Source organism: Streptomyces sp. NPDC029014, assembly GCF_055564695.1.
In genome coordinates, this window is record NZ_JBVHVT010000018.1 from 1 (window position 1) to 55,427 (window position 55,427).

Genomic DNA, 55,427 nt, shown 5'->3' on the forward strand with positions numbered 1-55,427 from the left:
GAAACCAGTCCTAATGGCCCAGACCCCTCTTCTCCTCCCCTCTTTTTGTTCCATTGTTATGCCCTCTTCCCCCCCTCCCCCCCCCCCTCTCCCCCCCCCCTCCCCCCCCCTCCAACCCCTCCCCCCCCCCCCCCCCCCCCCCCCCCCCCCCCCCCACCGTCGTGTTCCCGGAGGTCAGGCCGTGGCGGTCCGGGCGGCCTCCGCCTCGGCAGCGGCCCTGGCGGCGGCGCGGCGCTCGCCCTCGGCCTTGGCCTTCTTGCCGTAGTACACGGTCCACAGCACCAGCGCGCCGAGCACCGCGTAGGCCATGACGGGGCTGATCGCCACCATCGTGTCGGTGTCCAGCACGTAGGCCAGCGCGATGCGCACGCCCGCCTCCAGGAGGTAGGCCACACCCCAGACCGTGGTCATCACCCTCTGCGTCCGCCGGAAGCCCTCCAGCTGCCACAGGCCGTTCCACCAGGCGGTGCTCTCCGGCGTGCCGTCGGTCGCGAACTTGCGGCCGAAGTAGAACATCAGCGGACGCGGCGCGAGCAGGGTGGCCAGGCAGAGCAGCCCGAACAGCCCGGTGATGCAGGAGTCCTTGATGAGCAGGGTGCGGGTCGAGTTGGCGCCGACCAGGGACACCACGGCCGTGATGACGAGGAACGTCAGCGTCACCATGGCGAATTCGTCGAGCTTGCGGCGCCAGGCGAGGACCACGATGTTGTCGACCACGGGCCAGGCGCCGCTGATGAGCAGTGCGCTGACCTCGCTCCAGCCGTGGTCGTGCAGGTAGTTGTAGGTGATGATCGGCGCGACCACGTTGAGGCCGATCGTCAGGATCCAGCCGATCGCGGCCGCGCCGCCGGAGCGCGCCGGAGGCGCCGGCTGTGCTGCCTGAGGTGTGTGAGTGGACAAGGTTCCCCCTGGAACGTGCCTGACAAGTGCGGTAGGGGAACCGTAAGTTTTGACGAGTCACGAACAAGCATGACGCGCCCCAAAGGATCATCAAACCGTGCGGAATGATTAATTCCGGCCATGGTCGGACCGCGTCAGGCGCGCAGGCCCCGGACCACGAGGGCGGTGACCGCCTCGAACTCCTCGACGATCGTGGGCGAGTTCCATTCGGCCGCGTACTGCGGGTCGTGGAACCGCCCGGTGGCGTCGAACACCGCACGGGCGGCGGCCGGGACGTCCGCGGCGGCGAGGGTGCCCGCATCGACCCCCTCGGCGATGATCCGGCCAAGCTGGCCGATCAGCTGGGTCAGATGGTGGTCGACCACCCCGCTGTTCTCGGCCAGCAGCACCGTGTACGTCGCGAACAGCTCGGGGTCGTCGCCCGCCTTGTGGCGCTTGGCGTCGAACAGCGCCTCCAGCCACGCCTCCAGCTTGGTGGGGGCGCTCTCGCCGGAGGCGGAGGTGATCCCCTCCAGGCGGTCGACGCTCTTCGAGAGCCAGCGGTCGGTGACGGCCTCGCGCAGCGCCGCCTTCGACGGGAAGTGCCGGTAGACGCTGCCGTGGCTGACGCCCAGGGCGCGTGCCACGTCCACCACCGTGGCCTTGGTGGGGCCGAAGCGGCGCAGCACCTCCTCGGTGGTTTCGAGGATGCGCTCGGGGGTCAGGGGCTCGGCGGCAGCGGGTGACATGGGTACGACCGTACAGCCGCCTCAGTGCTCGCTGTCGAGGTGGGCCATCTGGGCCTCCGGGTAGCGCGCACCGGCGGCGGCTCCGGCCGGGACCGCGTCTTCAATGGCTGTGAGGTCGGCCTGGGTCAGCTCCACGTCCATGGCACCGAGTGCCTCGGCGAGGCGGTCCCGGCGGCGGGCGCCGACCAGCGGGACGATGTCCTCGCCGCGCGAGAGCACCCAGGCGATGGCGGCCTGGGCCACGCTGATGCCCTTGCCCTCGGCGACCTTGCGCAGTGCCTCGACCAGGTCGAGGTTGCGCTGGAGGTTCTCGCCCTGGAAGCGGGGGCTCATGCCGCGGAAGTCGCCGGGCGCCAAATCCCGGTCGCGCGAGAAGTGGCCGCTGATCAGGCCGCGGGAGAGGACCCCGTACGCGGTGACGCCGATGCCGAGCTCGCGGGCGGTCGGCAGGATCTCCTCCTCGATGCCGCGGGAGACCAGCGAGTACTCGATCTGGAGGTCGGAGACGGGCGCCACGGCCGCGGCCCGGCGCAGGGTCTCCGCCCCGACCTCGGACAGGCCGATGTGCCGCACGTGTCCCGCCTCGACGGCTTCGGCGATGGCGCCGATCGTCTCCTCGATCGGCACGTCAGGGTCCACGCGGGCGATCCGGTAGATGTCGATGTGGTCCCGGCCCAGCCGCTGCAGCGAGTAGGCGAGGAAGTTCTTCACGGCCGCCGGGCGGCCGTCGTAGCCGGTGAACCCGCCCTCGACCGTACGCAGCGCGCCGAACTTCACGCTGGTCAGCGCCTGCTCGCGGGCGGTGGAAGGCGCGGTGCGCAGGGCCTCGTTGATGAGTAGCTCGTTGTGGCCCATGCCGTAGAAGTCGCCGGTGTCGAGCAGTGTCACGCCGGCGTCCAGCGCCGCGTGGATGGTGGCGATCGATTCACCGCGGTCGGCCTCGCCGTAGAGCGCGGACATGCCCATGCAGCCGAGGCCGAGCGGGAAGACGGCGGGGCCGGTGGCGCCGAGGGTGCGGCGGGGGTGGGCGGGGGTCGGGCTGGTGTTCTGGTTCCTGTCCATGGAACGAGAATGGCATGACGGGTGACAGATTTCAATATCTGTCACCCGTCAGGGTGTGGTGGGTGGGTGCGAAGAGGGGCGGCAGGGAGGCGAGACGCGGGCGGGAAGGGTCGCGCGAGGACGCCGAAGTGCTGGCTGGGAGCCGGGTCTAGGGGAGGTCGGTCGAGGGGCGCGGCGGCTAGGCCGCGGCCCGCTCCAGCCTGCGGGCCGTCCGCAGGGCCGTCTCCCTGGCCCAGCGGCCGCTGGTCACGAGCCCCACGGCCAGGACGGCCAGACCGCAGGCGGTGATGATCCACCAGGCCGGAGCGGCGGCCGCGGCGAAGAGCGCGGGGTCCGACAGGCCCGTGCCGTCGGCGCCGCCCGCGACACCGGCCGCCAGGACGGCGCCGATGACGGCGACGCCCAGGGTGGCTCCGGTCTGCCGGCTCGTGGAGGCGATCGCGGCCGCGACGCCCGCCTGTGCCCGCGGCATGCCGGAGACGGCCGTGTTCGTGACGGGCGCGTTGACCAGGCCGACGCCGATCCCGAAAAGGGCGTACCCGGTGAACATCAGCGGGTACGAGGCGGCCGCCGAGAACGCCGCGAACAGCAGCCCGCTGGCGGCCGTCGCGGCCCCGGCCAGCACCAGCGGGAGCCGCGGCCCGCGGGAGGCGACGAGCAGCCCGGACAGGAGCGAGCACACGAAGGCGAGCGCGGCCATGGGCAGCATGAACAGCCCCGCGTGCAGCGCGTCCAGCCCCCGTACGTCCTGGAGGAAGAGGGTGTTCAGGAACAGGAACCCGGACAGCGCGGCGAACGCGCTGACCGCTATCACGGTGGCCCCGCTGAAGGGGGCGCTGCGGAAGAACCGCGGGTCGATCAGCGGGTCGGGCCGGCGCGGCTCGTACAGCAGCAGCCCCGCCAGCGAGGCCACGGCGAGGAGGGCGCAGCCGAGGATCACCGGGGACCGCCAGCCGAGGGCGGGGGCCTCGATGATCCCGTACGTGACCGAGCCGAGCAGGCCGATGACCAGCAGCTGGCCGACCGGGTCGGGGCGGCGCGACCGCTCGGCCCGCGACTCCGGGACGTAGCGCAGGGTCAGGGCGAGGCCCAGCAGCCCGACGGGGAGGTTGACCCAGAAGATCGACCGCCAGCCCGCCGATTCCACGAGCAGCCCGCCGATCACGGGCCCGGCCGCCATGGACAGGCCGGCCACCGCGCCCCAGGCGCCGATCGCGCGGGCCCGTTCGCGCGGCTCGGTGAAGGTGTTGGTGATGATCGACATGGCGACGGGGTTCAGCATCGAGCCGCCCGCCGCCTGGACCATCCGGAACGGGACGAGCCAGTGCAGCCCCGGCGCGAGCGAGCACAGCAGTGAGCCGGCCGTGAAGAGGACCAGGCCGGCGGCGAACACCCTGCGGCGCCCGATCCGGTCCGCGGTGGAGCCCGCCAGGATCAGCAGCGACGCCAGGACCACGGTGTAGGCGTCGATCGTCCACTGCATGCCGGAGACCGATGCACCCAGCTCGCGGCGCATCGACGGCAGTGCGACGTTCAGGACGGTGCTGTCGAGGCTGACCATGAGCAGGCTCGTGCAGCAGATCGCCAGCACCAGCATCCTCCGGCGGCGGCTCGGCTCCTGCATGCTTCTGATAGTACGCCTAACTAAAGAGATGTGTAGGGGGAGGCCGCTGGGCCACAATGGGGGGATGACCACGCTCCCCGCCCCCCTCGCGATCGGCCCGCACACCGTGCAGCCCCCGGTGGTGCTCGCGCCCATGGCCGGCATCACCAACGCCCCGTTCCGCACCCTCTGCCGCGAGTTCAGCGGCGGCAAGGGGCTGTTCGTGAGCGAGATGATCACGACCCGGGCGCTGGTCGAGCGCAACGAGAAGACCATGCAGCTGATCCACTTCGACGAGACCGAGAAGCCCCGCTCGATCCAGCTGTACGGGGTCGACCCCGTGACGGTCGGCAAGGCGGTCCGCATGATCGTCGAGGAGGACCGCGCCGACCACATCGACCTCAACTTCGGCTGCCCGGTCCCGAAGGTGACCCGCAAGGGGGGCGGCTCCGCCCTGCCCTACAAGCGGAACCTGCTGCGCGCCATTCTCCGCGAGGCCGTCGCGGGCGCCGGCGACCTGCCGGTGACCATGAAGATGCGCAAGGGCATCGACGACGACCACCTCACCTACCTGGACGCCGGCCGGATCGCGGTCGAGGAGGGCGTCACCGCCATCGCCCTGCACGGCCGCACCACCGCCCAGCACTACGGCGGCACCGCGGACTGGGAGGCCATCGCCCGGCTCAAGGAGCACGTCCCGGAGATCCCCGTGCTCGGCAACGGCGACATCTGGTGCGCCGAGGACGCGCTGCGCATGGTCCGCGAGACGGGCTGCGACGGCGTCGTGGTCGGGCGCGGCTGCCTGGGGCGCCCGTGGCTGTTCAACGACCTGGTGGCGGCCTTCGAGGGGCGCCCGGAGGACTTCCACCGGCCCGCGCTGCGCGAGGTCGCGGCGACCATGCACCGGCACGCGGAACTGCTGGGGGAGTGGATCGGCGACGAGGCGCGCGGGGTGATCGACTTCCGTAAGCACGTGGCCTGGTACCTGAAGGGCTTCTCGGTGGGTTCCGAGATGCGCAAGAAGCTGGCGGTCACCTCCTCCCTGGCCGAGCTCGACGCTCATCTGAGCGAGCTCGACCTGGACCAGCCCTGGCCCGAGAGTGCCGACGGCCCGCGCGGCCGCACGTCCGGAAACAACCGGGTTGTCCTGCCGGACGGCTGGCTGAAGGATCCGTACGACTGTGCAGGAGTCGGCGAGGACGCCGAACTGGACACGTCCGGAGGCTGAGAATCAGCTGACAAACTATGCCGCCGGCGGCGTGACATACGCCACGCATGGGTGGGGTTGCGCTCACATGAGCGCAAAAATCGCGGCTAAGACTTCCAAAGGGTGGCACTGGGTGCCACCCTTTGTTTGTTCAACTCTTGAACGCAAATGTATCGATGATCGCTCATCCGAGCGCAGGCAAGCCTCGGTAGGGGTCTCACCCTTCGGGATGTGAACGCGGTTCGCAGCTTTCGGCTACCTGCGAGTTACTTTCGATCCGGGGGCGCACGTGTGGTTACGGCCGCATGTCGGCCAAGTGGACGTACCCATAAGCCTTCGATCTGGGTATGTTCCTCGCCGTCAGGGCAGCCACCGAGTCCTCGAGGAGTCGAGACCCGTGTCGGAAAACAAGAACCAGAAGTTCGTCTACGACTTCACCGAGGGGAACCGCGACCTCAAGGACCTTCTCGGCGGCAAGGGAGCCAACCTCGCCGAGATGACCAACCTGGGTCTGCCGGTCCCTCCCGGCTTCACCATCACCACCGAGGCCTGCAAGGTGTACCTCGACAGCGGTGAGGCCCCGGCCGCCCTCCGCGACGAGGTCAGCGCCCACCTCGCCGCCCTCGAAGCGAAGATGGGCAAGAAGCTCGGCCAGTCGGACGACCCGCTCCTGGTCTCCGTCCGCTCCGGCGCCAAGTTCTCGATGCCCGGCATGATGGACACCGTCCTCAACATCGGCCTCTCCGACGCCTCGGTCGTCGGCCTCGCCGCCCAGGCCGACAACGAGCGCTTCGCGTGGGACTCGTACCGCCGCCTGATCCAGATGTTCGGCAAGACCGTCCTCGGCGTCGAGGGCGAGCTCTTCGAGGACGCGCTCGATGCGGCCAAGGAGGCCAAGAAGGTCACCGTCGACACCGACCTCGACGCCGCCGACCTCAAGAAGCTGGTCAAGGTCTTCAAGAAGATCGTCGCGAAGGAGGCCGGCCGCGAGTTCCCGCAGGACGCCCGCGAGCAGCTCGACCTCGCCGTCGAGGCGGTCTTCAACTCCTGGAACACCGACCGCGCCAAGCTCTACCGCCGCCAGGAGCGCATCCCCGGCGACCTGGGCACCGCGGTCAACGTCTGCTCGATGGTCTTCGGCAACCTCGGCCCGGACTCCGGCACCGGCGTCGCCTTCACCCGCGACCCCGCCAGCGGCCACCAGGGCGTCTACGGCGACTACCTGCAGAACGCCCAGGGCGAGGACGTCGTCGCGGGCATCCGCAACACCGTGCCGCTCGCGGACCTGGAGCAGCTCGACAAGAAGTCGTACGACCAGCTGATGCAGATCATGGAGACGCTGGAGACCCACTACAAGGACCTCTGCGACATCGAGTTCACGATCGAGCGCGGCCAGCTGTGGATGCTCCAGACCCGCGTCGGCAAGCGCACCGCCGGCGCCGCGTTCCGCATCGCCACCCAGCTCGTCGACCAGGGCCTGATCGACGAGGCCGAGGCCCTCCAGCGCGTCACCGGCCACCAGCTCGCGCAGCTGATGTTCCCGCGCTTCGACGAGGACGCCAAGACCGAGCTGCTCGGCCGCGGCATCGCCGCCTCCCCGGGTGCGGCGGTCGGCAAGGCCGTCTTCGACTCGTACACGGCCGTCAAGTGGTCCCGCTCCGGCGAGAAGGTCATCCTCATCCGCCGCGAGACCAACCCCGACGACCTCGACGGCATGATCGCCTCCGAGGGCATCCTGACCTCCCGCGGCGGCAAGACCTCGCACGCCGCCGTCGTCGCCCGCGGCATGGGCAAGACCTGTGTCTGCGGTGCCGAGGAGCTCGACGTCGACACCAAGCGCCGCCGGATGACGGTCGGCGACACGGTCATCGAAGAGGGTGACGTCGTCTCCATCGACGGTTCCACCGGCAAGGTGTACCTCGGCGAGGTACCCGTCGTACCGTCCCCGGTCGTCGAGTACTTCGAGGGCCGCATGCACGCCGGCGCCGACGACGCCGACGAGCTCGTCCAGGCCGTCCACCGGATCATGGCCTACGCGGACCGCGTCCGCCGGCTGCGGGTGCGCGCCAACGCCGACAACGCCGAGGACGCGCTGCGCGCCCGCCGCTTCGGCGCCCAGGGCATCGGCCTGTGCCGCACCGAGCACATGTTCCTCGGCGAGCGCCGCGAGATGGTCGAGCGCCTGATCCTCGCGGACACCGAGGACGAGCGCGAGGCCGCCCTCACCGAGCTCCTGCCGCTGCAGAAGAACGACTTCATCGAGCTGTTCGAGGCGATGGACGGCCTGCCCGTCACCGTCCGCCTGCTCGACCCGCCGCTGCACGAGTTCCTGCCCGACATCACCGAGCTGTCGGTGCGCGTCGCCCTCGCCGAGGCCCGCAAGGACCCCAACGAGAACGACCTGCGCCTGCTCCAGGCCGTGCACAAGCTGCACGAGCAGAACCCGATGCTGGGTCTGCGCGGTGTCCGTCTCGGCCTGGTCATCCCCGGCCTGTTCGCCATGCAGGTCCGGGCGATCGCCGAGGCCGCGGCCGTGCGCAAGGATGCCAAGGGCGACCCGCGCGCCGAGATCATGATCCCGCTCGTGGGCACCGTCCAGGAGCTGGAGATCGTCCGCGAGGAGGCCGACGCGATCATCGCCGAGGTCGAGGCCGCCACCGGCACCAACCTCAAGCTGACCATCGGCACGATGATCGAGCTGCCGCGCGCCGCCCTGACCGCCGCCCAGATCGCCGAGGCCGCGCAGTTCTTCTCCTTCGGCACGAACGACCTGACCCAGACGGTGTGGGGCTTCTCCCGCGACGACGTCGAGGCCAGCTTCTTCACCGCGTACCTGGAGAAGGGCATCTTCGGGGTCTCGCCCTTCGAGACCATCGACAAGGACGGCGTTGGCGCCCTCGTCCGCAGCGCCGCCCAGGCCGGCCGGGACACCCGCCCCGACCTCAAGCTCGGCGTCTGCGGCGAGCACGGCGGTGACCCCGAGTCCGTCCACTTCTTCCACGAGGTCGGTCTCGACTACGTCTCCTGCTCGCCGTTCCGGATTCCGGTGGCGCGTCTGGAGGCCGGTCGTGCCGCCGCCGAGTCGACGGGCAGCGACAGCCGCTGAAGCTCGCCTGAGGCCCGCTGAGGCCGCCTGAGAGTCCGCCTGCCCCCGGGTTCCCTGACCCCCGAGGGCAGGCGGGCGATTTTTTGTTGTTCAACAAATCTTTACGCCAGCAGGCGGTGGACGGATCCCCACCCGTCCACCGCCTGCTGTCAATCCGCCAGGCACGTCGGCGCATCCCGGTGCGACCGACCGCCAGGCCCCGCAAAGCCCCCCACGGCCTTCACGGAGCGTTTCGGTCGCACTGGAGTGTGTCTGGCGGAGTACAGCATTTCGGTTGTCACGCCCCCGCCGAAAGGGGTTTCAACTGTGGCCGAAAGGGCGTGGTGACGTCGTGTGACGGCGTGCATACTCATGGGGCGGGGGGATTGCGGTTGCACAGGTGGGGGTTCGGTGCTGCGTATCCATTTCACTGGAGTGGACCTGGCACGCGTGCGGATGGCAGGGCGTCCCGATGCGTTGTGGGAAACGATTCTGAGTTTTCACCGCTTAAGAGACCGGCGTGATGCCCGGCTCTTCGGTGAATGGCGTACGGAAACCCGCAGCAGGTTGAATGGTGAAACACGCTTGCTCGGCGCGCTCATACCGAGTCGCGGCTATTTCCCTGATTTCCTGACCCCTGCGGAGGGGCAGTACGGGTGGGACGTGGGCCTCGACGCGCTGCGCGGGCTGCACCCGGAGCGGATCCGGCGCGAGCTGGCCCTGCTCGGGACGGGCGCGCGGGTGGGTGCCGCCTTCGGCATGCCTGCGGGCACGGGCGGCGGCGTCGACACGGGCGTGCCGCGGCGGCTGCGGGAATTCATGGACGGCGGCACGGAGCACCTGCCGAGGCTGCTGGCGGAGCTGCGCGGATACCACCGGGCGGCGGTGGCCCCGTACTGGAACCACATCCAGGCCCAGATCGAAGCCGAGCGGGCCGCGCGCGGCCGTGCGCTGCTGGACGGCGGCGCGGACGAGCTGCTGGCCTCGCTGCCGCCCATGCTGCGCTGGCGCGCCCCCGTCCTGGAATGCGACTACCCCGTGGACCGCGACGTGTGGCTGCGCGGGCGCGGGCTGCTGCTCCAGCCGTCGTTCTTCTGCCGGCGCACCGCCGTCACCCTGCACGACCCGGAGCTGCCGCCGGTGCTGGTCTACCCGGCGGCGGCGCAGCTGGCCTCGGCGCCCACCGGAAGCGAATCGATTCGCCCCCTGGAGGAGCAGCGCCAGCGCACCCTGGGCAAGCTCGTCGGGCACACCCGGTCGGTGGTGCTGCGGGCCATCGGCGACGGCGCCACCACCAGCGAGCTCGCCCGCCGGGCCGGGGTCTCGCTGGCCTCCGCGAGCCAGCACGCCTGCGTGATGCGCGAAGCCGGGTTGGTGACCACCCTGCGCCGGGGGAACGCCGTCCTGCACACGGTGACGCCCCTCGGGGCCGCGCTGCTCAAGGGCGGCGCGGTGGCCTCGTAGCGTCCCGCGCAGCCCCGTACCCGGGCCGAGGGAGCCCGGGTACGGGGGCGCGGCGTTCCGCTCCGGAGCCGCCCGGAGGTTCGCGCGAGGCCCGTTCCGGGTGCAGTGTGCACCGATATCCGGTCCTCGGCGTTCGGAATCCGGCGCGAGATCCGTATTCCAACGGCGATTTCAAGCCACACGGGTGTGCGGTCCGGAAGGCCGTGTCCAGCACCGCGGCAGCGTCGTCCGTGCGCTGTGCGTGACGAATCCCGGGCCCGAGGTACCGTGCACGACGGGACCGTATTCCGGACGCATCGGGACCTTGAGCCCCTGGCCGGCCCCCGCATCGGGGAGGATGCTGGGGCCATGGACCCCTCCGCCGCCGACCACGACATCCGCGGCCGCGCCGACCTCGAGGTCGTGCTGCGCCGCTTCTACACGGCCGCCTTCGCCGACGGGCGGATCGGCCCGTTCTTCACGCAGATCGCCGGCACGGACCTCGACGTCCACCTGCCCCGGATCGCCGACTTCTGGGAGCGGGCCCTGTTCCGCAGCGCCTCGTACGACCGCGACCCCTTCGCCCCGCACGCCGCGCTGCACGCCGCGCGGGCCATGACCGCCGAGGACTTCGGCCGCTGGGTGCAGCTCTGGCACGCGGCCGTGGACGGGCGGCACCGGGGCCCCGTCGCCGAGCGGGCCAAGGCGATGGGCGAACGGATCGCGCTGGCCCTGCACCGGCGGCTGGCCGGGTCGGACGCCCCGCTGCACCGTGAGGGCGGCACGGGCTTCGTCCCGCTCGCCGCGCTGCGGCTCCGCTCGGCCGCCTGACCGGGCGGCCCGGCGGCGACGGGTGGGTCGGCACCGGCGCCCGGCTCGGCAGCGGCGCTGGCTCGGCACCGGCGCCCGGCACCGGCGCCCGGCCCGGGACCGGCAGTACCGCCCGCCGGGACGACCGGAGCACGCCGAGAGGGCCCGGGGTTCGCAATGCCCCCCGGGCCCTCCGGCGTGCTCCCGTACGCCGGGGCCCACCCGGCGGGACCGCACCGGCGGCGGGGTAGTCACGCGGCACCGAAGCCCGCCCGCCCCCGCCGCCGTGGAGTGCCCCCATGCGCCGTGGTCCCCTGTGCCCCCGCGTGCCCGCGGCCGGCCGGATCATCCCTGCCCCGGTTCCCGCCCTCGCCCCCGTCCTGGCCCTGGTCCTGGCCCTCGCGCTCGCCGGGGCCGCGGTCCCGGCGTCACCCGCCCGGGCCGACACGGTCACCCCCGACTCGGCGCCCGCCCTCCGCTTCGTCAGCTACAACATCTGCGGCAACATGTGCGGCGCCGCCCCGTACGACGACCAGCGGCGGATCGACAGCGTCGTCGCCCAGGCCGCGGTCGCCACCTGGAACGCCGACCAGGTCTTCCTCCAGGAGGTCTGCCGCCCCCAGTACGACGAGATCCTCCGCCGGCTCGCCCCGCTCGGCTTCGAGGGCTCCTACGCCGCCACCCTCGCGGGCCGGGCGTCCGTCTGCGGCGGCGCCGACTACGGCAACGCGGTCCTGGTGAAGGGGTCGGTCACGGACAGCGTCGAACTCGACCTCACCGTCGGCGGGGAGAGCGAGCCCATCACCGTGCCCTGCGTGCGCAGCCTGCTCCGGGGCCGCGCCAGTTGGGCCTGCTCCGTCCACCTGTACTGGGACGACGGCACGCTCGCCGCCCCCGAAGCGCAGGAGCTGGCCTCCCGGGCCGAGGCCTGGGAGGCCGAGGGCGTACCCGTGGTGCTCGGCGGCGACTTCAACCACTCGCCGCGCAGCAGCACCCTGACGCACTTCTACGACCCGTCCGTCGGCGACGGCGGGCAGGGCGTCTTCCTGGAGGCCGACGAGACCGACACCGACTTCTTCGACCCCGCCGTCTGCACGGCGGGGTCGACGGCGGGGTCGGACCCGCTGTGCCGCTCCGGCGAGCCCACCTGGTACGAGAAGAAGATCGACTACATCTTCTTCTCCACCTGCCACTTCACGACCCCCCGGGGCGACTCCCTGCCCCTCGACCCCCTGGTCTCCGACCACCGGATGCTGCGCGGCGCCGCCGCCGCCCGGGCCGCCGCGGGTCCGTGCGCCTAGGCCACCGCGGCCGAGGTCACGGCGGTCCGCACCGGATAGGTCCGCACCGACACCTCCTCGTCGTCCAGGCAGCGACCCGACTCCAGGTCGAAACGCTGCTTGAGCAGAGGCGAGGCCACGAAGGGCTGCCCCTCCACGCACCCGACCAGCCCCCGGGACAGCACCGCCGCGCCCGTGAAGGGGTCCCGGTTGTCGATGGCGTACGTCCAGCCCGAGCGGCCGAGGAACACCGCGGCCTGGCTGCCGTCGGGCAGCAGCACCGCCACCCCCCGCCCCGGGATCATGTCGGACAGCTCGCACACCGTCAGCCAGCCTTCGTCCACCTGCAGTTCCACGGTCATCGGGTGCCTCCCACGGCTTCCAGCGGCTGCCGGCCGGTCAGGATCGCCAGGTCGGGCTTGACCTGGTCACGTTCGGGCACGAACCGGACGGTCGGGTCCGGGGCCCCGGGCGCGTTGACGAAGGAGACGAACCGGCGCAGCCGTTCCGGGTCCTCCAAGGTCTCGGCCCATTCGTCGCGGTAGTTCGCGACGTGGTCCGCCATCAGCGACTCCAGCTCCCCGCACAGCCCGAGGGAGTCGTGCACCACGACGTCCCGCAGGTGGTCCAGGCCGCCCTCCAGCCGGTCCAGCCAGGTGGAGGTCCGCTCCAGCCGGTCCGCGGTGCGGATGTAGAACATCAGGAACCGGTCGATGAGGCGGACCAGTTCGGCGTCGGACAGGTCCTGGGCCAGGAGGTCGGCGTGGCGCGGGACGGCCCCGCCGTTCCCGCCGACGTAGAGGTTCCAGCCGTTCGCGGTCGCGATCACGCCGAAGTCCTTGCTCTGCGCCTCCGCGCACTCGCGGGTGCAGCCGGAGACCGCCGACTTGAGCTTGTGCGGGGCGCGCAGGCCCCGGTAGCGCAGCTCCAGGTCGATGGCCATCCGCACGCTGTCCTGGACCCCGTAGCGGCACCAGGTCTGGCCCACGCAGGACTTCACGGTCCGCAGCGCCTTGCCGTACGCGTGCCCGGACTCGAAGCCGGCGTCGACGAGCCGGGCCCAGATCCGCGGGAGCTGGTCCACGCTCGCCCCGAAGAGGTCGATGCGCTGCCCGCCGGTGATCTTCGTGTAGAGGCCGAAGTCCCGGGCGACCTCGCCGATCACGATGAGCTTGTCCGGGGTGATCTCGCCGCCGGGGATGCGCGGGACGACCGAGTACGAGCCGTTGCGCTGGAGGTTCGCGAGGAAGTGGTCGTTGGTGTCCTGGAGGGAGGCCTGCTCGCCGTCGAGGACGTACCCGCTCGCGCCGAGGGTGGGGGCGAGCGAGGCGATGATCGAGCCGACGGCCGGCTTGCAGACCTCGCAGCCGTCGCCGCCGCGGGCCTCCTCCCGGCCGTGGCCGTCCAGGAGCTGCTGGTACGAGGTCAGCCGCCGGGTGCGGACGATCTCGTACAGCTCGGCGCGGGTGAACGGGAAACAGCCGCACAGGCCCTTGTCGGCGGAGGCGGGCAGCAGCTGCTCGATCACCTTGACGCAGCCGCCGCAGCCGGTGCCCGCCTTGGTGCACTTCTTGACCTCGGGGAGGGTGGCGCAGGCGGTGATCGCCTTCTTGGTGACGTTGTGGCAGGAGCAGATGACCGCCGTGTCGGGGAGCGCGGACGGGCCGAGCTGCGCGGCGGGGGACAGCCCCGCGGGCAGCACCAGCTGGTCCGGGCTGACGGGCGGGACGCTGCCGGTGAGCGGGCGCAGCAGCCCGTACGCGTCGGCGTCGCCGACCAGGACCCCGCCGAGCAGCACCCCGTCGGGGGAGACGACCAGCTTCTTGTAGACGCCCGAGCGGGAGTCGGAGTAGACGACGTCGAGACTGTCCGCGGCGGTGCCGTGCGCATCGCCGAACGAGGCCACGTCCACACCGAGCAGCTTGAGCTTGGTGGACAGGTCAGCGCCGGTGAACTCCTTCTCCCGGCCCAGCAGGTCCTCGGCGGCGGTCTCGGCCATCTCGTAGCCGGGGGCGACCAGGCCGTACACCCGGCCGTCGGCGGCCAGGGCGCACTCGCCGACGGCGTAGACGCGCGGGTCGGAGGTGCGGCAGCGCGAGTCGACGGCGATGCCGCCGCGCTCGCCGACCGTCAGACCCGCGTCGCGGGCGAGCTGGTCGCGGGGGCGGACACCGGCGGAGAAGACGACGAGTTCCGTGTCGACGGTGGAGCCGTCGGAGAGCAGCATTGCGCTGACCCGGCCGTCCTCGCCGGTGAGGACCTCCTGGGTGCCGACACCGGTGTGCACGGTCAGGCCCATGTTCTCGATCGTGCGCAGCAGGGCCGCGCCGCCGCCCTCGTCGACCTGCACGGGCATCAGGCGCGGCGCGAACTCCACGATCCGGGTGGTCAGCCCGAGCCCCTTGAGGGCGCCGGCGGCCTCCAGGCCGAGCAGGCCGCCGCCGACGACCGCTCCGGACGTGCGGGTCGCGGCGTACTCCTCGATGGCGAGGAGGTCCTCGACGGTGCGGTAGACGAAGCAGCCGGGGGCGTCCTTGCCGGGCACGGGCGGCACGAAGGGGTAGCTGCCGGTCGCCAGGACGAGCACGTCGTACGGGAACACCCGCCCCGAGCGGGAGGTGACGGTACGGGCCCCGCGGTCGATGCTCTCGGCCGGGTCGCCGAGGTGGAGGTCGATGCCGTGCTGCTCCATGAAGCCGGCAGGGGTGAGGGAGAGGTCCTCGGGGCTGCTGCCGGAGAAGTACGAGGTGAGGTGGACCCGGTCGTAGGCGGGCCGGGGCTCCTCGCACAGCACGGTGATCCGGTGCGTGGCGGTGGCCCCGCGCTCGGCGAGCGCCTCCAGGTAGCGCTGGCCGACCATGCCGTGGCCGATGAGCACGATGGCGGGGGTGGGCGTGGATGCGGCCATGATCAGGAGCCTCCGTCGTCGGTGAGCAGGTGGAACAGATCGGTCAGGACTTCCTCGTCCTCCCAGCTGCGGGCGAGGGCGCCGACGCTGGAGAGCTCGCCGAGGAGGACGCCGCCGACGAGCCGGTCGCCGCGGACGACGACCTTCCGGTAGGTCCGGCGGGTGGCGTCCGAGAGTCGGACCACGTCGTCCCCGGGGAGCGGGGTGGTCTCGCCGAAGGCGGCGAGGTCGAGCGGGCCGGTGCCGCCGGCCGCGAGGGTCAGGCGGGTCAGGGCGCGGGTTCCGGTGTAGCCGGGCGCGGGCGGGGCGGTGGAGGTCAGCAGGGCGGCGAGGGAGTCGGCCTGCTCCAGTGCGGCGCCGGCCAGGCCGTACACACGGCCGGCGTGCTCGGCGCAGTCGCCGACGGCGTGGATGCGCGGGTCGTCGGTCCGGAGCCGGTCGTCGACGACGATGCCGGTGCGGACGGTGAGCCCGGCGGCCCGGGCCAGGCCGGTACGGGGGCGGACGCCGCAGGCCAGGACGACGAGGTCGGCGTCCAGGCGGTAGCCGTCGGCGAGCTCGACGGCGGTGACCCGGCGGCCTGAGCCGGCGCCGTCTGCGGGGCCGGGGTGGGGGGAGGTGCTCAGTCCGCGGACCCGGCACTCGGTGTGGATCTCGATGCCGAGGGCGGTCAGATGGGTGTGCAGCAGGGCCGAGGCCTCCGCGTCGAGCTGGCGTTCCATCAGGCGCTCGCCCTGCTGGGCCAGGACGACCTGGGCGCCCCGCTCGGCCAGCGCGCGGGCCGCGGACACGCCGAGCAGGCCACCGCCGATGACCACCGCGCGCACGCCCGGCCCGGCCGTCGCGGCCGCCGACAGCGCCAGGCAGTCGTCCATGGTCCGGAACGCGTGGACCCCGTCCGGGAGTTCCCGGCCCTCCCGGGAGGCCGCCCCGCCTCCGGCGGTGCCGCCGGGCTCGAAGAGTCCGCGCAGCGGCGGCAGCACGGCGTTCGAGCCCGTGGCCAGGACCAGGGCGTCGTACTGCTCCGTGGTGCCGTCGTCGCAGTGCACCGTCCGGGAGGCCCGGTCGATCCGGACCGCCCGCACCCCCCGCCGCAGCGCCGGGCCGGGATCCGGAAGGGCGGCGACCTCCGGCGCGTACCGCCCGGCGAGGACCTCGGCGAGCAGCACCCGGTTGTACGGGACGTGCGTCTCCTCGCCGAGGACGGTGACCCGCACGGCCGGGCTCGCGCCCAGCCGCTGCGCGAGCCTGAGGCCCGCGAGGCCGCCGCCGATCACCACCACACGCTGTTGCTCCGAGGTCATGACACGAGCGTGGGGGGAGGCTGTTTCCCCTCGGCATCGCGCTTGTTACCCGAACGGAACGCCCACCTCAGCGCGCGGGCCGACGGGCGGTGAGGCCCCGCGGGCCCCGGTCCGGGCCGCCGGGGCCGGGGCCGGGGCGGGGCGGGGCCGGGGTTGCGACACGGGCGAAGCTCAACCTTTGCGCAAGTTTTCGGGGATCGATGGCCGTTGCACCGAACCAGTCCTTAGGGTCATCGTGTGCCTGACATGTCAACGACCATGCTCATCGTCCTGTGCGCGGCCGCCGCCGCAGCCGGCTGGATCGACGCGGTGGTGGGCGGCGGCGGACTGCTGCTCCTGCCGGCCCTGCTGCTCGGCCTGCCGAACGCCCACCCCGCAACGGTGCTCGGCACCAACAAGGCCGTCGCCGTCGTCGGGACCACGGGTGCGGCCGTGGCGTACGCGCGCAAGGCGCCGGTGGACGTGGGGCTCGCGGTCCGGATCGGTTTGGCGGCCCTTGCCGGATCCATGGGCGGCGCCGCGCTGGCCGGCGGGATCAGCAAGGACGCCCTGCGCCCGATGATCATGCTGGTGCTCCTGGTCGTCGGCGCCTTCGTCGCCTTCCGGCCCGCGTTCGGCGCCGTCCCCGCGGCCGCCGCGGTCAGTCGGCAGCGGGTACTGCTCGCCATCGGGCTCGCCGGGCTCGGCATCGGTTTCTACGACGGGCTCATCGGCCCCGGGACGGGTACCTTCCTGGTCCTCGCCCTGACCGCACTGCTCCACCTCGACCTGGTCACCGCCTCGGCGACTGCCAAGATCGTCAATGTGTGCACGAACGCGGGCGCGCTCGCGATGTTCGCCTACCAGGGGATGGTGCTGTGGCAGCTGGCCGCCCTGATGGCGGTCTTCAACCTGGCCGGCGGCATGATCGGGGCGCGGATGGCGCTGAAGAAGGGGAGCGGTTTCGTCCGCGGGGTGCTGCTGACCGTGGTCGGGGCCCTCGTGGTCAAGCTCGGCATCGAGCAGTGGGGCTGAGGGCACCGTCCGCGTCCGGACCGTCAGTACGTGCCCGTCAGGTGGGCGAAGACCACCACGTTCCCCCGGTATCCGGTCCGGGGCGAGAAGCCCCCGCCGCAGGTGATCACCCGGAGCTCGGCGCGCGGTGAGGGCCCGTACACGCGCGCGTCCGGGAAGTGCTGCGCGTCGTACACCTCGACCGCGTGGACGGTGAACACGGCCGTCCGCCCGTCCGCGCGCGGCACCTCGACGGTCGCCCCGCGGTGCAGCGCGCCCAGCCGGTAGAACACCGCCGGCCCGGAGGCGTGGTCCACGTGGCCGACGACGACCGCCGTGCCCACGGCGCCCGGGGTGGTGCCGTCCCGGTACCAGCCCGCCAGGTCGCGCCGGGCCGGCGGCGGCACTTCGAGACTCCCGTCGCGGGCCAGGCCGAGCCCGGTCAGCGGGGCGTCCACCCGGATGGACGGGATCCGGATCCGGGTCGGCGGGGATCCGGCCAGCGGATCGATGCTGCCCGGGTAGTGCGCCTGCCCGCCGCCGCTCAGGGCCTCGGCGGGGGAGGGCAGCGGGGGCCCGACCGGCTCGCCGGAGCCGGTGCCGACGAGCCAGATGCCGATGCAGGCGGTGAGCGCGACGAGCCCGCCGCGGCCGGCCTGGCTGGCGCCCATGCAATGCCCCCTTGGTGTACGGCCGTGTACGGCGGCCCTGCGTGTGAGCCGTCGCCCGGCCCCGCGAACGGGGGGACCTCGCGGGGCGGGCGACGGGGGGCGGTACCGGTCGGACCGCGGCCGCAGCCGCGGTGGGCGCCCGTCAGCTCCGCGTGCCGCTCGCCCGGCGACGCAGGAGCCAGGTACCGCCGACGGCGGCCGCGGCCAGCAGGGCCGCTCCCGCCGTGATCCGGACGGGTTTCGCGGTGGTGGTCGTCCCACCACCCACCCCGGTTGCCACGTGGCCCTGCGGGCCGCGTGCGGTGACGACCAGGTCTCCGGTGGCGTACTTCCCGTCGGTGCAGGTCGCGCCGATGCTGTACGTGCCCGGTCGGGTGTCGCGGGCGACCTGGAACTGCCCGACGACCACCTCCTCGTGGGTGCCGGGCACCAGCCTGAAGCGGCCGCCGCCGACCATGGTGGCGTCGCCGTCGGCGCGCCCGCCCGGCCCGCACGCCGTGGTGTTGGCGGTGATCGTGCCCCCCGGGGCGGCCGACGTGGGCCAGACCTCCAGTACGGCGAAGTCGCCCGGGGCGGAGCCGGCCCTGCCGGGGCCCGCGGCGGCGGTCCCGCGCGCGGCCCCGCTCGTGGTGCCACCCGCGACCGCACCGGCGACCGGGCCGGCGAACGCGGCGGCGGTGAGCGCGGTGACGGTGAGCACGTGGGCGGTGCGACGGCGCATGGCGGCTCCTGGGGACACGGGCTCCTGGCGACCCGGGGTCGTGGAGACACGAGGTCGTGCTCCCGTGGTACCCCCTCCGCGCGGGCCACCGCCTGCTGATGCCGCGTCAGCTGAGTCGACGCGGTCGACGTTCCCGCAGCTCATGGCCCCCGATTCGGCCGACCGGGGGACCGGGCCCGTCCGGGTGACGGCGGTGCGTACCGTGGAGGGGCCCGGGGGAGTCCGGGACGAGGTCCGGGGAGACGAGACGGAGGGCCCGTGACATCAGCGATCGGCGGAGGTGGCGGCGGCCCGGTGGGCGCCGAGCTGCCCTTCTTCGTGTACGGCACCCTGCGGCCCGGCGAGGTCAACCACGGCCTGTTCCTGAGCGGCCGCACCGCGGCCGAGGACCCCGCCCGGCTGCCCGGCGTGCTGCTGTACGACGGCCCCGGCTACCCGTACGCCGTCCGGCAGGAGGGGGCGGAGGTCGTGGGCGAGCTGATCACCGCGGCACCGGGTGCGTACGCGACGCTGCTGGCCGAACTGGACCGGCTGGAGGAGTTCCACGGTCCCGGCCTGCCGGTGAACGTGTACGACCGGGTCCGCTGCGACGCGGTCCGCCCGGACGGTACGCGCACCCCCGCCTGGGTCTACCTGGCGGCCCCGCCGCTGGCCCGCAGGCTGCGCGCGTCGGGCACGGAGATACCCGGCGGGGACTGGCTCGGCCGCCGGTCGCCGGGTCGGCCCCTGCCGCCGGGCTGACCGCGCCGGGCCGACCGCGCCGGGCCGACCTCACCCGCGCCGGACCGTACGGGTCGGGCCGCAGCGACCGCTCCCGAGGTGGTTACAGCCCCTCGGCGCCGCGGTTGCGCAGCCGCTGGCCGTACTGCTGGAGGACCCACAGCTCTTCCTGGACCGCCGCCAGCTGCTCCGGCGGCGCCTGTACGCCCAGCCGGGCCATGGTGCCGGTGATCTCGTGGACCCGGCGGTCGACCGCGCGCAGTCGGACCTGGACCAGCTGGACCCCGGCGTAGGCCTCGTCGACCGTCCGGGAGCGGATGGCCTCCACCGCCAGTTCGGTGACCAGCGCGCGGACGGTGTCGTTCGGCGCCGCGGCGCGGACCCGGGCCAGGTAGTCGTCGCCGCCGAGCGAGACGCCGCCCGCGTCCAGGATCGCCTGGCGGACCGCCCCGTACGGCGGGGCGGTGAACTCGTCCACCCCGTACGCGTCGAAGGCCGGCGAGACCAGCTCGGGCCGCTGCAGGGCCAGCTTCAGCAGCTCGCGCTCCGTCACGTGGACCGGGTTGCGCAGGTTGAGCGCGGGACCGCCCGCGGGGGCGGCCGGCGCCTGCACGGCCTCGTACGGGCGGCCCGCGGCGGCGGCCGGAGGCCGGTCCCCGGCGCCCGGACGCCCGCCGCGCTCGCGCGCCCAGCGGGCCAGCTGCGCGACCCGCTTGACCACGAACTGCTCGTCGCGGATGCCGAGCATGCCCGCCAGCTGGACCGCCGACTCGTGCTGGATCGCGATGTTCTTGATGCCGGCGACGACCGGGGCGGCCTCGTCGAGGGCGGCCGCTCGGCCCGCCGGGTTCTCCAGGTTGTGCCGGGCCACGATGTGCCGCAGCGCGAACTCGAACAGCGGGGTGCGGGACTCCACCAGCGCGGACACGGCCCCGTCGCCCTGGGCCAGGCGCAGGTCGCAGGGGTCCATGCCGCCCGGGGTGATGGCGATCGAGGTCTCGGCGGCGAACTTCTGGTCGTCCTCGAAGGCGCGCAGCGCGGCCTTCTGACCGGCCGCGTCACCGTCGAAGGTGAAGATCACCTCGGCGGTCGCGTTGTCCATCAGCAACCGGCGCAGGATCTTGACGTGCTCGCCGCCGAAGGCGGTGCCACAGGTCGCGATCGCGGTGGTGACCCCCGCCAGGTGGCAGGCCATCACGTCGGTGTAGCCCTCGACGACCACCGCCCGCGAGGTCCGCGCGATCTCCTTCTTCGCCAGGTCGATGCCGTACAGCACCTGGGACTTCTTGTAGATCGGCGTCTCGGGCGTGTTCAGGTACTTGGGGCCGTTGTCGTCCTCGCGCAGCTTGCGCGCGCCGAAGCCGACCACCTCGCCGCTGATGTCGCGGATCGGCCACATGAGCCGGCCGCGGAAGCGGTCGATGGGCTTGCCGCTGCGGCTGTCCTGGGACAGGCCGGAGGTGATCAGCTCGCGGTCGGTGAAGCCCTTGCCGCGCAGGAAGCGGGTCAGGTGGTCCCAGCCGGCCGGGCTGTAGCCGACGCTGAAGTACGTGGCCGCGCCCTGGTCGAAACCCCGCTCGGCCAGGAACCTGCGGGCGATCTCCGCCTCGGCACCGTTCAGCTGGTCGATGTAGAACTGGGCGGCCGCCTTGTGCGCCTCGACCAGCCGGATCCGCTCGCCGCGGCCGCTGGTGCCCGCGGTGTAGCCGCCCTCCTCGTAGCGCAGGGTGATGCCCGCCTGGGCGGCCAGCCGTTCGACCGCCTCCGAGAACGACAGGTGGTCGATCTTCATGATGAAGTCGAGGGTGTCCCCGCCCGCCTGGCAGCCGAAGCAGTGGTAGAGGCCCTTGCTGGGGCTGACCTGGAAGGACGGGGACTTCTCGTCGTGGAAGGGACACAGTCCCTTGAGGTTGCCGCCGCCGGCGTTGCGCAGCTGCAGGTAGTCGGAGACCACGGCGTCGATCGGGACCGCGTCCCGTACCGCCTTCACGTCGTCGTCGTTGATCCGTCCTGCCACCCGTGAAGTCTACGGCCGGACGCGGGAAAACCCTCAGGCGCCCCGGCCCGCCACCAGCGAGCTGAGCGGAACCGAAGGATCCGCAAGGTCCTCGCGGTTGACCGGCGCCTTCGACCTGATCAGGGCCTGGATGTCGTCCGTGACGTCCCACACGTTCACGTTCATGCCGGCCAGCACCCGCCCGTCCGACAGCCAGAACGCGATGAACTCCCGCTTGGCCGCGTCGCCGCGGATGAGGACCTGGTCGTAGCCGCCCGCCGGGGCGTACCCCGAGTACTCCAGGCCGACGTCGTACTGGTCCGAGAAGAAGTACGGCACCCGGTCGTAGCTGATCTCCTGCCCGAGCATGGACCGCGCGGCGGCCGGGCCGCCGTTGAGGGCGTTCGCCCAGTGCTCGACGCGGAGCCGGGTCCCCAGCAGCGGGTGGTGGGCGGCGGCCACGTCCCCGACCGCGTAGATGTCCGGGTCCGACGTGCGCAGCGAGGCGTCCACCGCGATGCCGCCGCCGTGTTCCCGGTCGACGAGCGCCAGGCCGGAGGTCTCCGCCAACGCCGTGCGCGGGGCGGCGCCGATCGCGGCGAGCACGGCGTGCGCCGGGAGCTCCTCACCGCCGTCCGTGCGGGCGGCGAGCACCATGCCGTCGTGCCCGACGATCTCGGTGAGGCGGGTCTCGAAATGGAAGCGGACGCCGTGCTCGGCGTGCAGGTCGGCGAAGAGGCGGCCGATCTCCGGCCCGAGCACTCCGTACAGCGGGGTGGCCAGCGGCTCGACCACGGTGACCTCGGCCCCGTACCCGCGGGCAGCGGCGGCCACCTCCAGGCCGATCCAGCCGGCGCCCGCGATCAGCAGGTGCCCGTTGTCCCGGCCGAGGCCGGCCAGGACCGCCCGCAGCCGCTCGGCGTGCGCCAGCCGGCGCAGGTGGTGCACCCCGGCCAGGCCGGTGCCCGGGATGTCCAGGCGGCGCGGTTCGGCCCCGGTGGCGAGCAGCAGCTTGTCGTACTGCAGGGCGGTGCCGTCGCCGAGGACGACCTTCTTCGCCTCCCGGTCGAGGTGCACCGCGGGCTGGCCGAGGTGCAGCTCGACGTCGGCGCGGGCGTACCAGGACGCCTCGTGGACGAAGACGCTGTCGCGCTCCTCCTTGCCCTGGAGGTAGCCCTTGGACAGCGGGGGCCGTTCGTACGGGTGGTCGCGCTCGTCGCCGATCAGGATCACCCGCCCCGTGAACCCCTCGGAGCGCAGCGTCTCCGCCGCCTTGGCCCCGGCCAGACCCGCGCCCACGATGACGTACGTCCGGTGTGCGTCGACCACCTGATGCCTCCTCATAACCTCACCGCCACTTGCGACCACATGCGAGCGTCCCGCACCGAGCCTGCCGCGTGAAGGGGGAGTGGCCCGATCGGATCACCCTTCGGTGCGGAGGGTGCGGCGGGTGAGCCGGGCGTGCAGGGAGCGCGCCGATGCGTCGGTCAGGCACGCGATCTGGTCGATGACGGCGCGTTTGCGGGCCTTGTCGTCCGGGGCCCCGTCGAAGATCGCACGGAACTGGGGGTCGAGGCCCTCGGGCGCGCGGGCGAGCAGCGCCTCGGCGAGTTCGGCCAGGACGATGCGCTGGTCGGCGCGCAGCCGCTCCTGCTCGTCACGCTGTATCACGTACAGGTCGGCGACGGCCTTGAGGACCGCGCACTCGTTGCGCGCCTCGCGCGGCACGACCAGCTCGGCCGCGTACCGGGTCAGCCGGCCCGAGCCGTACGTCGCGCGGGTGGCGCCCTCGGCGGCCAGGCAGAACCGGCCGATCAGCTGGCTCGTGGCGTCCTTCAGGCGGGCCTGGGCGACGGCCGAGCCGTCGTAGCCGTGCGGCCACCACTCCTGCTCCATCAGCCGGTCGAGGGCCTCGCGCAGCTCCTCCGGGTCGGTGTCGGCGGGGACGTACCGGCCGATGGCGACCTGTCGGATCGCGGCGCGTTCCGGCTCGGCGAACAGCAGGTTGGGGTCGATGTGCCCGGCGTGCAGGCCGTCCTCGAAGTCGTGGACGGAGTACGCGACGTCGTCCGACCAGTCCATGACCTGGGCCTCGAAGCACTTGCGGCCGGCGGGCGCGCCGCGGCGCAGCCACGCGAAGACGGGCAGGTCGTCCTCGTACGCGCCGAACTTGACCGAGTCGGGGTCGGTGGGGTGGCCGCCGCGGGCCCAGGGGTACTTGGTGGCGGCGTCCAGGCAGGCCCGGGTGAGGTTGAGGCCGACGCTGACGGGCCCGCCGGTCGTCGGATCGGCCGTGAACCGCTTCGGCTCCAGCCGGGTCAGCAGGCGCAGCGACTGCGCGTTGCCCTCGAAGCCGCCGCAGTCCTTGGCGAACTCGTTCAGCGCTTCCTCGCCGTTGTGCCCGAAGGGCGGGTGGCCCATGTCGTGCGAGAGGCAGGCCGCTTCCACCAGGTCGGGATCGCAGCCGAGGGCCGCGCCGAGCTCGCGGCCGACCTGGGCGCACTCCAGGGAGTGCGTCAGGCGGGTGCGGGGGCTGGCGTCCCAGTCGTACGAGCGGCTGCCGGGCGTGACGACCTGTGTCTTCCCGGCGAGGCGGCGCAGCGCGGCCGAGTGCAGCACGCGGGCGCGGTCGCGCTGGAAGGCCGTCCGGCCCGGGCGCTTGTCGGGCTCGGGGGCCCAGCGCTCGGTGTCGGCAGCGGAGTAGGAGTCTCCGGGGCCCCCGGGGCCTGCGGGGCCTGCGGGGTCGGCGGGGTCGTGCGGACGGACGGGTGAGGTGCCTGCCATGCCTTCCATGCTCCGACGGTAACCGCAGACGCCGACAATCCGAGGAATCCGGCGCCGCCCGTCCTCAGGCGGTGGCGAGTTCCAGCGGGGTCCCGGCCGTCGGGGCGGCCAGGGCCTGGTCGTAGCGCCGCAGGACGAGGCGGGCCAGGGCCGGGTGGTCGCCGAGCGGGGCGGCCGCCGGTCCGGTCGCGGCGGCGGCGCTCTGCGCGGCGAAGCGGCCCGGCGCGGTGAAGTACGAGGCCACGGCGACCCGGTGGTGGCCGCGGGCGGTCAGGGCGCGGACCGCGTCGGGCACGGCGGGCGCCGCGGCGGAGGCGTAGGCCGCGACGACGGCCGTCCCGCCGAGGCGCTCGGACAGCAGGGCGGCGGTGCGCCGGGTGTCGGCCGCCGCGTCGGGGTCGCGGGAGCCGGCCGCGGCGAGCACGACTGCGGTGTGGGCGTCCGGGTTCCAGCCGGCCTCCAGGAGGCGCTCGTGCAGGGCCTCGACGAGCAGCGGGTGCGGGCCGAGCGGGGCGGCGACGCGGGCGTCGGCGTGCCGGGCCGCGGCCGCGGGGAGGTCCCGTTTGACGTGGTACCCGCGGCCGAGGAGGAGGGGGACGAGGACGACCGGGCCGGGGGTGCGCCGCAGGGTGTCGGCGAGCAGCGGCCGGTTCAGCTCGACGTGGCCGAGCCGGACGTCGAGGCGGGGGCGCAGTTCGCGGATCCGCTCGACCAGGGCCTGGACGGTGGGGAGGGCGCGCGGGTCGCGGCTGCCGTGGGCGACGGCGACGAGGGTGGGGTGCATGCGTGGACTCCGTGGGACCGGGCCCCCGGCGGTCTCAGTCCGCGCAGCTGCGTGCCGAGTTGGGCGGTGATCCGGTTCAGCAGCTCAGCGGCCGTGGCGGCGGGAAGCGGGAGGGATGGGGACTCGGGAGGGTGCACCGGCTCCGTCATGAACCGATCCTGCGGGGTGCAGGTTGCAGGGGCGTTGCGCCGGGATGACGGGTTTTTTCAAGCTGCTCACTCGGTCATTCGTACGAGTGAAAGAGGGGGTGGGGGGAACCCGGGCCGCGGACTCGATCGTCAATCTGTGCGAACGGTGTGTGCGGAGGACCGCAGGGCACCCGGACAGGGCACGCGGACAGGGCGTCCGGGGCGAGCGCGGCTGGGGGGACAGGACATGAAGACCACGAGGACCACGGGGACCACGGGGAGGACGGGGACCACGGGGAGGACGGGGAGGACGGGGAGGACGGGGATGCGGGACCGGGCGCGGCGGGCGGCGGCGCTGCTGCGGCCGTCGCTGCCGCGCGGGGTGCGCGGCCGGCGGCGGGCCGTGCAGGCGGTGATGGCGGGCTGCGTGCTGGCCCTGCTGCCTTCGACGTGGACGCACGCGGTGGCCGCGGACCGGCTGCGCGGCACGGCGGACGCCCCGGCGGCCGAGGTGGCGATGGTGTTCGGGGCCGGGCTGTGGAACGGCAGGCCGACGCCGTACCTGGCCCGCCGGCTCGACGCGGCCGTGGAGCTGTACCGCGCCGGCAAGGTCAAGGTCGTCCTCGTCACCGGGGACAACAGCCGCACCGAGTACGACGAGCCGGGCGCGATGCGGACGTACCTCACGGGCCACGGCGTGCCGGACGCGCACATCGTCAGCGACTACGCCGGATTCGACACGTGGGACTCCTGCGTCAGGGCCCGGGAGATATTCGGGGTGGATCGGGCGGTGCTGATCAGCCAGGGCTTCCACATACGCCGGGCCGTCGCCCTGTGCGAGGCGGCGGGTCTGGACTCGTACGGGGTCGGCGTGGACGACGAGCACGACGCGACCTGGTACTACGGCGGCACCCGCGAGGTGTTCGCGGCGGGCAAGGCGGCCCTGGACGCGGCTTTCAAGCCGGAGCCGCACTTCCTCGGGCCGAAGGAGCAGGGCGTGCCCCGGGCCCTCGGCGCTCTGCGAGACTGACGCGGCGCTGCCGGGCGGGCTGCTGCCGGAGACCACGGCCGCGGAGCCCGAGCCGGGCGGCCGTGGACCGTCGGGTGCGAAGTCGGTCGGGTGCGAGGCCAGTTCGGGCGAGGTCAGGGGTGGGAAGCGTGGCAGTGGTGGATCTGAGCGGCAAGGTCGTGGTGGTCACCGGCGGGGCCCGGGGGCTGGGCGCGGCGGCGGCGCGGGCCGTCGTGGAGGGCGGCGGCCGGGTGCTGATCACCGACGTGCTGGAGGCGGAGGGTGCGCGGACGGCCGCGGAGCACGGCGGTGCGGCGCGGTTCCTGCGGCACGACGTCACCAGCGAGGCCGACTGGCAGGCCGCCCTCGACCACGCCGTGGCCGAGTTCGGCCGGCTCGACGGGCTCGTCAACAACGCGGGCATAGCCACCGGCACGCTGCTGGAGGAGGAGAGCGTCGAGTACTTCCGCCGGGTCGTCGAGACCAACCTGGTCGGCGTGTTCATCGGCATCCGGACCGCGGTCCCGCTGCTGCGGGCGAACGGCGGCGGCTCCATCGTGAACGTCTCCTCCGCGGCCGGCCTCACCGGCATGGCGCTCACCGCCGGGTACGGGGCCTCCAAGTGGGGCGTGCGCGGACTGTCCAAGATCGGTGCGGTGGAGCTCGCCGAGGCGGGGATCCGGGTCAACTCGGTCCACCCCGGCATGATGCTGACGCCGATGACCGCCGAGATCGGCATCCGGTCCGGCGCGGGCAACTTCCCCGGCGCCCCGCTGGGCCGGGTCGGAGCGCCCGAGGAGACGGCCGCCGCGGTGGCCTTCCTGCTCTCCGATGCCGCCGCGTACGTCACCGGCGCCGAGCTGGCGGTCGACGGCGGCTGGACGGCCGGCCTGACCGTGCGGAACCTGACCGGGCAGTGACGGAAGCCGAGCCCTCACCGGGCGGCGGCGGGGGCGCTGAGGTGCCCGTACAGCAGGTGTAACCGTCAGGCGGCGGCCCGCGTAACACCGCCGCCGCACGCTGAAAGCATGCACACGCCCGGCACCGCCACCGCCACGCACTGCCCGTACTGCGCGCTGCAGTGCGGCATGAAGCTCCGCCCCACGCCGGACGGGGCGGACCCGGCAGCGGTGGAGGAGCGGGCCGACTTCCCCGTGAACCGGGGCGCGCTGTGCGGCAAGGGCCGCACCGCCCCCGCCGTGCTCTCCTCCCGGGTGCGCCTGACCGAGCCGCTCGTCCGCACCCACGCCGGGCGGCTCGAACCGGCCACCTGGGAGGAGGCCCTCGACGCCGTCGCGGCGGGCCTCGCCCGCACCCGGGGCACCCACGGCCCGGACGCGGTCGGCGTCTTCGGCGGCGGCGGGCTCACCAACGAGAAGGCGTACGCGCTCGGCAAGTTCGCCCGAGTCGCCCTCGGCACCTCGCAGATCGACTACAACGGCCGCTTCTGCATGTCCTCGGCCGCCGCCGCCCACCAGCGGGCGTTCGGCCTGGACCGCGGGCTGCCGTTCCCGCTGGAGGACGTCCCGCGCACCGGGTGCGTGGTCCTGGTCGGCTCCAACCTCGCCGAGACCATGCCGCCCGCCCTGCGCTACCTGACGGAGCTGAAGGCCAACGGCGGCACCCTGATCGTCGTCGACCCGCGCCGCACCCGCACCGCGGAGCAGGCCGACCTGCACCTGGCCCCCCGCCCCGGTACGGACCTCGCCCTCGCGCTGGGCCTGCTGCACCTGGTCGTCGCCGAGGGCCACACCGACGAGGAGTTCATCGCCGCGCGCACCACCGGCTGGGAGGAGGCCCGCGCGGCCGCGATGGCGCACTGGCCGGAGCTGGTCGAGCGGATCACCGGCGTCCCCGTGCCGAAGCTGCGGGAGGCCGTCTCGCTGTTCTGCACCCCGTCCTCCGCGATGGTCCTCACCGCCCGCGGGCCGGAGCAGCAGTCCAAGGGCACCGACACCGTCGGCGCCTGGATCAACCTGTGCCTGGCCACCGGCCGCGCCGGCCGCCCCCTCTCCGGCTACGGCTGCCTCACCGGCCAGGGCAACGGCCAGGGCGGCCGCGAGCACGGCCAGAAGGCCGACCAGCTCCCCGGCTACCGCAAACTGGCCGACCCGGCCGCCCGTGCCCACGTCGCCGGGGTGTGGGGCGTCGACCCCGACAGCCTCCCGGGGCCCGGCCGCAGCGCGTACGAACTCCTCGACGCCCTCGGCACCGACGTCCGGGCCCTGCTCCTGATGGGCTCCAACCCGGTGGTGTCGGCCCCCCGGGCCGCGCACGTCGAGGAGCGCATCCGCGCCCTGGACTTCCTGGCCGTCGCGGACGTCGTCCTCTCCGAGACCGCGGCCCTCGCCGACGTGGTCCTGCCCGTCACCCAGTGGGCGGAGGAGACCGGCACCACCACCAACCTGGAGGGCCGCGTCCTGCTGCGCCGCCGCGCCCTCACCCCGCCGCCGGGCGTCCGCAGCGACCTGGAGGTCCTGCACGGCCTGGCGGGCCGCCTCGGCGTCGAGAAGGGCTTCCCGACCGCCCCCGAGGAGGTCTTCGAGGAGCTCCGGCGCGCCTCTGCCGGCGGCCCGGCTGACTACTCGGGCATCTCCTACGCCCGCATCGAGACCGAGCAGGGCGTCTTCTGGCCCTGCCCCGAGGGCTCCGCGGGGCAGCCGCGGCTCTTCCTGGACCGGTTCGCCACCGACGACGGCCGCGCCCGCTTCGTCCCCGTCTCCCACCGCGAGGCGGCCGAGGTCCCGGACGCCGCGTACCCGCTCCTGCTCACCACCGGCCGGGTGGTCGCCCAGTACCAGTCGGGCGCCCAGACCCGCCGCGTCGACGAGCTGAACGCGGCCGCCCCCGGCGCGTTCGTGGAGCTCCACCCGCGCCTGGCGGCCCGTATCGGCGTGGCCGACGGCGACCCGCTCGCGGTCACCTCCCGCCGCGGCCGCGCCGTCGCCCCGGCCCGCATCACGGACGCCATCCGCGCCGACACGGTCTTCATGCCGTTCCACTGGCCGGGCGAGGGCCGCGCCAACACCCTCACCAACCCGGCCCTGGACCCGGTCTCCCGCATGCCGGAGTTCAAGGTCTGCGCGGTCCGAGTGGAACCGGTGCGCTAGCTGCCACCACCACCGCCCGCCCCGGCCGGGCGCTCACTGACCGTCCTGGGCGAAGACCGGTTCCAGGGCGGCCGACAACCGCTCCACGAGGCTCCGCTCGTCGACGCGGAGCGTCGGGTACTCCTTGCGGAAGCCGCTCCAGTCGACGTGGGCGAAGGACGCGAACACGTCGGGCGTGAACCGCACCGTACGTCCCTGCTCCTCGAACTCGCCGGACAGCCGGAACACCTCCTCCACCAGCGCGCGCGACGGGGTGCGGCCCTCCGCCAGGAGCACCGCGTCGTAGGGGTCCTTGCCCTGCGGGTACAGGTCCCCGGCGAGCCACATCAGCTTCCACGCGAGGGACAGTTCCCGGGTGGCGCCGAGCAGCGGCACCCCGGCCGCCTCCACCGGCTCGGCGGGCACCGGCAGCGGCTCGTTGAAGACGAAGTCCAGCTGCACCTGCCCACCGGGCAGCCCGGGTGCGGACCAGGGCAGCACCAGCCGCCGGCCCGGGACGCGCTCGTACGTCCAGATGTACTCGGACACCGCCCCCTGGGCCGGCATGTCCAGCCCCCCGGCCCGATTCCCGGCCAGGCGCTCGGCGGACGCCGCGATGTCGTCGAGCATGCGCCCGGTGCGGTCCTCCTCGATCCGCCAGTCGGCGGGGACCACGACGAAGTCCAGGTCGTGCGGCTCCCGAGCAGCGACCCCGAACCACTGCGCCATCAGCATGCTGCCGCGCAGCACCAGCGACGGCGCCCACCCGGAGGCGTGGACGGCGCGCAGGACGACCGCCATCGCGGTGCGCCGCGCCCGCAGCCAGGCCTCGCGGACCGCCGGGTCCCCGATCGCCGGATCCAGCGGCCGGTACGCCTCGGCGAAGTGCTTCAGCGCCGGATCGGACGCCACCGCCGACGGTGCCTGCGGCCCCACGCCCGCCAGCAGGGTCCGCGGCGGTGAATCCCCGCGCCGCCTCCGCTCCTCGGCCGGCTCCGCCGGGTCGTCCGGTCCGCCCGGGATCGACGGCTCCCACGGCGTACCGCTCATGCGGCCACCCCCTCCTCGATCCATCCGTCGTCCACCGACAGGTCGCTGTCGTGCAGCACGAACTCCCTCTCCTCCGAGCGGATGTCGTACCCGGCGGCCGCCAGCGCGGCGACCAGCGCGTCGCAGGCCCGGCCGGCTCCCGCCGCCCCGGCCGCCCCCGCGGGACCCCGGTACCGCTGGGTGACGAACCGCTCGTGGCTCCCGCCGTCCTGCGCCGCGCGCCGGGCGTTCCACGAGAGGTGCGCCCCGTGCGGGGTGACGAGGGCCTCCAGGGCGGCCCGGTCGAAGCCGGCGGGGAGCAGCAGCTTGAGGTGGTGCTCGAAGTAGCCGCCGCCCGGGCCCGGTCGGTCCGTGGTCCACGGGACGGTCTCCACCTTGACCCGGACCGGGTCGAAGCCGGCCGCACGCAGCAGCGGTACCAGGGCCTCGTGGCCGTCGCGGTCGGGCAGGGTCAGCATCGGCTGCGACACCGTGCGGCCGCGGGCCAGCACGATGTGGGTCACCTTCAGGCCCCGTGCGCCGGCCCAGGCGTGGAGTCGTGCCAGCTCTGCCACGTCCGGGCAGTGCAGCGTGACATGGGTTTCGTACGCGGACATGCCGCCGATCTTGTCGTACATGCGTCCGGTCCGCATCGGCGTTCCCCCCGGCGGGTAACCATCCGGTCACGCACCGGGCTCAGAAAGTGCCCGCACGCCCCTCGTGGCGACGATGTGCCGTACCCCACACTGAGGTGCGGTGCCACCGTCCTCGGAGCCCTGGAGGTCGCCCCCGTGCAGACCCGGATCCTGACCGTCAACGTGAGCCCGCCCGTCCCCGCCGTCGCGGCCCAGGCCCCGGAGGGCGAGGAGCCCGAGGCCGATCCCGAGCCCGGGACGGATCCCCGGACGGAGCCCGGGACGGAGACCGAGCCCGGCAGCGGGCAGGAGGTCGAGGCCGAGGTCGAGGCCGAGGCCGAGGCCGGGGCCGGGGACGGCGACGAGCCCGAGGTGCTGGAGCTGATCGAGCAGGTGCCCGAGCAGCGCCGGCGCGGCGACAGCGCCGCCGGGACGACGGGGCCCTCGGCCGACCTGTTCCGGCAGTACCTGCGCGAGATAGGCAGGATCCCGCTGCTCAGCGCCGCCGAGGAGGTCGAGCTCGCACGGCGCGTCGAGGCCGGGCTGTTCGCCGAGGAGAAGCTGGGCAACACCCCCGACCTGGACCTGGGGCTCGCCCTCGACCTGGACAAGCTCGTCGTCATGGGGCGGATGGCCAAGCGGCGCCTGATCGAGTCGAACCTCCGGCTCGTCGTCTCCGTCGCCAAGCGGTACGTGGGCCGTGGCCTGACGATGCTGGACCTCGTGCAGGAGGGGAACCTCGGCCTGATCCGGGCCGTTGAGAAGTTCGACTACACGCGCGGCTACAAGTTCTCCACCTACGCCACCTGGTGGATCCGGCAGGCGATGTCGCGGGCCCTCGCCGACCAGGCCCGCACCATCCGCGTCCCCGTCCACGTCGTGGAGCTCATCAACCGCGTCGTGCGCGTCCAGCGGCGCATGCTCCAGGAGCGCGGCTACGAGCCCACCGCCGAAGAGGTCGCCGTCCACCTGGAACTGACGCCGGAGCGGGTGCTGGAGGTGCTGCGCCTCGCGCAGGAGCCGGTCTCGCTGCACGCGCCGGTCGGCGAGGAGGAGGACGTCGCCCTCGGCGACCTGATCGAGGACGGGGACGCGGCCTCGCCGATGGAGTCCGCCGCCTTCTTCCTGCTGCGCGAACACCTGGAGGCGGTCCTGTCGACCCTCGGCGAGCGGGAGCGCAAGGTCGTCCAGCTGCGGTACGGGCTGGCCGACGGCAGGCCCCGCACCCTGGAGGAGATAGGGCGCATCTTCGGCGTGACGCGCGAACGCATCCGCCAGATCGAGTCCAAGACCCTGGGCAAGCTGCGCGACCACGCCTTCGCCGACCAGCTCCGCGGCTACCTCGACTGACGGCCGGCCCGGCGAAACGGCGGGGGCGGGACAGGTCCGGCTCCGCCGGATCCCGCCCCGCCCCCGCGCGCGTACCCGCGCCCGCGTACCCGCGCCCGCGTCCGGGGCGGTCCCGGGCCGCGTCCGGTCAGTCGACCTCGGCGACCGCCTGCGCGAACTGCGCCGTGTACAGCCGCGCGTACGCGCCCGACGCCGCCAGCAGCTCCCCGTGCGCGCCCTGCTCCACGATGGAGCCGTTCTCCATCACCAGGATCACGTCCGCATCCCGGATCGTGGAGAGCCGGTGCGCGATCACGAAGGACGTACGGCCGTGCGCGAGCCGCGCCATCGCCTTCTGGATCAGCACCTCGGTACGGGTGTCCACGGAGCTGGTCGCCTCGTCCAGGACGAGGATCACCGGGTCCGACAGGAACGCCCGGGCGATGGTGATCAGCTGCTTCTCGCCCGCACTGACCCCCGCCCCCTCGTCGTCCAGCACGGTGTCGTAGCCGTCCGGCAGGGTGCGGACGAACCGGTCGGCGTGCGCGGCCCGCGCCGCCTCCTCGATCTCGGCGCGCGTGACCTCGCGCGAGGCCCCGTACGCGATGTTCTCCGCGATCGTGCCGCCGAACAGCCAGGTGTCCTGGAGCACCATGCCGATGCCGCCGCGCAGCTCCTCGCGGGTCATCTTCGAGATGTCCACGCCGTCGAGCGCGATCCGGCCGCCGGTGACCTCGTAGAAGCGCATGAGCAGGTTCACCAGGGTGGTCTTGCCTGCGCCCGTCGGACCGACGATGGCGACGGTCTGGCCGGGCTCGACGGTCAGCGACAGGTTCTCGATCAGCGGCTTGTCCGGCTCGTAGCGGAAGGCCACCTTGTCCAGCGTGACCTGGCCGCGGAGCTTCTCCGGACGCTCCGGAACCGCGACGTCCGGCTCCTGCTCCTCGGCGTCGAGCAGCTCGTACACCCGCTCCGCCGAGGCCACGCCGGACTGCACCAGGTTCGCCATCGACGCGACCTGCGTCAGCGGCATCGAGAACTGGCGCGAGTACTGGATGAAGGCCTGCACGTCACCGATCGACAGGCTGCCCGAGGCCACCCGCAGACCGCCGACGACCGCCACCAGCACGTAGTTGATGTTCGATATGAAGAACATCACCGGCTGCATGATGCCGCTGACCAGCTGCGCCTTGAACGAGGCCCGGAACAGCGCATCGTTCTGCTCGGCGAAGACGGCCGCGGACTCCTTCTGCCGGCCGAAGACCTTCACCAGCGTGTGGCCCGAGTACATCTCCTCGATGTGCGCGTTGAGCGCACCCGTGGACTTCCACTGCGCCACGAACTGCGGCTGCGACTTCTTGCCGATCTTCGCGGCGACGGCCACCGACACCGGGATCGTCACCAGCGCCACCAGCGCCAGCAGCGGCGAGATCCAGAACATCATCGCGAGCACGCCGACGATCGTCAGCAGAGAGTTGAGCAGCTGCCCCATCGTCTGCTGGAGCGTCTGCCCGACGTTGTCGATGTCGTTGGTGGCCCGGCTGAGCACCTCGCCGCGCTTCTGCCGGTCGAAGTACGACAGCGGCAGCCGCGCCAGCTTGTCCTGGAGCTCCTCGCGCATCCGGTACACGGTGCCGTTCATGATGTGGTTCGACAGCCGCGTCGCCACCAGCATCAGCAGGCCGGCCAGGACGAAGACCGCCAGCGCCCAGAGCGCCACGACCCCGACGGCACCGAAGTCGATGCCCTCGCCGGGGGTGAACTCGGTGCCGGACAGCATGTCCGCCATGCCGTCCTCGCCCTTGGCGCGCAGCCCGTCGAGCGCCTGCTCCTTGGTGATCCCGGCCGGCATCTGCCGGCCGACGATCCCCGCGAAGACCAGGTCGGTGGCGTTGCCGAGGATCTTGGGGCCGATCACCGTGCAGACGACGCTGCCGAAGACCGCCGCGACCATGCCCCACAGCTTGGCCCGGTCCTGTGCGAGCTGCCGCAGCAGCCGCCTGCCCGAGCCCTTGAAGTCCAGGGACCGTTGGGCCGGTCCCGCCATCATCCGTCCTCCGGGCCCGCTCATGCGGCCTCCGCCTCCGTCAGCTGGGAGAGCACGATCTCCCGGTAGGTCTCGTTGCCGGCCATCAGCTCGTGGTGGCGTCCCTCGCCCACGACCCGGCCCTCGTCGAGCACGATGATCCGGTCGGCGTCGCGGATCGTCGAGACCCGCTGGGCGACGATGACCACCGTCGCGTCCTCCGTCTCGCGGGCGAGCGCCGCCCGCAGCGCCGCGTCCGTGGCGTAGTCCAGGGCCGAGAAGGAGTCGTCGAACAGGTAGATCTCCGGGCGCTGCACCAGCGTGCGGGCGATGGCCAGGCGCTGGCGCTGGCCGCCGGAGACGTTCGTACCGCCCTGGGTGATCGGGGCGTCCAGGCCGCCTTCGAGCGCGGAGACGAACTCCGCGGCCTGCGCGACCTCCAGGGCGCGCCAGAGGTCCTCGTCGGTGGCGTCGGGGGACCCGTAGCGCAGGTTGGACGCGATCGTCCCGGAGAACAGGTACGGCTTCTGCGGCACCAGGCCGACCGTCCTGGCCAGCAGCTCGGGGTCGAGCCGGCGTACGTCCTCGCCGTCGACCAGGACGTGGCCGCCCGTCGCGTCGAACAGCCGCGGGACCAGGCCCAGCAGCGTGGACTTGCCGCTGCCGGTCGAGCCGATGACCGCGGTGGTCTCGCCCGGGCGGGCCACCAGGTCCACCCCGCGCAGCACGGGCGCCTCGGCACCCGGATAGCGGAAGTCGGCGCCGCGCAGCTCCAGCACCCCGGTCCGGGAGAGCTCGGTCACCGGCTCGGCGGGCGGGACCACGCTGGATTCGGTGTCGAGGACCTCCTGGATGCGCTCGGCACAGACCTCGGCGCGCGGCACCATCATGAACATGAACGTGGCCATCATGACGGACATGACGATCTGCATCAGGTAGGCGAGGAAGGCCGTCAGCTGGCCGATCTCCATACCGCCGCTGTCGATCCGCATCGCGCCGAACCAGATCACGGCGACGCTGGAGATGTTCACGACCACGATCACCGTGGGGAACATCAGCGCGAGCAGCCGGCCCGAGGCGAGCGACACGTCGGTCAGCTCGGTGTTGGCGCCGCGGAAGCGGCCCTTCTCGTAGTCGTCGCGGACGAACGCGCGGATCACCCGGTTGCCGGTGATCTGCTCGCGCAGCACCCGGTTCACGACGTCGAGGCGCTGCTGCATCGAGCGGAACAGCGGGCGCGTCTTCCAGACGATCGTGCCGACGGACAGGCCGAGGACGGGCACCACGGCCAGCAGCACGCCCGACAGCTTCACGTCGAGCGAGAGCGCCATCGCGATGCCGCCGATGCACATGATCGGCGCCGAGACCATCAGGGTGAAGGTCATCAGCACCAGCATCTGGACCTGCTGGACGTCGTTCGTCGTACGGGTGATCAGCGACGGCGCGCCGAACTGGCCGAGCTCCCGGGCGGAGAAGCTCTGCACCCGGCCGAAGACGGCGGCGCGGACGTCGCGGCCGAAGGCCGCGGAGGTCCGGGCGCCGTAGTAGACGGCGCCGGCGTTGCAGCCGAGCTGGACGAGGGAGACGCCGAGCATCAGCGCGCCGAAGCGCAGGATGTAGCCGGTGTCGCCGTGGACGACACCCTTGTCGATGATGTCCGCGTTCAGCGTGGGCAGGTAGAGGCTCGCGCTGGTCTGGAGCAGTTGCAGCAGCACCAGCAGGACGATGGGTTTGCGGTACGGACCCAGATGGGTCCGCAGAAGTCGTATGAGCACGCGCAGGCTCCGGTCGGCACGGTCGAGGGGGGCATCCCATCTTCGGCCACCTGTGCGTGCAAACCCCACCGGTTTTCGCAAAGCCCGGACAAAAGGAGGAGGGGGTCCTAGGCCCCTCGGCTCCCTGCCCCGTCCTACGACTGGAAGGCGCCCGGGTGGATCTGTTCCCGCGTCGCGATGTACTGCTGGCGCACCGCCTGCCAGGCCGGGTAGTCCTCGCCCGGCTCGAAGACCTGCGCGGCCGGCGCCGGCCACACCGGCGGGGTGTGCGGGGCCAGCGTCCCCCGCTGCACCCCGAGCGCCCAGGCCGCCTGGCGCGCCGCGCCCAGCGCCGCGTAGTCGGCGGGTGCCGGTACGACGACCTGCGTACCGAACAGTCCGGGGGCCGCCACCTGGACGGCGGGCAGCTCGGCCGCCGCGCCCAGCAGGAACACCCGGCGGACCTCGACCCCGCGCAGGCGCAGCACGTCGAGCGCGTCGGCCAGCCCGCACAGCATGCCCTCGAACGCGGCCTGCGCCAGGTGCTCCGGCTTCATGGAGTCGCGCCGCAGCCCGGACAGGGTGCCCGCGGCGTGCGGCAGGCCGGGCGTGCGCTCGCCCTCCAGGTACGGCAGGAGTACGAGGCCGTGCGCGCCCGGCGTCGACTTCAGTGCGAGGTCGGACAGCCCCTCCAGATCGGTGCCCAGCAGATCGGAGGTGCCCCGCAGGGCCCGTACCGCGTTGGAGGTGTTCACCACCGGCAGGTGCATGCCGCTGCCGTCGGCGAGGGAGGTGACCAGGCCGCTCGGCTCCTGCACCGCCGAGTGGTGGACGGCCATCACGGAGCCCGAGGCGCCCAGCGACACCACGGCGTCGCCCGGGACCAGGCCCAGGCCGAGCGCGGCGGCCATGGTCTCCCCGGTGCCGGCGGAGATCAGCAGCCCCTCCGGGGTCATCCCGGCGGCCTCGGCCGGCGCGAGGACCTCCGGCAGCAGCGCCATGTGGCCGAGCGCCAGCTCGACCAGGTCGGGGCGGTAGCCGCCGGTCGCCGGCGACCAGTAGCCGGTCCCGGAGGCCCCGCCGCGGTCGGTGGTGCGCCGGGCGGGACGGCCCAGCAGCTGCCAGACCAGCCAGTCGTGCGGGGACATCAGCACCGCCACCCGGCGGGCCGCGTCGGGCTCGTTGCGGGCCAGCCAGGCGAGCTTGGCCACCGGCTGTGCGGAGTGCGGGACGGAGCCCACCGCCTCGGCCCAGGCCTGCCGGCCACCGAGGGCCTCGACGAGGTCGGCGGCGGCGACCTGGCCGCGCTTGTCGTTGCCGACGAGGGCGGGGCGGACGAGGGCGCCCTGCGCGTCCAGGGGCAGCAGCGCGTGCTGCTGCGCGGAGACGCCGATGGCCTGGACGCCTTCGAGGAGGCCGCCGCCGGCGGCTTCGCCGAGGGAGAGCAGCCAGGCCTGGGGGTCGGTCTCGTGGGGGTGGATGCCCTCCGGGTCACCCGCGGGCTGCGGATGGGGCGCGTAGCCCTGGCGCAGTACGGCACCCGTGTCGGCGTCGCACACGACGATGCGAGTGAAGGCGGAAGAGCTGTCCAGCCCGGCGACTATCCCCATACGGAGAATTCTGCCGCACGGAACGCCCGGATCCGCCGTCCCGGAGGGCGGCGGATCCGGCATCGCCGCAGCGGCGAACCGGCCCCGGAACGGCGGCGAACCGCGGGGTGAACCGCGGCGTGAACCGCGGGTGGACCGGACGGCTCAGGTGTTGCTCGTGCCCCAGTCGTCGTCGTAGCCGGCGGAAGAGCCCGCCCGGCCGCGCAGCGCCCGCACCCGGTCGGTCACCGAGGCGGGCAGGACGTCCCCGACCCGGTCGCTCACGGCGGTGAAGGCCTTGCCGGCGTACTGGCGCCCCTGCTGGCCGGCGGTCTCGGCCGCGTTGCGCACGGCCGGGTTCTGCGCCATCTCGCGCGCGCACTTCTTCATCTGCTCGTAGCGCTCCCGCCCGGCCCGCGTCCCGAGGACGTACCCGAGGGCCACTCCGCTCACGAACGTGACCTTGTAGCGCATGCCTGCCACCCTTCGTCGTGTGGTGCCCGGCCCGCTGTCGATACCGATTGGCGGAGCACCCCCCTGCTTGCGCTAATCTATGACTCGCAACGGGCACTCGCCCCCCGGCAAGGCCGGAGGTGGGCCGTTCGGTGCAACGCAGCAATCCCCTGTAGCTCAATTGGCAGAGCAGCCGGCTGTTAACCGGCAGGTTACTGGTTCGAGTCCAGTCGGGGGAGCGCGGTCCCCTGTAGCTCAATTGGCAGAGCAGCCGGCTGTTAACCGGCAGGTTACTGGTTCGAGTCCAGTCGGGGGAGCAGAGGGAAGAGGGCCCCGAGGGGTCCTCTTCTTTTTTGTCCGCGAACGAAACTTTTGCCCCGTCAGTGGAACCGGGCAGGCCTGAAACCGGTCTCCACCGACAGCGAAGCCGATCACACGGCCCAGCCGAGGCAGGAGATCGTATGAGCGGCTATGCTGCGGCAGACGGCGCGCACACTTGTACGCGCCACGCCGTGAAGGGGCGGTAGCTCAGCCGGTTAGAGCAGCGGACTCATAATCCGTCGGCCGTGGGTTCGAGTCCCACCCGCCCCACCGCAAGCCGCAGGTGCAGAAACGATCGCACCTGCGGCTTTGGTGTTTCCGGGGTTCGGGTGGGCCGGGGGTCCGGGCGCCAGGGCCGGGGGGTGTGGCGCTGGTCACTCCGGGGGCCGGGGTCGCGGGCGGAGGGGTGGCCCGCCTGCGGCCCGGATGGGTCAGACGTTCTCCGTTTCGTCCGTCAGGTGCCGCAGGACGTCCCTCAGGTCCTGGCGGCGGGCGTACGCCGCGCGCTGGCGGTGGGCGCCCGAGCCGTCGCGGAGCAGGCGGCCCAGGGTCTCCGCCGCGTGGTCCAGCTCGCCGCAGGCGGCCAGCTCCGGGGCCACCAGGTCGAGCAGGGCCTCCGCCAGGTCCGCCGCCGGGAGTTCGGCCCCCGTGTACGGGTCCAGGCCGAAGCCCTCCAGGCCGTCGTGGGCCGCGCGCCAGCGGGCCAGGTACAGGACGTCGTCCCGCACGACCGGCTCGGGCCGCCCCTGGGCGATGTCCCCGAGGACGGTCGCCACCAGGGCGCGGACCAGTTCGGCCTGGAGGATGGCGGTGTCGATGTCCGAGGACATGTCGGGCGCCCGGATCTCGAGCGTCGGCCAGTGCCCGGACGGGCGGAGGTCCCAGTAGACCATCTTGGTGTCCAGGGCCGCCCCGGAGCCGAGCAGGGTCTGCACCGAGCGCCGGAAGTGGGCCGTGGACGTGAAGTGCGGGGGCAGGCCCGCCGACGGCCAGCCCGACCAGGCCATCGCGCGCCAGCTGGCGTGGGCCGTGTCACGGCCGCCCCAGAACGGCGAGTTGGCGGCCAGTGCGATCAGGGTGGGCAGCCACGGTCTGACCCGGTTGGACACGGCGACCGCCGTGTCCACGTCGAAGGTGCCGATGTGGATGTGCCGGCCGCAGCTGACCAGGGTGTCGGTGAGGGCGCCGAAGCGGCGGTGCTGCTCGCGCTGGCGCGGCTCGTCGTCGGTCAGGTGCAGCGGCCCCTCGACGGCCATGACCGGCGTGGGCGCGGCCAGCAGCCGGCAGCCGTGGGCGCGGGCCGCCCGGGAGAGGGTGCGCCGCAGCGCCGCCAGCTCCTCGCGCAGCTTCGGGGCCGAGTCGGCGACCGGGGTGGAGATCTCCACCTGGTAGCGGGTGCCCTCCGCGTGGACCTCGTGGGGGAGCCCCGCAGCGGTTTCGAGGACGCGGGGGGCGGCCGGGACCACCCGGAAGGTGCGGGCGTCGACGAGGAGGAACTCCTCCTCGACCCCGACCGTCAGGGGTGCGTGGGCGCCGTCGTCCGCGTTGACGGTCGTGCCCGTGTCGTCGGTGCTCGTGGTGCTGTTGCCAGGTTCGATCACTACGCCTCCCTGGACATACGAGTCGTTTCATCATGAGCCGCCACCAGGCGGTGAGCGCACGCCGATTCGGTCAAATGTCCTGCGCTGATGGCGAGTTACCGGCAAGGATCCGCGCGGCCTGCAACCGCGGATCCGGGTGGGGCGACTGTTGCGGATGCGTGAAGGGCGGCGTTCCCGCCCGGGGCCCGCGGACGGCCGCCGGTTATCATCCGCTGTGACCGGTACGAGCGCACCCACCCCCACGCCCGCCCCCGGGGCCGCGCCCCCGCGGCGCATCTCGCGGATATTCGCCGACCTCACCCCGCTGCGCACCTCGCCCGACTACCGGCGGCTGTGGGTCGGCGGCACCATCTCCTGGATGGGCCAGGCGATGACCGCCCTCGCGATCTCGCTCCAGGTCTACGACATCACCGGCTCCAGCTTCGCCGTCGGCCTCGTCGGACTCTTCTCCCTCGTCCCGCTCGTCGTCTTCGGGCTCTACGGCGGCGCCATCGCCGACACCGTGGACCGGCGCAAGCTCGGCCTGTACAGCTCCGTGGGCCTGGCCGCCCTGTCGGTGCTGCTGGCGGGCGCCGCGCTGCTCGGCTATCACCGGGTCTGGCTGCTGTACTCGATCGTCGCGCTGCAGGCCGTCTGCGGGGCCCTCAACGGTCCCGCCCGGTCCGCCATGATCCCCCGGCTGCTGCCGGCCGAGCAGCTGCCCGCCGCCAACGCGCTGAACTCGGTGACGATGACCTCGGGGACCATGCTCGGCCCGGTCCTCGGCGGCCTCGTCGTCGGCCACTGGGGCTACGAGGCCGCGTACCTGATCGACGCCGTCACCTTCGCCGCCGCCCTCTACGCGATGTGGCGGCTGCCGGCGATGCTGCCCGACCGGGAGGGCGGCACGCGCGGAAGGGCCTCCGTGCTCGACGGGCTGCGGTTCCTCGGCACCCGGCCCAACATCCGGATGACCTTCTTCTCCGACCTGGCCGCGATGGTCCTGGCCCAGCCCAAGGCGCTGTTCCCGGCCATCGCCGTGCTCTGGTACGGCGGCGACGCCACGACCGTCGGCCTGCTCGTGGCGGCGCCCGCCGTCGGGGCGCTGCTCGGCGGGCTGTTCTCCGGCTGGCAGGGCCGCATCCGGCGGCACGGGCTGGCGATCCTGCTGTCCGTGGCCGGGTGGGGGCTGGCCGTCGCCGTGTTCGGACTCACCCGGAACCTGTGGCTCGGCCTGTTCTTCCTGGCCCTGGCCGGCGCGGCGGACACCGTCTCCATGGTGTTCCGCTCCACGATGATGCAGGCCGCCACCCCGGACGAGATGCGCGGCCGCCTCCAGGGCGTCTTCATCGTGGTCGTCGCGGGCGGGCCGCGGCTCGGCGACTTCCTCGCCGGGACCGTCGCCGACCTCGCCTCCCCGACGGTGGCGATCACGGGCGGGGGCCTCGCCTGCGTCCTCGTCCTGGCCCTGCTGGCGGCCCGCTGGCGCGGCTTCGCCCGCTACGACGCCCGCTCGCCGCAGCCGTAGTCGTGGCCTGCCCCCGGTCTCAGGCCGGGCCGACGATGCCGCGGGCGACGCCCAGGGAGACGAGGTCCTGGGGGCGGATGCGGAGCTGGTCGGCGGTGGCCGGAGCCTCGGCCGGGGGCCGCTTGAGGATGGCCGCGGCGAGCTCGGGGGCGATGACCGAGAAGTAGCTGTCCGGTGTGACCCAGGTGTTGCCCGGAGCCGCGAGCGCCAGGGCGCCGCCGGAGCCGCCCTCGCCGATGAGGAGGGTGGTCACCGGTACCGCGGCCCCCGCGACCGCCGCGAAGGTGTCGGCGATGGCCGCGCCGGCCCCCGCCCGCTCGGCCGCGGCGTCGTTGGCCGCGCCGGGGGTGTCCACCAGGGTCAGGACGGGGATGCCGAGCCGGTCCGCGAGCCGGATCGTGCGGGCGGCCGTGCGGTATCCCGCCGGGCGGGTCGCCGTGCCGCACTGGGCGGCGTACGCGACGGCCCGTCCCTCCCGCAGCCCGAAGCCGCACAGCATCCCGGGGTCGGTGCCGCCGGCCCGGTCCCCGGACAGCGGCAGGCGCAGCGTGAAGTACGCGTCCAGGTAGGCCCCGGCGCGCGGCCGGTCCGGGTGTCGGGCGTGCCGTACGGCGTCCCAGCCGCTGGTCGGGGGTGGTCCGCCGGGTACGCCGCCCAGCGCCGCCGGGGGTTCCACGGGCCCGGTCGGGCGGGGCGCGGCCAGGATCCGGAGCCAGTCGGCCAGCAGGCCGGGCAGCAGGGTGGGTTCCACCACCGCGTCCACGTGTCCGGAGGCGTACTGGCTCTCCGCGGTGTAGGCCGCCGGGTCGGCGTCGGCGGGCCGCACCCGGGACCCGGCGAAGCCGACCTGGGCGCCCGGGAGCGCGAGGACGACGTCCGCGCCGGCGCCGAGGGTGGCCCAGCCGCCGCCGGTGGTGGGATCGCGCAGGACGGCGATCTGGGGGAGCCCCGCGGCCCGGGTCAGGACGGACTGGCGGGCCACGCGCTGGAGTTGGGTCAGCGCGAGCATGCCCTCCTGCATCCGGGAGCCGCCGGTGGCGATCAGGGACACCAGCGGCAGGCGGTGTTCGCGGGCGTGGGCGTACGCCGCTTCGAGCCGGTCCCCGGTGCGCTCGCCGAGGGAGCCGCCGAGGAAGCCGAACTCGAACGAGACCAGGGCCACTCGGTGGCCGCCGACCAGGGCGGTGCCGACGACCACGGACTCCCGTTCGCCGGTCCGGTCCGCCGCGCGGGCCCGGGAGGCGTCGTACCCGGTCCAGGCCAGCGGGCCGTCGGCGGCCGACTCCCGTGCGGGCACGGGCAGTTCGGCGAAGCTGCCGGGGTCGGTCACGGAGGCGATGGCCGCGCGGGCCGAGAGGCGGGTCGTCACGGATTCACCCTATGGGGTCACGGCAGAGGGAGGGCGACCTTCACGGCGTAGGCGGCGACGAGGCCGTAGCCGAGGCGGAAGGTCCAGACGCGGACCCGGGCGGGCACCTTGCGGCCGGCGAGGGCTCCGACGGCGACGAGGGTCTGCTGCCAGAGGAGGGAGGCGGCGGCGACGCCGGCGAGGAAGGCGGCGGCGGAGGCGGTGGTGTGCAGGGTCGTGGCCTGGGCGGTGGTGAGGGCGGCGAAGTAGAGGGCGGTGGTGGGGTTCACGGCGGTCAGGCCGACGTAGCGGGCGAAGGCCCGCGCACGGCCTCCGCCTCCGCCACCGCCTCCGCCACCGCCTCCGCCACTGGCCCTGTCTCCGCCATTGGCCCCGTCTCCGCCTCGGCCGGGCGCGCTGCCCCCGCCGGGCGCGCTGCCTCCGCCGACCCCGTCGTGACCGTGGTCCGCCCCCGCCCCCGCCCCCGCCCCCGCCGCCGCTTCCGCCCCCGCCACCGCCGGCCCGGCACCCGCCACCGCCGGCCCGGCACCCGCCACCGCCGGCCCGGCACCCGCCACCGCCGGCCCGGCACCCGCCACCGCCGGCCCGGCACCCGGCGCCGCGGGGCCCGGGTCCCGGGCGGCGCCGCGGAGGCCGTGCGCGGCGATGGCCAGCAGGATCGCCGCCGCGGCCAGCCGGATCCACGCCTCGACCGGGGTCACGTGGGAGGCGACCCAGGGGCCCAGGGCGGTGGCCAGGGCCGCGTAGCCGAGGTCCACGGCCGCGATGCCCGCCGCCGCGGCCACGGCCGTGCGGCGGTCGCGCATCGCCTCCTGGAGCAGCAGCACGCTCATCGCGCCCATCGGCATCGCCACGCCGAGCCCGGCGACCGTGCCCGCCAGGGCGGGAGTCAGTAGTTCCGTCATGCCCGGCAGGGTGCGGTGTGCGGCGGCGGCCGCGGCGGCGAATATCGGCCGCCGCTGCGAGAATCGCGGTATGGACCGCCTCGACAGGGAAATCCTCGGCATCCTGCAGCAGGATGCGCGGATCTCGTTCCGGGACCTCGGCGTCCGCGTCGGGCTCAGCGCCAACGCCGCCGCCGACCGGGTCCGACGGATGCGGCGGGACGGGGTGATCCGCGGGTTCACCGTCATCGTGGACCCGGCCGCCGACACCCGGGGCGGGCTCGTGGTCTTCATCGACCTGACCCTCCGGCAGGACACCACCAACGAGGAGTTCGAGCAGCGCGTCGCCGGGCTGCCCGGGATCACCGAAGTGGTGCACGTGACGGGGGAGTACGACTACCTCGTACGGGCCCGGGCCGCCGACCCGGCCGCGCTGGACACCCTGCTGCGCCGCCTCAAGCGGGAGGCCGGGGTGGCCCAGTCCAGCACGCGGATCGCGCTGCGGGCGGCGCAGCGGCCGCCGTCCGGCCCGCAGGGCACCGCCTAGGGCGCCGACTCCCACGTCACCGTCGTCCCCTGCCGCCCGGCGGGCGCGAGGCCGTCGTCCGTCACCGTCAGGCGGATCCGCTCCGCGTCCGCGTCCACCTCCACCTCGATCGAGGTGACCCCGCTGCGCCGGTGCGCCGCGGCCAGCGCCCCGCGCAGCGCCGCCAGCAGGCCCTTCGCCACCGGCTCGGTGACCAGGGTCTCCACGGCGCCCGTGAACTGCACCGACGGGGCGAAGCCGAGGACGACCGCGGCGCCGTGCACCTCCCGCAGCACCCGGCCGCGGAACGTGGGGGGCACGTCGGCCGGCGGCTGCTGGAGGGCGAAGATGGCGGTGCGGACCTCCTGGATCGTGGAGTCCAGCTCGTCCACGGCCCGGCCGAGCTCCTCACCGACGGCGTCCCCGACCGCGCCCCCGACGGCGTCCCCGGCGACGTCCCCGTCCTGGCCGCCCCCGCTCGTTTCCCCGGCCGTGACCCCGGCCGTGTCCGCGGTCGCCCTCGCTGCCGCGGACCGCTTCCTGGTGCTCTCCAGCATCATCTCGGTCGCGAACAGCCGCTGGACGACCAGGTCGTGCAGGTCCCGGGCGATCCGGTCGCGGTCCTCGTAGACGGCCAGCTGCTCCCGGTCGTGCTGGGCGTCCGCCAGGACGAGGGCCAGTGCGGCCTGGGAGGCGAACTGCGAGGCCAGCAGCCGGTCCACGGCGTCGTACGGCTTGCCGCCGCGACCCCGGGGCAGGGCCAGGGTGCCGATCAGCTGTCCTCCGCTCTGCAGGGGGAGCATCATGCTCGGGCCGAAGCGCTTGCGGACGCGGGTGGTCATGCGCGGGTCGGTCGCGGAGTCCTCGATGAAGACCGGCTCGCCGCCCAGGAGCTGTTCCAGGACGGCGGATCCGGGGGCGATGGTGGTGCCGATCAGGTCACCGGGGTCGCCCTGGGTGGAGGCGGAGACGATCTCCATGCCGCCCTCGGGCGTGGGCTGGAGGATCACCCCGGCCGCGGCGTCCGCCAGCAGCCGGGCCCGCTCGGCCACGCACATCAGGGCGTCGGCGGCCGGGCTGCCGGCCAGCAGGGCCGTGGTGACGGCGGCGGCGCCCTCGATCCAGCGCTCGCGGCGGCGGGCCGTCTCGTACAGCCGGGCGTTGCCGATGGCGATGCCGGCCTGCGAGGCGAGGACCTGGAGGAGGGCGAGGTCCTCGTCCAGGAAGGGGCCTCCGCCGCGCTTCTCGGTGAGGTAGAGGTTGCCGAAGACCTCGTCGTGGACGCGGATCGGGACGCCGATGAAGCCGTGCATGGGCGGATGGCCCGGCGGGAAGCCGGCCGAACGCGGGTCCTTCCCCAGGTCGGCCAGCATCAGCGGGCGCGGGTCGCTGATGAGGGCGCCGAGGATGCCGCTGCGGCCGTCGGGCAGGCGGGGTATCGCGGCCCGCTCGGCCCCGGTCATGCCGGCCGTGTACAGCTCGGTCAGCCGGACGCGCTCGGGGTCGACGACCCCGAGCGCTCCGTACCGGGCCCCGCACAGTTCCGTTGCCGAGTCCACGATGTGCTGGAGCGTGGCCTCCTGGTCCAGCTCGGACCCGACGCTGAGGACCGCCTCCAGCAGCATGGGGAGGCCGGCCCCCTGACCGGGGGCGACCGGCTCCCGTGCGGGGGTCATCCGGTCAGCGGGTTGAGGACCATCGGGGCGACCTTCCCTTCGAGCATCGCGCCGAGGCCGAGCACGGCGCACACGTCCGGCCTCTCCGCGATGGCGACGGGCATGCCGGTGGCGTCGCGCAGCATCTGGTCCAGGCCCGGCAGCAGGGCGCTGCCTCCCACCATCATGATCCCCCGGTCCGTCAGGTCGGCGACCAGGTCCGGCGGGCAGTCCCGCAGCACCTTGCCGATGCCGTCGAGGACGGCGGTGAGCGGGGTGTGGATGGCGTCGCGGACGGCCGCCGTGTCGACGTGGACCGAGCGGGCCAGGCCGGTGGCCACGTCGCGGCCGTGGATCAGGGTGGAGGCGGGCCCCTCGTCGGTGATGCCGTTGCCGTGCAGGGCCAGCTGCAGGGGCCGGACGGCCTGGCTGGGCAGCATCAGTTCGTGGGCGTGGCGCAGGTGCTGGACCACGGCGTGGTCGATGGCCTCGCCGCCGACCGGGATCCGCTGGGCGGTGACGATCGAGCCGAGGGAGAGGACGGCGACCTGGGTGGCGGCGGCCCCGCACACCATGATCATCGTCGCGGTCGGCTGCTCCACGGGCAGGCCGCAGCCGACGGCCGCCGCGATCAGGGTGTCGACGAGTTCGACGCGGCGGGCGCCGAGGCCGACCATCGTCTCCACGGCGGCCCGCTGGGCGAGCGGGTCGGCGTCGTGCGGGGTGCAGGCGGCGGCGCGCAGCCGGGGCTTGCGGCGCAGGGCGCGGCGCAGCTTCTCGCCGAGCAGGTGGCGCAGCATCCGCTGGGCCATGTCGATGTCGACGACGGTGCCGCCGGAGACGGGGCGGACGACCCGGATGTAGTCGGGCGTGCGGCCGGTCATCCGCTCGGCGAAGCTGCCGACGGCGATGAGCGCGCCGGTGCGGGTGTTGACGGCGGCCGCGCTGGGCTCGTCGACGACCAGGCCGGCGCCCTTGACGTACACGCGGGTCCTCGCGGCCCCGAGGTCGACGGCGACGTGGCAGCGGCGCAACTGCTCAAGACTGACGGTCACGGCAGATCCTCCCGAGGGCGCTGGTGCTGGAAGACCGGCGACTGCCGGTTGCATTTCATATCTTCTCGGGCGAATGGGGCGCTGCGCCTGTTGGGATGCTCCAGCCGAGGTGCGTCACACGGGGCGAGGGGTGCTGCACGGGGGTGGATTTCTGTACCGACAGGCAGCACCATGCCCGCACCGTCCGCGATACCCGTGCGTAACAAGGTAAGGGGGACCCGATGCTGACGCCCCGCCAGAAGCCGACGGCCCTCCTGACGCTCTGTGCCGCACTCTGCGCGGCGCTCCTCGCGCTGCTCCCGGACGCCCGCGCCGCCCGCGCCGCCCCTGCCGCCCCCGCCGCCGGGCCGGCGGCGGGGGCGCACCGCCCCGTGGTCCTCGTCCACGGGTACAACGCCGATCCCGGCGTCTGGGGTTCCCTGCGAGCGGACCTGCGCGCCGCCGGATACACCGACGCGGAGCTCTTCTCCTGGGGCTACGACACCCACCGCTCCGTCAACGAGGTCCTGGCCGGCCGGCTCGGCGCGTACGTCGACCAGGTCCGCCGGCAGACCGGCGCCGAGCGGGTGGACGTCGTCTCGCACTCGTTCGGCTCGCTCGTCAGCCGCTGGTACGTCAAGTACGGCGGCGGCACCGCGGCCGTGGACCGCTGGGTCTCGCTGGCCGGCCCCAACCACGGCACCTCCACCGCGTGGGCGTGCGCCCTGTGGGACCAGGCCTGCCGGGACATGACGCCGAACTCGTACGTGGTGCGGAACCTCAACTCCGGCGACGAGACCCCGGGCGCGGTGCGGTACGCGACCTTCCGCTCGGACTGCGACGAGGTCGTCAACCCGCGCGGCAGCGTCCCGCTGACCGGGGCGGCCAACACGGCGGTCGGCTGCCTCGGCCACAACGACCTGCTGGGCGACGACGCCACCTCGGCCGGGGTGCGCGCCTTCCTCGCGGGGTAGTCGTCCGCGGCCCGGCGGGGCTCCGGCCGCAGCCCCGGTCCGTCCCGACGGAGGTGGCGCCTGCGCGACCCGCGACGTCGGGATCACGCACCGGGCCGACCGGAGTCGAGCTCGGTGCCGTCCACGGACACCCGTTGGAGCAGCCCGTACGTGAACTCCGCCACGCAGGGCCGCCCCTGCGCGGCGAAGGCCAGCCGCCACCGGGTCGGCGCGGTGCCCTCCATCGGCCGCACCGGGGCGAAGGCCCGCGCCACCTCGTCCACCGTCGCCGACCAGGGCCGCAGGTCCTCCGGCGCGCGCAGGACGGGGCCGGGCGCGCCGGGGGCGCGGACCAGCCACTCGTTCCACACCGCCCCGTCCGGCGCGGCCAGCACCTCGAAGCGCAGGTCGGGCCAGAGCGGCAGGGGCCACAGCAGGGCCTCGCACTCCAGGTCGCCGATGGTCCGCGGGGCCGTCGACTCGGGTGGGCCGAGCACCGAGCGGTAGCGCGCGAGGGCCCCGCGCGAGCGGGGCGAGCGGACCATCGCCTGCCAGCGCCGGTTGGCCTCCCGCTGGTCGGCGAGGGAGGCGCCGAGCCGCCGCCGGGCCTCCTCGGCCAGCTCCGGCCGGAAGTCGGCCATCCGCCGCAGCAGCACCAACTGGAAGGCGGTCCGGCCGAAAGCGCCGGGTCCCTGCGACGGCGCGGCCGGCGGCGTCGGGGGCGTCGGCGGGGCTGGCGGAGGGGGCGGCGCAGGGGGCGGCGGTGTCATGCGGACCACGATTCCACACAGGACCTTTACGAACTCGCGATGTAGATGTGGCCTGAAACCACGTAGCGTCACATCCGCCATGGACTACTGCCACGCCTGCCGGAGGCACCTCAACGGCGCACTGGCGTGCGCCGGGTGCGGAACCCCGGCCGAGTACCTGCCCCCCGGCGTGCCCGTCGCGCCCGCCGCCCCGTACGGCTCCGCCGACGTGCCGTACGGGCCCTCCGTGCCCCTGGGGGCGCCCGGGGCGGATGCCGGCGAGCCGTTCGCGGACTCCGTCGTCGTACTGTCCGGCGCCGCCGCCGAGCGCCGGCCCGGCGCCCGCGCCCGGGCCGCGAACCGCCGCCGCCGGCGGACCGTCGTCACCGTCGGGCTCGGGCTCGCGGTCGCCGTCGGCGGGTCGGTGGGCCTGGCGCAGGTGATGGCCGACGGTGACCGCACCGACCGGGCGGCGAACGTCACGCTGACCGACGACAACGGTCCGCAGCAGCCGGCCCCCCTGCCCAGCCGTACCGGTGGGCCCAGCGCTCCGGCCGCGCTGAAGCCGGTCAAGGCCACGGCAAGCGCGAAGGCCGCCGTGGACGCCGCGCAGCCGGCCCGGTCCGGGGACTCCGCCGGGAGCGGGGCGCAGCCGGGGCCGGGGGCGTCGGCCTCCGCCCCGGGCAGGTCCGGGTCGCAGCAGGGTTCCGGGAAGGGGCCGTCCGTGAAACCCGGACAGTCGGGGCAGCCCTCGCCGAGCGCCTCTGGTTCGGGGACCGCGCAGCCGGTCGTACCGGTGCCGAGCCCGTCGCCGACGAAGCCGCCGAAGACCTGCTGGTGGATCTTCTGCTGACGGGGCGCGGGCGGGTCAGCCCAGCATCCGCTTGAGCAGGTCGCGCAGGACCGTCCGCTCGGCCGTGGACAGTCCGGCCAGCGGCTCGCGCGCGAAGTCCAGGGACTCGCGCAGCCGGTCCGCCGTTTGCAGGCCCTCCTCGGTGGGCGCGGCCAGCTTCACGCGCCGGTCTGCCGGGTCCGGCCGGCGCTCGACCAGGCCGCGCGACTCCAGCCGGTCCACTATGCCGGTGATGTTGGAGGGCTCGCACTTCAGCTTCTGCGCGATGCGGCGCATCGCCATCGGCTCCAGGGAGAGCAGGTTCAGCACGCGCGCCTGCGCGCCGGTCAGCTGGTGGCTGGCGGCGGCCTGCTCGTACTCCTCGTGGTAGCGGGCCACGACGGTGCCGATGAGTTCGACGACCTCGACGGTCAAGGGATCCACACGACGACTGGGCATGGATCCAGCCTACCCATTTGCTTGACAACATGAAATATCCAGGCGCATGGTTGTTTCACGTACTGAAGCATTTTTCCGATCTGGAGTGCCCCATGTCCGAGACCCCCGCCATCCCCGCCGTCAGCCGTGAGTGGCACCTCGTCCGCCGCCCCCAGGGCTGGCCGGTGGCCGAGGACTTCGCCCTGCGCGAGGTAGCGGTCGCCGCTCCGGCCCCCGGCCGGATCCTGGTGCGCAACCTCCACATGTCCGTGGACCCCTACATGCGCGGCCGGATGAACGACGTGAAGTCCTACATCCCGCCGTTCCAGCTGGACCGGCCGATGGACGGCGGCGCGGTCGGCGAGGTCGTCGCCTCGGCGGCCGAGGGCTTCGAGGTCGGCGACCACGTCCTGCACGGCCTCGGCTGGCGCGAGTACGCGGACGTGGAGGCGGCGCACGCCACCAAGGTCGACGCCTCCCTCGCCCCGCTCTCCGCCTACCTCGGCGTGCTCGGCATGCCGGGCATGACCGCCTACGCCGGCCTCTTCGAGGTGGCCTCCTTCAAGGAGGGCGACGCCGTCTTCGTCTCCGGCGCGGCGGGCGCGGTCGGCAGCCTGGTCGGCCAGTTCGCGAAGATCAAGGGCGCGTCCCGGGTCATCGGCTCGGCCGGCTCGGACGAGAAGGTGACGCTCCTCACCGAGAAGTACGGCTTCGACGCCGCCTTCAACTACAAGAACGGCCCCGTCGCCGAGCAGCTGAAGGACGCCGCCCCCGAGGGCATCGACGTCTACTTCGACAACGTCGGCGGCGACCACCTGGAGGCCGCGATCTCCTCCCTGAAGGTGCACGGCCGCGCCACCCTCTGCGGTGCGATCGCCCAGTACAACGACACCGAGCCGGCCCCCGGCCCGCGCAACCTGGTCCAGGTCATCGGCAAGCGGCTGCGCCTGCAGGGCATCCTGGTCGGCGACCACGCCGCGCTCCAGCCGCAGTTCGTCAAGGACGTGTCCGGCTGGCTGCGCTCGGGCGAGCTCGTCGCCGACGAGACGGTGGTCGAGGGCGTGGAGAACGCGGCCGAGGCCTTCCTCGGCATGCTGCGCGGCGAGAACACCGGCAAGATGATCGTTTCGTTCACCGGTTAGGCTCGTCCCGAACCGTCGCGATCGTGGGCGCGAGTCGCGGCGACCACCAGGAGGATCCTCTTTCATGTCCATCCAGCACTCCGACGTCCTCTACACCGCCGTGGCCACCGCGGAGAACGGCCGTGACGGCCGCGTCTCCACCAGCGACGGGCAGCTCGACGTCGTGGTGAACCCGCCGAAGGAGATGGGCGGCAGCGGCGCCGGAACCAACCCGGAGCAGCTCTTCGCGGCCGGCTACAGCGCCTGCTTCCAGGGCGCGCTCGGCGTCGTCGCGCGCAACGAGAACGCCGACGTCTCCGGGTCCACCGTCACCGCCGAGGTCGGCATCGGCAAGAACGACGAGGGCTTCGGCCTGATCGTGAAGATCTCGGCCGTGATCCCGAACGTGGACGAGGCCAAGGCCAGGGAGCTCATCGAGAAGGCCCACCAGGTCTGCCCGTACTCCAAGGCCACCGCGGGCAACATCACCGTCGAGCTCGCCGTCTGATCCGGCCCGCGCTCGCGTTCTCGAAGGCCGCCCACCCGACCGGTGGGCGGCCTTCGCCGTAAGCTTGGACCCATGCGTGATCTTGCGGGGGGATTCGGCTACCTGCTGGCCGGACAGAGATGGGTGTTCCGTCACGGGCGGTGGCTGGGCTTCGGCCTGCTGCCGGGACTGGTCTCGTTGGTGCTGTACGCCGGCGCGTTCATCGCCCTCGGCTACGGGGCCGACGACCTGACGTCCTGGTCCACGCCCTTCGCCGACGACTGGAGCTCGCCCTGGCAGGGGCTGTTCCGCGGGTTCCTGACCGCCCTGGTCTTCGGCCTCGGACTGTTCCTCGCGGTGATCACCTTCACCGCCGTGACCCTGCTCATCGGCCAGCCCTTCTACGAGTCGCTGTCCGAGCAGGTCGACCGCAGCGAGGGCGGCGACGCACCGGAGTCCGGACTGCCGCTGATCCGCGAGCTGTGGATCTCGGCCCGGGACAGCCTGAAGGTCCTCGCCCGCGTGGCGCTGTACGGGATCCTGCTGTTCGCCCTCGGGTTCATCCCGGTGGTCGGCCAGACCGTGATCCCGGTCGTCGGGTTCTGCGTGTCCGGCTTCTTCCTCGCCGAGGAGCTCACCGCCGTCGCCCTCCAGCGGCGCGGGGTCGAGCTGAAGGACCGGCTCGTGCTGCTGCGCGGGCGGCGGGCGATGGCCCTCGGCTTCGGCGTGCCGCTGGTGCTCGCCTTCCTGCTGCCGCTGGTGGCGGTGTTCCTGATGCCGGGCGCGGTGGCCGGGGCCACGCTCATGGTCCGGCACCTGCGGGACGAGGACGCGGACGAGGGCGACGGCGAGGGCGCCGCCGCCGAGGGGGAAGCGGCGGGGCACCCCGCGGGCCGGCCGTCGGCCCAGGCCGGCGCCCACGCGGCGCCGTACCCCGCCCAGGCCCAGCCGTACGCCCCGTACCCGCCGCAGCAGCCCGCCCCGTACCCGGCCCCGTACCCGCCGCAGCAGCCCGCTCCGTACCCGCAGTCCCCGAAGTACCCGACGGGCGGTTCCGGTTCCGCGCAGGGTCCCGCCGGGGGCTTCGGGCAGCCGCCGAACCCGTACGCCTCCTGAGGGGCCCGGCGGGCCCGGGCCCGGGCGCGGCTAGCGCCGCAGCAGGGTGATCGCGCCCGCCGTGTCCTCACCGGCGTGCGCAGCCTCGTCGGCGGCCAGACGGCGGCGCATCAGCGCGAAGTAGGGGTCGATCAGCTCCGCGCTGACCCCCTGCTCCTGCGCGGTGCGCAGCAGCGTCCCGGAGGCCGTCACCTGCATGGCCAGGTTCGACACCACGCCGGTGGTGAAGTCGCCCGAGGTCAGCCGCTCGGCCGCGTTGCCCACGAAGAAGCCCATCGCGCCGAGCCACTCCGACAGCAGCGGAACCAGGTCCTTCGGGGCGATGTCCTCGCCCTCGATGAGCGCGAAGGCGTGCGAGATACCGGCGAACATCCCGTACATGCCGCTGAGCAGCGCCACGTCGTACAGGGCGGCGTGCCCCGGGTCCTCGCCGACGTACCGGGCGGGGGCGGGGACCTCCAGGACGGCCCGGTGGGTGTCGAACAGGGCCCGGGAGCCGCTGTAGAGGACGTAGCCGCCGGCCTCGGGCGCGCCGATCATCACCGGGGTGCCCATGATCCCGGCGTCCACGAAGCGGGCGCCGCGGGCCTCGGCCCAGGCGGCGCGGGCCCGGCCCTCGCCGGGGGTGCCGGTGGTGAGGTTGACCAGGTCCTTGCCGGACAGGTCGGCGCCGTCGAGGGTCGAGCCGACGCTGGCGTCGTCGAGCAGGCAGAGGACGACGAGGTCGTTCGCCGCCACCGCCTCGGCGGCGCTCGCGGCGACGCGGGCGCCTTCGGCGGCGAGGGCCTCGGCCTTGGCGGCGGTGCGGTTCCAGACGGTCAGGGAGTGGCCGGCGGCGAGCCAGGTACGGGCCAGGGCGGTGCCCATGTCGCCGAGGCCGAGGAGGGTGAGGGAGCGCTGTGCGGTGTTCGTGTCGGTCATGGCGTTCAGACTGGTGGCGGGCCGGAAGGTCCTCAAGTACGTACTTTGGAGTGGGTGGTTACTTCAAAGTGAGTGAGCAGACGGCGAGGAGTGCGTGATGGCGGGGGCGCGGAGGCCCGGGGCGGACCACTGCGGTGTGGCCGCGGCGATGTCCGTGATCGACGGCAAGTGGAAGGTGTCGCTCCTGTGGGAGCTGGACCAGCGGCCGCGCCGCTTCGGCGAGCTGCGGCGGCTGGTCCCGGGAGTGTCGGAGAAGGTGCTCGCCGCCCAGCTGCGCGAGCTGGAGACGGACGGCCTGGTGCACCGCGAGGCCTACGAAGAGGTCCCGCCGCGCGTGGAGTACTCCCTGACCCCACGGGGCCACGACCTCAACGCGGCCCTGGAGCCCCTCGGGACGTGGGGGAGCAGACACATCCTCCGGGACGAGGCGGCTTCCGCCTAGCACCGCCCGGCTTCCGCTCGGCTTCCACTCGGCTTCCGCTTGGCTTTCGCCTAGCGGTCGGTGCGGGGCTCCACCCACAGGGCCTCGCCGACGGCGCACAGCTCGCCCTCGGCCGTGGCCAGGGCCGTGCCCGCCCGGTACTTGCGGCCCTCGCCGCCGAGCAGCCAGGAGTACGACACCAGGCCCGCGCCGACCGGGACCGGGCGCAGCAGCCGACCCGACAGGGCGGCCGTGACCGCACCGGGCCGCCGGTCGTCGAGGAGCCGGCCCACCGCGTTGCCCGGGCAGTCCAGCGCGCCCCACACCAGTTCGGGCGGCAGCAGCCCGTCGGCGTCGCCGAGCGCGGGGCCGGGGGTCCAGGCGGTGGCGACCAGGGCGGTGCCGGGCACCCGGCCGCAGTGCAGGCGCAGGCCGGTGTCCGGGGTGCGGTCCAGGCCGCAGCCGAAGCAGTCCACCGAACCGCCGGGCGGGGCCGCCCGGTAGGCCTCGGCGGCGGCCAGGGCCTGCTCCCAGGTCGGGGCGGGCGGGGCCCCGGTCGTCGGCTCGCCCGGGACGGCCGCGGCCAGCAGGTCCGTACCGTCGGTCAGCTCGGCTCCGCCGCCCGGGGTGGCGGCGAGCCGCACCGGGGCGTCGGTGGGCACGGGCCGGCGGAAGTCCACCCGTACGCCCTCCGCGGCCGCGTGCGAGGCCAGCAGCCCGGCGACGTACCCGCCGAAGGCGACTCCGGGGTATCCGCACAGGCGGCCCGGAACCGTGATCGTCTCGAAGTCGGTCATGACAGCCACCCCATCACATGCGCGGGCCCGGGCGGCAGAGCGGCAACCTTTGCCGCAGCGCGTTCGTCCTCCATTCTTGGACGGACGCGCAGACGGACGCGTGCGGGGTTTCGGAGGTGGCGGGATGGCTCAGCAGCCGTGGGGGCAGCAGTACCCGGTCCATCCGCCCGCGTCCCCGTACGGCGTGTCGTCCGTGCAGCCGGGGCAGGCCTGGCAGCCCGCGCAGCTGCCGGCGTCCGCGATGCGCGCCTCGCACACCGACCGCGACCGCACGGTGGACGTCCTCAAGGCCGCCTACGCGGAGGGTCGGCTCTCCCGCGAGGAGTACGGGCAGCGCTTCGACGCGGCCTCCCAGGCGCAGACGTACGGCCAGCTCGCGCAGCTGGTGGCCGATCTGCCGGCCGGGCCGATGGCGGTCCCCTACGGTGCCGCCGCGCCGGTGGCGCCGGCCTTCGCCGGGCACCCGGTGCCGATGCCCGTCGCCCTGCCGATGACGATGCCCGTGCCCCTGCCGGCACGGCGGGTCAACGGGATGGCGATCGCCTCACTCGTCCTGGGGGTGCTGTGCCTGCCAACCCTCGGCATGGCCGCCCCCGGCGCCGTGATCACCGGCCACATCGCCAAGGCACAGATCCGGGCCCGCGGCGAGGAGGGC

Annotated in this window: 47 protein-coding genes, 3 tRNA genes and 1 pseudogene (1 of these 51 running past the window's edge); 23 read left to right on the top strand and 28 right to left on the bottom strand. The window is 73.7% G+C overall.

Going from position 1 to position 55,427, the window contains the following annotated elements; genetic code table 11:
- Positions 1–174 precede the first annotated feature (174 nt).
- From ACZ4VL_RS12215 to ACZ4VL_RS12230, 4 genes are all read right to left on the bottom strand, one after another.
- Complete coding sequence (locus ACZ4VL_RS12215; RefSeq protein ID WP_468198829.1) at positions 175–900, bottom strand: VC0807 family protein; 726 nt, start codon at positions 898–900, stop codon at positions 175–177.
- A gap of 134 nt (positions 901–1,034) precedes the next feature.
- Entirely contained in the window at positions 1,035–1,628 is a 594-nt protein-coding gene (locus tag ACZ4VL_RS12220) for a TetR/AcrR family transcriptional regulator (RefSeq protein ID WP_468198830.1), read from the bottom strand.
- Between the two features lie 21 nt (positions 1,629–1,649).
- Complete coding sequence (locus ACZ4VL_RS12225) at positions 1,650–2,690, bottom strand: aldo/keto reductase (RefSeq protein WP_468198832.1); 1,041 nt, start codon at positions 2,688–2,690, stop codon at positions 1,650–1,652.
- Positions 2,691–2,868: 178 nt separating this feature from the next.
- Positions 2,869–4,314, bottom strand: a complete 1,446-nt coding sequence (locus ACZ4VL_RS12230; protein ID WP_468198834.1) for an MFS transporter — start codon at positions 4,312–4,314, stop codon at positions 2,869–2,871.
- Positions 4,315–4,378: 64 nt separating this feature from the next.
- Here ACZ4VL_RS12230 and dusB point away from each other — a divergent pair, with 64 nt between their 5' ends.
- The 5 genes from dusB (at position 4,379) to ACZ4VL_RS12255 (ending at position 12,139) form a co-directional block, all read left to right on the top strand.
- Positions 4,379–5,521, top strand: a complete 1,143-nt coding sequence (dusB, locus tag ACZ4VL_RS12235) for a tRNA dihydrouridine synthase DusB (RefSeq protein WP_468198836.1) — start codon at positions 4,379–4,381, stop codon at positions 5,519–5,521.
- Between the two features lie 376 nt (positions 5,522–5,897).
- The gene (ppdK, locus tag ACZ4VL_RS12240; protein WP_468198838.1) at positions 5,898–8,606 is read left to right on the top strand and encodes a pyruvate, phosphate dikinase; all 2,709 of its coding nucleotides are present in this window, start codon (positions 5,898–5,900) and stop codon (positions 8,604–8,606) included.
- A gap of 390 nt (positions 8,607–8,996) precedes the next feature.
- On the top strand, positions 8,997–10,049 hold the full coding sequence (locus ACZ4VL_RS12245; RefSeq protein WP_404237932.1) for an ArsR/SmtB family transcription factor: 1,053 nt from the start codon (positions 8,997–8,999) through the stop codon (positions 10,047–10,049).
- 348 nt (positions 10,050–10,397) lie between these two features.
- Entirely contained in the window at positions 10,398–10,859 is a 462-nt protein-coding gene (locus tag ACZ4VL_RS12250; RefSeq protein WP_468198840.1) for a group III truncated hemoglobin, read from the top strand.
- Positions 10,860–11,137: 278 nt separating this feature from the next.
- Positions 11,138–12,139: an endonuclease/exonuclease/phosphatase family protein gene (locus ACZ4VL_RS12255; RefSeq protein WP_468198842.1), complete on the top strand. Its 1,002-nt coding sequence runs from the start codon at positions 11,138–11,140 to the stop codon at positions 12,137–12,139.
- Here the strand turns inward: ACZ4VL_RS12255 and nirD are convergent.
- Genes nirD through ACZ4VL_RS12270 form a run of 3 tightly spaced genes read right to left on the bottom strand, consistent with a single transcriptional unit; the run spans position 12,136 to position 16,330 of the window.
- Positions 12,136–12,480 carry a nitrite reductase small subunit NirD gene (gene nirD, locus ACZ4VL_RS12260; protein ID WP_468198844.1) on the bottom strand — a complete coding sequence of 115 codons (345 nt, stop codon included), beginning with the start codon at positions 12,478–12,480 and terminating at the stop codon, positions 12,136–12,138. The two genes, ACZ4VL_RS12255 and nirD, sit on opposite strands and share 4 nt — an antisense overlap.
- A complete protein-coding gene (gene nirB, locus ACZ4VL_RS12265) occupies positions 12,477–15,026 on the bottom strand; it encodes a nitrite reductase large subunit NirB (protein ID WP_468198847.1) in 2,550 nt (849 codons plus the stop codon). Before nirB ends, nirD begins: the two co-directional genes overlap by 4 nt.
- A gap of 2 nt (positions 15,027–15,028) precedes the next feature.
- Positions 15,029–16,330, bottom strand: a complete 1,302-nt coding sequence (locus ACZ4VL_RS12270) for an NAD(P)/FAD-dependent oxidoreductase (RefSeq protein WP_468198849.1) — start codon at positions 16,328–16,330, stop codon at positions 15,029–15,031.
- 246 nt (positions 16,331–16,576) lie between these two features.
- On the opposite strand from ACZ4VL_RS12270, the gene ACZ4VL_RS12275 reads away from it, so the two are divergent.
- Complete coding sequence (locus ACZ4VL_RS12275) at positions 16,577–17,344, top strand: sulfite exporter TauE/SafE family protein (RefSeq protein WP_468199020.1); 768 nt, start codon at positions 16,577–16,579, stop codon at positions 17,342–17,344.
- 23 nt (positions 17,345–17,367) lie between these two features.
- Here the strand turns inward: ACZ4VL_RS12275 and ACZ4VL_RS12280 are convergent, their stop codons facing one another.
- Both ACZ4VL_RS12280 and ACZ4VL_RS12285 read right to left on the bottom strand, forming a co-directional pair.
- Positions 17,368–17,994, bottom strand: coding sequence for a class F sortase (locus tag ACZ4VL_RS12280; RefSeq protein WP_468198850.1), 627 nt, complete (start codon positions 17,992–17,994; stop codon positions 17,368–17,370).
- Between the two features lie 142 nt (positions 17,995–18,136).
- The gene (locus ACZ4VL_RS12285) at positions 18,137–18,715 is read right to left on the bottom strand and encodes a hypothetical protein (RefSeq protein WP_468198852.1); all 579 of its coding nucleotides are present in this window, start codon (positions 18,713–18,715) and stop codon (positions 18,137–18,139) included.
- Between the two features lie 258 nt (positions 18,716–18,973).
- Between ACZ4VL_RS12285 and ACZ4VL_RS12290 the strand changes: the two genes are divergently transcribed.
- Positions 18,974–19,456 (top strand): gamma-glutamylcyclotransferase family protein, encoded by a 483-nt coding sequence (locus ACZ4VL_RS12290; RefSeq protein WP_468198854.1) that lies wholly within the window; start codon positions 18,974–18,976, stop codon positions 19,454–19,456.
- Between the two features lie 82 nt (positions 19,457–19,538).
- Here the strand turns inward: ACZ4VL_RS12290 and dnaG are convergent, their stop codons facing one another.
- The 4 genes from dnaG to ACZ4VL_RS12310 all read right to left on the bottom strand — a co-directional run bounded on the left by dnaG (position 19,539) and on the right by ACZ4VL_RS12310 (position 24,999).
- Positions 19,539–21,452: a DNA primase gene (gene dnaG, locus ACZ4VL_RS12295; protein WP_468198857.1), complete on the bottom strand. Its 1,914-nt coding sequence runs from the start codon at positions 21,450–21,452 to the stop codon at positions 19,539–19,541.
- Between the two features lie 33 nt (positions 21,453–21,485).
- Complete coding sequence (locus ACZ4VL_RS12300; protein ID WP_468198858.1) at positions 21,486–22,760, bottom strand: NAD(P)/FAD-dependent oxidoreductase; 1,275 nt, start codon at positions 22,758–22,760, stop codon at positions 21,486–21,488.
- Positions 22,761–22,853: 93 nt separating this feature from the next.
- Positions 22,854–24,224 carry a deoxyguanosinetriphosphate triphosphohydrolase gene (locus ACZ4VL_RS12305; protein WP_468198860.1) on the bottom strand — a complete coding sequence of 457 codons (1,371 nt, stop codon included), beginning with the start codon at positions 24,222–24,224 and terminating at the stop codon, positions 22,854–22,856.
- A gap of 55 nt (positions 24,225–24,279) precedes the next feature.
- Positions 24,280–24,999: a sirohydrochlorin chelatase gene (locus tag ACZ4VL_RS12310; RefSeq protein ID WP_468198862.1), complete on the bottom strand. Its 720-nt coding sequence runs from the start codon at positions 24,997–24,999 to the stop codon at positions 24,280–24,282.
- Between the two features lie 453 nt (positions 25,000–25,452).
- On the opposite strand from ACZ4VL_RS12310, the gene ACZ4VL_RS12315 reads away from it, so the two are divergent.
- From ACZ4VL_RS12315 to ACZ4VL_RS12325, 3 genes are all read left to right on the top strand, one after another.
- Complete coding sequence (locus ACZ4VL_RS12315) at positions 25,453–26,157, top strand: SanA/YdcF family protein (protein ID WP_468198864.1); 705 nt, start codon at positions 25,453–25,455, stop codon at positions 26,155–26,157.
- Positions 26,158–26,291: 134 nt separating this feature from the next.
- Positions 26,292–27,056: a glucose 1-dehydrogenase gene (locus ACZ4VL_RS12320; protein ID WP_468199022.1), complete on the top strand. Its 765-nt coding sequence runs from the start codon at positions 26,292–26,294 to the stop codon at positions 27,054–27,056.
- A 108-nt stretch (positions 27,057–27,164) separates the two neighbouring features.
- Positions 27,165–29,246: a molybdopterin oxidoreductase family protein gene (locus ACZ4VL_RS12325; protein ID WP_468198866.1), complete on the top strand. Its 2,082-nt coding sequence runs from the start codon at positions 27,165–27,167 to the stop codon at positions 29,244–29,246.
- 33 nt (positions 29,247–29,279) lie between these two features.
- Here ACZ4VL_RS12325 and ACZ4VL_RS12330 read toward each other — a convergent pair whose 3' ends face one another.
- Positions 29,280–30,275 carry a nucleotidyl transferase AbiEii/AbiGii toxin family protein gene (locus ACZ4VL_RS12330; protein WP_468198868.1) on the bottom strand — a complete coding sequence of 332 codons (996 nt, stop codon included), beginning with the start codon at positions 30,273–30,275 and terminating at the stop codon, positions 29,280–29,282.
- The gene (locus ACZ4VL_RS12335) at positions 30,272–30,907 is read right to left on the bottom strand and encodes a hypothetical protein (protein WP_468198871.1); all 636 of its coding nucleotides are present in this window, start codon (positions 30,905–30,907) and stop codon (positions 30,272–30,274) included. The genes ACZ4VL_RS12330 and ACZ4VL_RS12335 overlap by 4 nt, the downstream gene beginning before the upstream one ends.
- Before the next feature lie 78 nt (positions 30,908–30,985).
- Here ACZ4VL_RS12335 and ACZ4VL_RS12340 point away from each other — a divergent pair, with 78 nt between their 5' ends.
- A complete protein-coding gene (locus tag ACZ4VL_RS12340) occupies positions 30,986–32,239 on the top strand; it encodes a sigma-70 family RNA polymerase sigma factor (RefSeq protein ID WP_468198874.1) in 1,254 nt (417 codons plus the stop codon).
- A 127-nt stretch (positions 32,240–32,366) separates the two neighbouring features.
- Here ACZ4VL_RS12340 and ACZ4VL_RS12345 read toward each other — a convergent pair whose 3' ends face one another.
- The 4 genes from ACZ4VL_RS12345 to ACZ4VL_RS12360 all read right to left on the bottom strand — a co-directional run bounded on the left by ACZ4VL_RS12345 (position 32,367) and on the right by ACZ4VL_RS12360 (position 38,061).
- On the bottom strand, positions 32,367–34,289 hold the full coding sequence (locus ACZ4VL_RS12345; protein WP_468198876.1) for an ABC transporter ATP-binding protein: 1,923 nt from the start codon (positions 34,287–34,289) through the stop codon (positions 32,367–32,369).
- Positions 34,286–36,019, bottom strand: coding sequence for an ABC transporter ATP-binding protein (locus ACZ4VL_RS12350; protein WP_468198879.1), 1,734 nt, complete (start codon positions 36,017–36,019; stop codon positions 34,286–34,288). Before ACZ4VL_RS12350 ends, ACZ4VL_RS12345 begins: the two co-directional genes overlap by 4 nt.
- A gap of 134 nt (positions 36,020–36,153) precedes the next feature.
- A complete protein-coding gene (locus tag ACZ4VL_RS12355; RefSeq protein WP_468198881.1) occupies positions 36,154–37,608 on the bottom strand; it encodes an FGGY family carbohydrate kinase in 1,455 nt (484 codons plus the stop codon).
- A gap of 144 nt (positions 37,609–37,752) precedes the next feature.
- The gene (locus ACZ4VL_RS12360) at positions 37,753–38,061 is read right to left on the bottom strand and encodes a YtxH domain-containing protein (RefSeq protein WP_468198884.1); all 309 of its coding nucleotides are present in this window, start codon (positions 38,059–38,061) and stop codon (positions 37,753–37,755) included.
- Between the two features lie 145 nt (positions 38,062–38,206).
- Here ACZ4VL_RS12360 and ACZ4VL_RS12365 point away from each other — a divergent pair.
- The 3 genes from ACZ4VL_RS12365 (at position 38,207) to ACZ4VL_RS12375 (ending at position 38,631) form a co-directional block, all read left to right on the top strand.
- Positions 38,207–38,279, top strand: a tRNA-Asn gene (locus ACZ4VL_RS12365).
- A 5-nt stretch (positions 38,280–38,284) separates the two neighbouring features.
- Positions 38,285–38,357 (top strand) — tRNA-Asn (locus ACZ4VL_RS12370).
- 200 nt (positions 38,358–38,557) lie between these two features.
- Positions 38,558–38,631, top strand: a tRNA-Ile gene (locus ACZ4VL_RS12375).
- Positions 38,632–38,792: 161 nt separating this feature from the next.
- Here the strand turns inward: ACZ4VL_RS12375 and ACZ4VL_RS12380 are convergent.
- The gene (locus ACZ4VL_RS12380) at positions 38,793–39,962 is read right to left on the bottom strand and encodes a carboxylate-amine ligase (protein ID WP_468198886.1); all 1,170 of its coding nucleotides are present in this window, start codon (positions 39,960–39,962) and stop codon (positions 38,793–38,795) included.
- Between the two features lie 154 nt (positions 39,963–40,116).
- On the opposite strand from ACZ4VL_RS12380, the gene ACZ4VL_RS12385 reads away from it, so the two are divergent.
- A complete protein-coding gene (locus ACZ4VL_RS12385) occupies positions 40,117–41,469 on the top strand; it encodes an MFS transporter (RefSeq protein ID WP_468199025.1) in 1,353 nt (450 codons plus the stop codon).
- A gap of 19 nt (positions 41,470–41,488) precedes the next feature.
- Here ACZ4VL_RS12385 and ACZ4VL_RS12390 read toward each other — a convergent pair whose 3' ends face one another.
- A complete protein-coding gene (locus tag ACZ4VL_RS12390; protein ID WP_468198888.1) occupies positions 41,489–42,838 on the bottom strand; it encodes a carboxyl transferase domain-containing protein in 1,350 nt (449 codons plus the stop codon).
- 17 nt (positions 42,839–42,855) lie between these two features.
- Complete coding sequence (locus ACZ4VL_RS12395) at positions 42,856–43,743, bottom strand: hypothetical protein (RefSeq protein ID WP_468198891.1); 888 nt, start codon at positions 43,741–43,743, stop codon at positions 42,856–42,858.
- Positions 43,744–43,813: 70 nt separating this feature from the next.
- On the opposite strand from ACZ4VL_RS12395, the gene ACZ4VL_RS12400 reads away from it, so the two are divergent.
- Positions 43,814–44,269, top strand: a complete 456-nt coding sequence (locus ACZ4VL_RS12400; RefSeq protein ID WP_468198893.1) for an Lrp/AsnC family transcriptional regulator — start codon at positions 43,814–43,816, stop codon at positions 44,267–44,269.
- Here the strand turns inward: ACZ4VL_RS12400 and ACZ4VL_RS12405 are convergent.
- The gene (locus ACZ4VL_RS12405) at positions 44,266–45,924 is read right to left on the bottom strand and encodes a GAF domain-containing protein (RefSeq protein WP_468198896.1); all 1,659 of its coding nucleotides are present in this window, start codon (positions 45,922–45,924) and stop codon (positions 44,266–44,268) included. The genes ACZ4VL_RS12400 and ACZ4VL_RS12405 overlap by 4 nt on opposite strands.
- Complete coding sequence (locus ACZ4VL_RS12410; RefSeq protein ID WP_179172501.1) at positions 45,921–46,958, bottom strand: rod shape-determining protein; 1,038 nt, start codon at positions 46,956–46,958, stop codon at positions 45,921–45,923. Before ACZ4VL_RS12410 ends, ACZ4VL_RS12405 begins: the two co-directional genes overlap by 4 nt.
- A gap of 221 nt (positions 46,959–47,179) precedes the next feature.
- Between ACZ4VL_RS12410 and ACZ4VL_RS12415 the strand changes: the two genes are divergently transcribed.
- Positions 47,180–47,911 (top strand): esterase/lipase family protein, encoded by a 732-nt coding sequence (locus ACZ4VL_RS12415; protein ID WP_468198899.1) that lies wholly within the window; start codon positions 47,180–47,182, stop codon positions 47,909–47,911.
- 83 nt (positions 47,912–47,994) lie between these two features.
- Here the strand turns inward: ACZ4VL_RS12415 and ACZ4VL_RS12420 are convergent, their stop codons facing one another.
- Entirely contained in the window at positions 47,995–48,531 is a 537-nt protein-coding gene (locus tag ACZ4VL_RS12420; protein ID WP_468199027.1) for a hypothetical protein, read from the bottom strand.
- A gap of 208 nt (positions 48,532–48,739) precedes the next feature.
- Here ACZ4VL_RS12420 and ACZ4VL_RS12425 point away from each other — a divergent pair, with 208 nt between their 5' ends.
- Complete coding sequence (locus ACZ4VL_RS12425) at positions 48,740–49,492, top strand: SCO2400 family protein (protein WP_468198902.1); 753 nt, start codon at positions 48,740–48,742, stop codon at positions 49,490–49,492.
- Between the two features lie 15 nt (positions 49,493–49,507).
- Here the strand turns inward: ACZ4VL_RS12425 and ACZ4VL_RS12430 are convergent, their stop codons facing one another.
- A complete protein-coding gene (locus tag ACZ4VL_RS12430; RefSeq protein WP_468198906.1) occupies positions 49,508–49,930 on the bottom strand; it encodes a MarR family winged helix-turn-helix transcriptional regulator in 423 nt (140 codons plus the stop codon).
- Positions 49,931–50,022: 92 nt separating this feature from the next.
- Between ACZ4VL_RS12430 and ACZ4VL_RS12435 the strand changes: the two genes are divergently transcribed.
- The 3 genes and pseudogenes from ACZ4VL_RS12435 to ACZ4VL_RS12445 form a co-directional block, all read left to right on the top strand.
- Complete coding sequence (locus ACZ4VL_RS12435; protein ID WP_468198908.1) at positions 50,023–51,051, top strand: NADP-dependent oxidoreductase; 1,029 nt, start codon at positions 50,023–50,025, stop codon at positions 51,049–51,051.
- A 64-nt stretch (positions 51,052–51,115) separates the two neighbouring features.
- A complete protein-coding gene (locus ACZ4VL_RS12440) occupies positions 51,116–51,538 on the top strand; it encodes an organic hydroperoxide resistance protein (protein ID WP_468198911.1) in 423 nt (140 codons plus the stop codon).
- A 72-nt stretch (positions 51,539–51,610) separates the two neighbouring features.
- Positions 51,611–52,405 (top strand): annotated as a pseudogene (locus ACZ4VL_RS12445) (EI24 domain-containing protein); the annotation flags it as partial.
- Between the two features lie 258 nt (positions 52,406–52,663).
- Here the strand turns inward: ACZ4VL_RS12445 and ACZ4VL_RS12450 are convergent.
- Positions 52,664–53,554: an NAD(P)-dependent oxidoreductase gene (locus ACZ4VL_RS12450; protein ID WP_468198912.1), complete on the bottom strand. Its 891-nt coding sequence runs from the start codon at positions 53,552–53,554 to the stop codon at positions 52,664–52,666.
- 97 nt (positions 53,555–53,651) lie between these two features.
- Between ACZ4VL_RS12450 and ACZ4VL_RS12455 the strand changes: the two genes are divergently transcribed.
- Positions 53,652–53,996, top strand: coding sequence for a winged helix-turn-helix transcriptional regulator (locus ACZ4VL_RS12455; RefSeq protein ID WP_468198914.1), 345 nt, complete (start codon positions 53,652–53,654; stop codon positions 53,994–53,996).
- Between the two features lie 50 nt (positions 53,997–54,046).
- On the opposite strand, the gene ACZ4VL_RS12460 is transcribed toward ACZ4VL_RS12455, so the two are convergent.
- Positions 54,047–54,772, bottom strand: coding sequence for a hotdog fold domain-containing protein (locus ACZ4VL_RS12460; protein ID WP_468198917.1), 726 nt, complete (start codon positions 54,770–54,772; stop codon positions 54,047–54,049).
- Between the two features lie 124 nt (positions 54,773–54,896).
- Between ACZ4VL_RS12460 and ACZ4VL_RS12465 the strand changes: the two genes are divergently transcribed.
- Positions 54,897–55,427: the 5' portion of a DUF1707 and DUF4190 domain-containing protein gene (locus tag ACZ4VL_RS12465; RefSeq protein ID WP_468198920.1), read on the top strand. Its footprint extends 96 nt past the window's final position; only the first 531 of its 627 coding nucleotides appear in the window; it begins with the start codon at positions 54,897–54,899; its stop codon lies beyond the right edge, outside the window.

What these genes read in the sequence shown, in the direction of transcription:
- ACZ4VL_RS12220 (WP_468198830.1), bottom strand. Translation starts at nt 1,628, where the DNA reads ATGTCACCCGCTGCCGCCGAGCCCCTGACCCCCGAGCGCATCCTCGAA.
- ACZ4VL_RS12225 (WP_468198832.1), bottom strand. Translation starts at nt 2,690, where the DNA reads ATGGACAGGAACCAGAACACCAGCCCGACCCCCGCCCACCCCCGCCGC.
- ACZ4VL_RS12230 (WP_468198834.1), bottom strand. Translation starts at nt 4,314, where the DNA reads ATGCAGGAGCCGAGCCGCCGCCGGAGGATGCTGGTGCTGGCGATCTGC.
- dusB (WP_468198836.1), top strand. Translation starts at nt 4,379, where the DNA reads ATGACCACGCTCCCCGCCCCCCTCGCGATCGGCCCGCACACCGTGCAG.
- ACZ4VL_RS12250 (WP_468198840.1), top strand. Translation starts at nt 10,398, where the DNA reads ATGGACCCCTCCGCCGCCGACCACGACATCCGCGGCCGCGCCGACCTC.
- ACZ4VL_RS12255 (WP_468198842.1), top strand. Translation starts at nt 11,138, where the DNA reads ATGCGCCGTGGTCCCCTGTGCCCCCGCGTGCCCGCGGCCGGCCGGATC.
- nirD (WP_468198844.1), bottom strand. Translation starts at nt 12,480, where the DNA reads ATGACCGTGGAACTGCAGGTGGACGAAGGCTGGCTGACGGTGTGCGAG.
- nirB (WP_468198847.1), bottom strand. Translation starts at nt 15,026, where the DNA reads ATGGCCGCATCCACGCCCACCCCCGCCATCGTGCTCATCGGCCACGGC.
- ACZ4VL_RS12270 (WP_468198849.1), bottom strand. Translation starts at nt 16,330, where the DNA reads ATGACCTCGGAGCAACAGCGTGTGGTGGTGATCGGCGGCGGCCTCGCG.
- ACZ4VL_RS12275 (WP_468199020.1), top strand. Translation starts at nt 16,577, where the DNA reads ATGTCAACGACCATGCTCATCGTCCTGTGCGCGGCCGCCGCCGCAGCC.
- ACZ4VL_RS12280 (WP_468198850.1), bottom strand. Translation starts at nt 17,994, where the DNA reads ATGGGCGCCAGCCAGGCCGGCCGCGGCGGGCTCGTCGCGCTCACCGCC.
- ACZ4VL_RS12285 (WP_468198852.1), bottom strand. Translation starts at nt 18,715, where the DNA reads ATGCGCCGTCGCACCGCCCACGTGCTCACCGTCACCGCGCTCACCGCC.
- ACZ4VL_RS12305 (WP_468198860.1), bottom strand. Translation starts at nt 24,224, where the DNA reads ATGGAAGGCATGGCAGGCACCTCACCCGTCCGTCCGCACGACCCCGCC.
- ACZ4VL_RS12310 (WP_468198862.1), bottom strand. Translation starts at nt 24,999, where the DNA reads ATGCACCCCACCCTCGTCGCCGTCGCCCACGGCAGCCGCGACCCGCGC.
- ACZ4VL_RS12315 (WP_468198864.1), top strand. Translation starts at nt 25,453, where the DNA reads ATGCGGGACCGGGCGCGGCGGGCGGCGGCGCTGCTGCGGCCGTCGCTG.
- ACZ4VL_RS12325 (WP_468198866.1), top strand. Translation starts at nt 27,165, where the DNA reads ATGCACACGCCCGGCACCGCCACCGCCACGCACTGCCCGTACTGCGCG.
- ACZ4VL_RS12330 (WP_468198868.1), bottom strand. Translation starts at nt 30,275, where the DNA reads ATGAGCGGTACGCCGTGGGAGCCGTCGATCCCGGGCGGACCGGACGAC.
- ACZ4VL_RS12335 (WP_468198871.1), bottom strand. Translation starts at nt 30,907, where the DNA reads ATGCGGACCGGACGCATGTACGACAAGATCGGCGGCATGTCCGCGTAC.
- ACZ4VL_RS12345 (WP_468198876.1), bottom strand. Translation starts at nt 34,289, where the DNA reads ATGAGCGGGCCCGGAGGACGGATGATGGCGGGACCGGCCCAACGGTCC.
- ACZ4VL_RS12355 (WP_468198881.1), bottom strand. Translation starts at nt 37,608, where the DNA reads ATGGGGATAGTCGCCGGGCTGGACAGCTCTTCCGCCTTCACTCGCATC.
- ACZ4VL_RS12360 (WP_468198884.1), bottom strand. Translation starts at nt 38,061, where the DNA reads ATGCGCTACAAGGTCACGTTCGTGAGCGGAGTGGCCCTCGGGTACGTC.
- ACZ4VL_RS12385 (WP_468199025.1), top strand. Translation starts at nt 40,117, where the DNA reads ATGCGTGAAGGGCGGCGTTCCCGCCCGGGGCCCGCGGACGGCCGCCGG.
- ACZ4VL_RS12395 (WP_468198891.1), bottom strand. Translation starts at nt 43,743, where the DNA reads ATGACGGAACTACTGACTCCCGCCCTGGCGGGCACGGTCGCCGGGCTC.
- ACZ4VL_RS12400 (WP_468198893.1), top strand. Translation starts at nt 43,814, where the DNA reads ATGGACCGCCTCGACAGGGAAATCCTCGGCATCCTGCAGCAGGATGCG.
- ACZ4VL_RS12405 (WP_468198896.1), bottom strand. Translation starts at nt 45,924, where the DNA reads ATGACCCCCGCACGGGAGCCGGTCGCCCCCGGTCAGGGGGCCGGCCTC.
- ACZ4VL_RS12415 (WP_468198899.1), top strand. Translation starts at nt 47,180, where the DNA reads ATGCTGACGCCCCGCCAGAAGCCGACGGCCCTCCTGACGCTCTGTGCC.
- ACZ4VL_RS12420 (WP_468199027.1), bottom strand. Translation starts at nt 48,531, where the DNA reads ATGGCCGACTTCCGGCCGGAGCTGGCCGAGGAGGCCCGGCGGCGGCTC.
- ACZ4VL_RS12425 (WP_468198902.1), top strand. Translation starts at nt 48,740, where the DNA reads ATGGACTACTGCCACGCCTGCCGGAGGCACCTCAACGGCGCACTGGCG.
- ACZ4VL_RS12430 (WP_468198906.1), bottom strand. Translation starts at nt 49,930, where the DNA reads ATGCCCAGTCGTCGTGTGGATCCCTTGACCGTCGAGGTCGTCGAACTC.
- ACZ4VL_RS12435 (WP_468198908.1), top strand. Translation starts at nt 50,023, where the DNA reads ATGTCCGAGACCCCCGCCATCCCCGCCGTCAGCCGTGAGTGGCACCTC.
- ACZ4VL_RS12440 (WP_468198911.1), top strand. Translation starts at nt 51,116, where the DNA reads ATGTCCATCCAGCACTCCGACGTCCTCTACACCGCCGTGGCCACCGCG.
- ACZ4VL_RS12450 (WP_468198912.1), bottom strand. Translation starts at nt 53,554, where the DNA reads ATGACCGACACGAACACCGCACAGCGCTCCCTCACCCTCCTCGGCCTC.
- ACZ4VL_RS12455 (WP_468198914.1), top strand. Translation starts at nt 53,652, where the DNA reads ATGGCGGGGGCGCGGAGGCCCGGGGCGGACCACTGCGGTGTGGCCGCG.
- ACZ4VL_RS12460 (WP_468198917.1), bottom strand. Translation starts at nt 54,772, where the DNA reads ATGACCGACTTCGAGACGATCACGGTTCCGGGCCGCCTGTGCGGATAC.